Below are 57,671 nucleotides of genomic sequence, written 5' to 3' on the forward strand. Positions count from 1 at the left end.
AAAAGCTAAGTTTTTAGATTGTAAGTAAGAGTGCCATCCTAAAACACCTAAACCTAAAGCACGATTTTCTTTAGAGAATTTATAAGCTTTTTCCATAAAGTGGAAAATTAACTGATCGTCTTTGTTTTCAGAGTCTCTGTAATCTTCTAGTTTGGTAATAAACTCTTCTAACACAGCGTCTAGAAAGTAAGTCATGGTTTCTACAGCATCTGTATCTTTCCATTTATCATAGTGTAAAATGTTTACAGAAGATAGTACGCATACAAAAGACCAATCATCGTTGGTAGGTAGCATAATTTCAGAACAAAGATTACTACCATAAATAGTGTGTCCTTTGTCTTTATATACATCCACAGTGTTGTTGTTTGCATTGTCTTTAAAGAATACGTAAGGATACCCTATTTCACATCTTCTTTGTAAAACTTTAGCCCAAATCGTTCTTTTTTCTTCATCACCATCAATCATTTCTTGCATCCAATCATTACCAACACATACACCGTGTGTTAGTTCTTGAATAGGATTTCCTTCTGTACCAATTTCTAAAAACTCCATAATATCGGTATGCTCAATATCTAAGTAAGGAGCAAAACGTCCTCTTCTTACAGATCCTTGGCTTACTACGTCTACCATGGTTTCAAAAAGTTGCATCATGTGTACAGCTCCAGAAGATTTTCCGTTGTTGCTAATTTCTGCACCACGGGGTCTTAATTTACCAAAGTAACCAGAAGTTCCTCCTCCTAATTTAGACATCATTCCTGCTTCTGATTGTGCGTATAAAATATCACCTATGTCATCGGCTACATGAGAACCAAAACAACTAATTGGCAATCCTCTTTCTTTTCCAAAATTAGACCATACAGGAGATGCTAAGGAATAATAACCTTGAGACATGTAGTAATAAAACTTGTCTGCAAAGCCTTCTTTTTTTAATATTTTTTCTGCGTGATCTGCTATTTCTCTAATGCGTTCTTCTGGGCTAACACCTTCTAAAAGGTATCCTGCTCCTAAAAAATGTCTACTATGATCTGTTAACCAATCAAACTCGGTTTCTTTTTGTGTTGTATTTTCTGTGTTGATATCTATCATGGTGTGTGGGTTTGAAAAGGCTTAAAATAAATCGTCTTTGGTAATACTACGTGTTCTTTTGCTATAGTTAATAGAGCGTTTTACAAAGAAATCACCATGTTTGGTTCCAATAATTTCATCATCAAACCATTCTGTTTCTGCTAATAATTTTTCATCAATTTTAAATATTGAGCTAATTCCAATACTTTCTAAAGATTTGTTAAAACGGTTTTTGATGAATTCGTTAATTACATTTACGGGTAAAAAGTCTAATTCTCCGTTTTCAAAAATCCAATTTACGACACCTGTTTCTGCTTGGTAGGCTTCTGCACAAATTAATTGAATCATTTGTTCAAAATCTTTGGTAAACCAATCTGGGTTTTCTTCTTTGATAATCTTAAGTAAGTCAATTCCAAAATCTCCGTGAATTTGTTCTTCTTTAGAAGTTGCTTCTACGGCATTGGAAATTCCTTTTAACATGTTTTTATGCTTGTTAAAAGCCATGATAATTAAGAATTGAGAAAATAAAGAAACATGTTCTATAAATAAAGAGAATAATAAAATGGCCTCTGTGTATTCTTTGTTGTCGCTACTTTTAGTATTTGTTAAAGACTTTTCTAAATAGTGAACCCTTTTCATAATGCTAGGGTTCTTTTTAAGATTGTTAAACTCTTCATTCAACCCTAAAACCTCTAATAAGTGAGAATAGGCATCGTGATGTCTAACTTCACTTTCTGCAAATGTAGCTCCAACGGCACCAATTTCTGGTTTGGGCATTTTGTGATGTAAATCTCCCCAAAAGTTTTTTACCGCAACTTCTATTTGAGAAATGGCCAACATGGTGTTTTTTATCGCACTCTTTTCTGTTGGATTTAATCTAGATTTAAAATCTTGCACATCGCTTGTAAAGTTAAATTCTGTATGAATCCAATAGGAGTGTCTAATAGCATCCACATACTCATTCAGTTCTGGGTATTCGTAAGGTTTAAGGTTTAAGCGTTTTTCAAAAATATTTTTTTTACGTTTTCTTTTTTGCTCATTTCTATATAATATATATGCCTTTGCAACTTCTAAAAACTCACTGTGCATTAACTCTGCTTCTACCATGTCTTGAATGTCCTCAACAGTAGGTGTGTAGTATTTAGTTTCTTGAGAACGAATATTTAGTTTTTCTAAAACTCTAATAGCTATGGAGTTAGCTTCTGTAAAAGAACCTGTGTTAACAGATTTCATAGAGGCATATATAGCGCTACTAATTTTAGAAATTTTAAAATCAGTGGTGGTATGGTCTCTTTTTATGATTTTCGATATCATGGCAGTTGCTGGTTTTTGTGACTTACAAAATTATCGAATAAATAGAGATTTTTAACAACTTTGAGAATTTAGATATCCACAATTTAAACAAAGTTGCTAGGGGTTGATATTGTTGCTTTTGAAAGAAAAAACAATAATTTATCAACATTAAAAAGGCAAGAATGTTAAAAAACTGGAAATTTTTTTTTGGCGGATGAGCTAATGTTTTTAATCGTATTTTTATGTGAAAAATAAGATTAAAATAAAGAGAGCTAGATTTTAATATTTTGGTCAATTTGTTAAGAACTTTAACTTTTTGTGGAAAAGTATGTCTTTCTTTTACTACTATTTTTTACAATCTTTGTTAGGTACAATAAAATGCTAATCAATTCATAACAAGATAACAATGTCTCAAATAGAACCAATTTTACAGGATGATCCCAATAGATTTGTAATTTTTCCGATACAACACCAAGATATTTGGGAGTGGTATAAAAAACAAGAAGCAAGTATTTGGACTGCCGAAGAAATTGACCTACACCAAGACGTAGTAGATTGGGAAAATAAGTTAAGTGATGACGAGCGTTACTTTATAAAACACATATTAGCTTTTTTTGCTGCTTCTGATGGGATTGTAAATGAAAATTTAGCAGAAAACTTTGTAAGTGAAGTTCAATATGCCGAAGCTAAGTTTTTTTATGGTTTTCAAATCATGATGGAAAACATTCATTCAGAAGTGTACTCTTTATTAATTGATACCTATGTAAAGAACGATGAAGAAAAAAACAAATTGTTTAAAGCGATAGAATATTTTCCTGCCATTAAGTTAAAAGCAGATTGGGCTTTAAAATGGATAGAATCAGAATCTTTTGCAGAGCGTTTAATTGCGTTTGCAGCGGTAGAAGGTATTTTCTTTTCGGGTAGTTTTTGTGCTATTTTTTGGATGAAAAAACGTGGTCTTTTACCTGGGTTAACATTTTCTAACGAATTAATTTCTAGAGATGAAGGATTGCATTGTGATTTTGCAGTGCATTTACACAACAACCACATTGTAAATAAAGTACCAAAAGAACGTATCAAAGAAATTATAATTGATGCCTTAGATATTGAAAAAGTATTTATAACAGAATCTTTACCTGTAAGTTTAATAGGTATGAATTCTAAATTGATGAGTCAGTATTTAGAATTTGTAACCGATAGATTGTTGGTGGAGTTTGGATGTGAAAGAGTGTATAACTCTTCTAATCCTTTTGATTTTATGGATATGATTTCTTTAGAGGGAAAAACAAACTTCTTTGAGAAAAGAGTATCAGAATATCAAAAAGCAGGAGTAAAATCTGGTGGAACAGGAGAAATAAGCTTTGATGCCGATTTCTAAAATATAAACAACAAACTATTTTTAATGTTCTTACACTATCACCCTTAGTGGCAGTGTAGGAATGTTATTCTCTATAAATTAAAACTTTAAGACTATGTATGTAATCAAAAGAGATGGGCACAAAGAGTCTGTGATGTTTGACAAGATCACGGCCAGAATTAGAAAAATATGTTACGGGTTAAATCCATTAGTGGATCCTGTAAAAGTAGCCATGCGTGTGATTGAAGGTTTATATGATGGGGTAACAACATCGGAACTAGACAACTTAGCAGCAGAAATAGCAGCAACCTTAACAACCGCTCATCCAGATTATGCAAAGCTAGCAGCCAGAATATCAGTATCTAATTTACATAAGAGTACTGAGAAATCTTTTTCTGGAACTATGAAAAAATTATACGAGTATGTAAATCCTCGTACAGGTTTAGAGTCTCCATTGTTGTCTGATGAGGTTTATAATGTAATTCAAGAAAACTCAGCAGTTTTAGATTCTGCCATTGTATATGATAGAGATTTTAATTACGATTATTTTGGTTTTAAAACTTTAGAACGTTCTTATTTACTAAAAATTAATGGAGAAATAGTAGAACGTCCACAACACATGCTAATGCGTGTTTCTATAGGAATTCACTTAAATGATATTGAAGAGGCGATTGAGACGTATAATTTAATGAGTAAAAAGTTCTTTACCCATGCAACACCAACATTATTTAACTCCGGAACTCCAAAACCACAAATGTCTTCTTGTTTTTTATTACAAATGCAAGATGATAGTATTGATGGTATTTACGATACTTTAAAACAAACAGCAAAAATATCACAATCGGCAGGAGGTATTGGTTTGTCTATTCATAATATTAGAGCTACGGGTTCTTACATTCGTGGGACTAACGGAACTTCTAACGGAATCATTCCCATGTTAAAAGTTTATAATGATACGGCTCGTTATGTAGATCAGGGAGGAGGAAAGCGTAAAGGTTCTTTTGCTATTTATATTGAGCCTTGGCATGCTGATGTTTTTGAGTTTTTAGATTTAAGAAAAAATACAGGAGCAGAAGAAAAACGTGCAAGAGATTTGTTTTTAGCCTTGTGGATTTCTGATTTGTTTATGCAACGTGTAGAGCAAAATGCAGAATGGACATTAATGTGTCCAAATGAATGTCCTGGTCTATATGATACATATGGAGAGGATTTTGAGGCATTGTATACAAAATACGAAACGGAAGGAAAGGGAAGAAAAACCATTAAAGCTCGTGAATTATGGGAAAAAGTTTTAGAGGCTCAAATTGAGACAGGAAATCCATACATGTTGTATAAAGATGCAGCTAACCGTAAGTCGAATCAAAAGAATTTAGGAGTGATTCGTTCTTCTAATTTGTGTACAGAGATTATGGAATATACAGCAAAAGATGAAGTTGCTGTGTGTAATTTAGCATCTATTGCCATTCCAATGTTTGTAGAAACAAATGAGCAAGGAGAAAAATTCTTTAATCACGATAAATTATACAAAGTAGTTAAAAAAGTAACCAGAAATTTAGATACGGTAATTGATAGGAATTACTATCCGGTTAAAGAAGCAGAAAATTCTAATAAGAGACATCGTCCTGTAGGATTAGGAATTCAAGGACTGGCAGATGCGTTTATTATGTTGCGAATGCCATTTACATCTGACGAAGCAAAACAATTAAACAAAGATATTTTTGAAACTTTATACTTTGCAGCTGTAGAATCATCTATGGAAATAGCAACTAAAAAAGGTGCTTACTCTACATTTAAAGGATCTCCAATGTCACAAGGAGAGTTTCAATTTAATATGTGGGGAGTAAATGATGAAGATTTAAGTGGTCGTTGGAACTGGGGCAAGTTAAGAACAGAAGTGCAGAAAAACGGAGTGCGTAACTCTTTACTGGTAGCTCCAATGCCAACAGCATCTACCTCTCAGATTTTAGGGAATAACGAAGCTTTTGAACCTTATACATCTAACATATACACACGTAGAGTATTGTCAGGGGAGTTTATTGTAGTAAATAAACACCTGTTAGAAGATTTGGTTGAGTTAGGGTTGTGGGACAATGCATTAAAAGAAGAGTTGATGAGAGCTAATGGTTCTATTCAGCATATCGAAGAAATTCCACAAGAATTAAAAGATTTATACAAAACGGTTTGGGAGTTAAGCATGAAAGATATTATTGATATGTCTCGTCATAGAGGATATTTTATAGATCAATCTCAATCACTAAACTTATTTATGGAAGATGCTAACTATTCTAAATTAACATCTATGCATTTTTACGCTTGGAAATCAGGGTTAAAAACGGGAATGTATTATTTAAGAACAAAATCTGCTGTAAACGCAATTAAATTTACCTTAAATAATGATAAAAAAGAAGAAGACAAGCCTATGTCTCCAGAAGAATTTAAGGCAATGGTTTTACAATCTAAAGAAAACCCAGATGATTGTGAAATGTGTGGATCTTAAAAAAAATATTAAAATACACTATAAAAATGTTGCTCTGAAAAGAGCAACTTTTTTTATTTAAATTCACTTTGAATATCACTAGATACCTGCTATTCAGATTTTTCTAAGGTTAAGGATTTAAGTTTTTTAACATAAGTTAATTGTTTTAAGAGGAGATTTGAGTTAAATGTGGTACTTTTGTAAAAAAACCAAATTATGCCCCAATATCTAAAAATAATAATAACCTTATATTTATTACCCCTGTGTTTATTTGCACAAAAAGGACCGGGAGGTGTAGGTAGTACAAACGGATCAGATATGTATTTGTGGTTAAAGGCAGATGTAGGTGTGACTGTTGCAACTGGAGTAAGTGCATGGGCAGATCAGTCTGGTAGTGGAAATAACGTTACAGCTCCCTCAGCGAGCCAACAACCTGTTTACAATACAAGTTCACTTATATATAATAGTATGCCTGTTGTTGAGTTTGATGGTGAAGATACAGCCAATGGTGATGAGTTGTTTTCTAGTTCGTTTTCTGATATAACAGATACAAGTCATACAGCTTTTATAGTTTGGGATATAGATGAAAATATTCCTGAAAATGAATCAGCTTTATATGGAATGCAAGGAAGTTTTGGTACTGGTGGTTTTCAAATAGATGCATATGATGGAGATTTATGGTTATTCTCTAACAATTCAACAATTATAGAGCCTTTCCCTAACTATGATGCACCTATTATTACTAATTTTTTTAGAAAATCAAATAATAGATTTGATGTTTATAAAAATGAAGAAATAATTCTTTCAAACTACGCTTTAAATAATGGTTCCGTAGATATGGGGACTCGATTTGTTTTGGGAGTAGAAAGAAATTTAACAGATTCTAGACATTTAGAAGTTAATATATCGGAAATTATACATTATAAAAAAACATTAAATCTTGCGGAAAGAATTATTGTTAGCAATCACTTAAGTTCAAAATATAATATTCCATTAAGTTCAAATAATTTTTATAATGAAGATGATTCAGATAATGGGAATTTTGATTTTGATGTAATTGGAATTGGACGAGCAACAGATGGGACTAGCAGTTTAAGTGCACAAAGTAATGGTATTATAGGTGTAAATACGCCTTCTACTATTGCTAATGATCGATTTTTAATGATAGGTCATAACAACGTGTCTTTAGAGGTGGATGAAGAAATTAATGTTCCTTCAGGAATAAGAAATCGATTAACACGTTTGTGGAGAGCTAGTAAAAGAAATGATTTAGGAACTGTAACAGTAGCTATGGATATCAGTTTTTCTGTAAATAAAGCTAATTTTTCTACAGCCAATCTAAGATTATTAGTAGATACGGATGATAACTTTACGTCAGGAACAGTAACCTATACAGCAACTAGCTACAATTCAACAACAGGAATTGCTACTTTTAATAATGTAGCAATTGCAGATAATAATTATGTAACAATTGCTTCTACAGCTACCAACCCATATTATTTTGGGAGCTTGGGATCTGCAGGAGGAGCTAATGGAGAAGATATTGGTGTAGCAGGTATTGATGGACCAGGAGGAATAGGTTCTGTAAACGGATCTAGTATGTATATGTGGATGAGACCTGATGCTGGAGTAACAACTTCTTCAGGAGAAATTACAGCTTGGGCTGATCAATCAGGTTTTTTACACAATGGAACAAATGCTTATTCATTAACACCTAATACAACAAACCCAGAGTTTGGAACAAATGCCATGAACGGTTATGATGTTTTAACCTTAGATGGTACTGCCGATGCTATGGTTTTTGATGTAGACGATATTACAGATGACTCTTATGATATGTATTTTGTTTGGAAAAAACTAGAAGCACAAGAACAGAACGCTTCACTTTTTTCAAATGCTGATAATAGTGGAGATACCGGGTCTTTTCAAATAGCTCATAGTAGTGGTTCTGGTTTTTATTTGAATATAAGGAGTAATAGTAATGTAGATTTTGGTAACTATTCATTTACGGAATCAAACAACATTTTAGGGTTTAGTAGAAGAGGAGATAACACTTTAGATGCATACATAGATGGAAGTGTTCAGCAATCGAATTTTACTTTATCAAATTCTGATATAATGTCGGTTTTTAGTAAATTTAAGTTAGGAGTAAATAGAGGTTCAGGGAAGTTTTTAGGGTTAGATTTGGCAGAAGTGTTAATGTTTAATAGAAATGTTAATACTACACAAAGAATTATATTGCAAAACTACTTAAGTGCTAAATACAATATTACTTTAGGAGCAAATAATAAATATACTTATGATGATGGATCAGGATTGTTTGATCATCATTTGGCGGGTATTGGTAGAGAAACTTCTACAAATTTACACAAAGATGCTAAAGGGACTGGGCCTGTAAGAATTTACAACCCATCTGCTATGGGAAATGGGGAATATTTAATATGGGCTTGTGATGCTATTAATTCTACGTTTACATTTTCTAATTTACCTAGTGAAAATTATGTAGATAGATTAGAAACTAAATGGAGAGCAGGAGGTAGCGGTGATGTAGGGACAGTTGATGTAGAGTTTACTTTATCAGAATTAAATGTTGTGTCTTCAGTCTCTGAGTCTTGTAGAAATTATGTATTAATTATAGATAATAACTCAAACTTTAGTTCACCAGAACACAGAATTAAGATGTCTGTTGTGGGGGATGTTTTAAGAGCAACTGGAGTAGATTTAGACGGAGGTGACTATTTTACAGTACAAATAGATAATACTATTTCTTATACAGGAGGAACTTGGTCTCATCCATTATCTACAAGATCAGGATCTCCGGAACCTAATAGTGAAGATGATTGCTTTGATGTTATAGTATATGACGGAACAGTAACTTTAAGCAACTATGCTGAAGTTAACAGTGTAACTATTAATGATGCTAGTACATTAGCTATTGCAACAGGAGATGCTTTTTTGGTTTACAACAGCATTAACACCAATAGCACGGGTAAAATGAAAATGTTAGGAGATGCTCAGTTATTACAAGATCCTTTTGAGGTCTTAACTACAAATCCAAATTCAGGTCTAGGTTTTTATAGTCAATTTACAACTGTTGCCAAAAATATATATTCATATAGTTACATAAGTCCATCAGCAAGTAATGGAACAACGTATAATCTTCAATCTAATTTAAGAGATGGTAGAGGTTCTAATGCGTTAAGTACTACTGTAGATGGAGCAAATTTTGTATTTGACGAGTCTAATAGTGATGGTGTTCAAGGAGGCTCAAGCACTACATTAAGTACCGAATGGATGTATACTTATGCAAGCGATACAGACGGTTTTGTTTTAAAGAAGCATACGGGAAATATTAATGTTGGTTTAGGAGTTACAGTTAAAGAACCGGGAACAACAGCTCAAACATATATATCTAAAGGAATTCCAAATACAGGAGAGTATAGTTTTACATTAAATGAAGATTCTGTTGCTTTGTTAGCGAATCCATATCCAAGTGCAATAAATGCAACCTTATTTTTTATAGACAATCCAAAAGTAGATGTATTGTATTATTATGAAGATATGAGTTTAAGTCATGTGGAAGAAGAGTATGAAGGAGGATACGCATCATATACAAGTAATGGAGGTGGTGTTGCAGCTTCTACAACAGCATACGATGGAAGTTCTTTTTCAGGAACCATAACTCCACAACTTTATATTCCTGTAGGTCAGGCCTTTTTTGTATCTATACCTACTAATGGGGATGCAAGTACAACAGCAGATGTTGTCTTTAAAAATGGACAAAGAGTCAATAAGTTTTTAGGTAGTAATTCTGTTATTTTTAAACAGAAAGAATTAAATATTTTGAACTCTAAGCCGGATCCAGAATCTTTAAGATTAGGGTTTGAGTTTACATTAAATGATGGAGGAGTTTACCATAGACAGATAGGTGTTAACTTTAGTGAAGGTAACAGCTTGTCTACGTATGATATTGGCTTTGATGCTCCTCTTTTTGATGAAAAAAGCAAAGATGCATATATTGAAAATCAAAATCAAAAATTTGTGCTAGCAGGTGTTGGGGAATTGTCAGATGAGTTAGAGGTGCCTATTAAAGTCGTTTTAGATGAAGACAAAGAGGTTACTTTTATGTTAGATGACATTAAAGATATTGAAGAAGTATACTTAAAGGATAATGTAGAAGAAACAGAATTACCGTTGAAAGGAAAAATAGTTAAAAAAACATTAACGTCAGGGGTGTATGATAATCGATTCTCTTTAACATTTAAAAAACAAGAAACACTGTCTAATGATAATCTAGAACAGGATAAGTTAAAAATAGAAAATAAAGAAGGTGTTATAAAAGTTACCTCAAATGAATATAATATTTTATCTCTAAGTATTATAGATATAATGGGGAAAACAGTTCATAAAAGTAATACTAGTATAATAGACTGTTCAAAAATAAGATCAGGAATAGTAGTCTTAAAAGTTGAAACCAAACAAGGTGTTTTAGTTAAGAAGATAACGTTGTAAATTATTAAATTTTTCATATAACAAAAAAGCATCTATAATTTTATAGATGCTTTTTTGTTGATAAATGTTATTGTTTTTTGTAGGTTTGCGAAAAATAATAATAATGAAAATTTATAGATCTATTTATTTGTTTTTTATGGTCATTGCTACTGCTCAATCTCAAAGTTTGGGACCTGGTGGTGTGGGGTCGGTAGCTAATAATGGTTCTGATTATTTACTTTGGTTAAGAGCCGATAAAAATGTAGATATAAGCAAACCAAACAGTCTTGGCTTGCAGTGGTCAGATATTTCAGGAAAAGAAAACATCTATATTCCTCATGGACCAAGTAAAACACCAAGTTTAGATTATAATAAAACGAATGGAATGCCTGCTGTTGTTTTTGATAATAAATCAGAAAAGTTATACAGCGATCCTGTAAAAGGTCAATTAAGTCAAAGCTCGCATACAATTGTTTTGGTTTGGAAAGGTAATGAGAGTAATCCTGCTAAAGGGAGAAGGGTTTTTGCGACAAATCAAGGATATGAATTGTCTGTAACTAACAATAAGAAAAATTTACAATTTGTATTTCCGCAAGGTTCTCCTAGAGCCTATGCCTTTGGTAAAGTAAAAGATTATTTGGAGCCAACTATAACCCTTATAAGTAGAACCATTGACAATAAATTAAAAATTTATAAAAATGGAGTTTTGCAATCATCAACAAATGTTTCAGGTTTAAATGATTTTAAATGGTCTTCAAACATGAGTATTCTGTTTGGAGATCTTAATTATTACCGAACTTCAAATAACAAAGCATTAAAACAAAATGTTTATGAAGTAATACATTCTAGAGAAGATTTGGAGTCGGAAATTGTAGATAAAATTTTAATAGAGAATTACTTGTCTGCAAAATATAATATCCCTTTACAGCAGAACGATGTGTATAAGCAAGATGATAAAGGATATGACTATCAAGTCGCGGGTATTGGTAAGGATACAAATAGCAACTCTAATACATCGGCAAAAGGAACAGGAATTATTAGCGTAAGTAACCCCAGTGATTTAAACGATGATGAATATTTAATATGGGGACAAAATACAATAGATAATTATTCTTTTGTTAATAAGTCTGGAGTAAAAAGATTAAACACTATTTGGGGTGTTTCTTCAAGAAAATCAAATGGAAATAATAAGGTAGATGTAGGTACTGTAACCATAAATATTGCTTTAGCTGATTTAGATTTTGGTACAGACGAAGTAACAACAAACCTAAATATGATTGTTTCCTCAGATGAGAGCTTTGGGAACATAGATCATTCATATACAGGTGAAATTAACGATGGTATAGTAACCTACAAAGGAGTCGATTTAAATGATGCTGATTATTTTACATTTAAATATGTAAATACTATTGATGCTTATATCTATGATAGAGCTAATGGAGGATGGAGTCCTTCAGTGCCTACAGTATTGAGTGGAGACTCCAAAGTAATTATAAAAAATGGAGGGACTATAGTTTATAATGATTTTAATGCTAAGTCATTAGAAGTAAAAGAAGGGACCTATTTGTGGCTGCCGTATAACAATGTAACTGTAAAAGAAGAAATAATAACAAATGATAATTCGTATTTGATCATAAGAACGGGATCACAACTCTTACAAACACATACAGGAAAAAATAAAAATATAGGTACAGGTTTTTATATAGGTTTTACACCACCTGCTAAAAACAAATATTCATATAGTTACATAAGTTCACCTGTAGGTGTAAATAAACAAAGTTATTCATTTGCTAAGAATTTTAGAGACGGAAGGGGTAATAGCGTAATAGGGTCTAATTTTACTTATGATAATAAGGGCTCTGATGGAGTACAGGAAAATGGAAAGACTATTATGAGTACGGAATGGATGCTTACTTATTTTAATAATGGTGATTGGAATGTAGTAAGAAATACAGGGGAAATTCCTATTGGACAAGGAATGACTATTAAAGAACCTGGTACAGAAGCACAAACTTATATAGCAAAAGGAATTCTAAATAGTGGGGATTATGAGTTTTCTTTAAATAAATATACCACAAGCCTGTTAGGTAATCCTTACCCAAGTGCTTTAGATGCTAATAAATTTTTAGATGATAATCGTGATGTTGTAGATGCGCTATATTTTTATGAAGACAAGAGCTATAGTCATTATACTGTAGAGTATCAAGCAGGCTATGGAGTTTATACAAGATTTGGAGGAGGTGTTGCAGCTTCTGTAACAGTTAATGGAGAAAAATTTGAAGGAAAAGTACCAACAAGATATATTCCCGTAGGTCAGGGGTTTATGGTAAGTACTCCAAAGTCTATTAATGGAAAAGTTAAGTTTAACAACTCTCAAAGAGTTATTCAGAAATTAGGCAGCAATTCTAAATTTTTTAAAGTAGCGAAACCAAAAACCTTAAAAACTAAAGAATATAGTAATAATATAGAAGAGTTTTTAAAGGAATTGGAAAGTGAACCAATTGCAGAAAACACCTCTGTCTCAGACAACCAGCCAATAGAGCAAAACGAAACAACTTCTTTAAAGTTAGGGTTTGAATTTGATATAGATGCTACTACAAAATTTCATAGACAACTAGGAGTGAATTTTAAAGAGGGTAATCGTTTAGATACACCTAAATCAGGATATTATGCAGAGTTGTATGATGAAAAATCTACAGATTTGTATATTGAGAATTCAGGGAATAAATATGTTTTAGCCAGTGCAGGAAGTTTATCAGAAGAAACAGAAATACCACTAAATGTTGTTTTAGATGAAGAAAGAGAAGTTACTTTTATGATTGACAAGGTTAATAATATTAATAAAGAAATTTTTTTAAAAGATAACGAAACAGGAACTAATGAATCTTTAAAGGATAATAAAATAAAGAAAAAACTAGAGGCAGGAATATACAATGATAGATTTTCTTTAACTTTTAAAGAAAATAAAAATTTGTCTACCAATAGAGTCGATGTAGATAAAGTTAATGTGGAAATAAAGGGAGAATTAATAAAAGTAACTTCAGATATTTATAATATAACGTCTTTAACTATTATGGATATAACAGGGAAGATTATTAAAGAATCGACAGTAAATTCAATAGACTGTTCAAAAATAAGATCAGGAATAGTAGTTTTAAAAATTGAAACTAAGCAAGGTGTTTTAGTTAAAAAAGTAGGAATATAGTTTCTATAAGAATACAATAGAGGTTTAATTCAAATAGTTTAAAAAAACTGATTTTCATTTTGAAAATCAGTTTTTTTTATTTTAGGGTATAAATGTGCATATAGTTTACTATCTTAAGGTTTATAATTTTATATAAAAATTTATTTGACATTTGTTAAGTTGTGTTAACGTTAAATAATTTTTTTGTATAAAGAAATGAGAAAAAAATGTTAGGTAAAGTCAAACTAATAATAGTATGTTGTATGCTATCAGTTGGTCTTTTTGCACAAAAAGGACCTGGTGGAGTTGGAGAAATTAATGGATCTTCTATGTATTTGTGGTTAAAAGCAGATGCAGGTGTAACTCAATCTTCAGGAGTTAGTCAATGGGCAGATCAATCAGGAAATGGTAAAGATGTGTATGCCCCAAGCTCAAGACAAAGACCCGCTTATGTGACTAGTTCTAGTGCATATAACAATATGCCAATCATAGATTTTGATGGGTATAATAGCAATAGTTATTACAGTTATTACAATTATGGTGATGAGTTAAACTCTTCAACGTTTACAGATTTAGATGATACAACCCATACCTTATTTATTGTTTGGGATATTGAAACATCAAGTCCTAATAGTGAATCGGCTATTTACTCTATGTCGGGAGATTTAAACTCAGGAGGAGCTTTTAATTTTGATATGTATGGTGGTGACATTTGGTATTATGGACAAGGAAATACTTCCATAGAATCTCATTCTAATTACAATAACCCTACTATTTTTAATGTGATTAGAAATTCTAACCACACTATGGATGTTTACAGAAATGAGCAGTCAGTGATGTCTAATCATAGTCTAGACTCTAGTACAGCATATGATTTAGGAACTCAATTTAGAATTGGGGTTAATTATTCAGGAAGCACATCTAAACATCTAGCAGCAAATGTTGCTGAGGTAATCCATTTTAAATACACGTTAAACTTAGCAGAAAGAATTATTGTAAGTAATTATTTGAGTGCCAAGTACGGAATTTCTATTTCTAACGATTTTTATAATGAAGATGATTCGTCTAACGGAAATTTTGACTTTGATGTTATAGGAATTGGTCGTGCTTCAGATGGTAGTACACATGCAACTACAGAAGGTTTGAGTATTTTAGGATTAAATTCACCAACAGGTTTGGCAAATAACGAATTTTTAATAGTTGGACATAACAATACATCCACTAATGTAGATGAAGAAGCAAATATTCCTGCTGAGGTAAGGAATAGAATGAAAAGATTATGGCGAGTTAGCGAAAAAGGAGATATAATTACCAATACAGTAACTATGGACTTGAGTTTTTCACCAAACAAAGCAAATTTTACAAGTTCTAGCTTAAAATTATTGGTAAATTCTGATACAGATTTTACTACAGGAACAACCGTTTATTCGGCTGCTAGTTATAACTCTACTACGGGAATTGCTGTTTTTAACAATGTATCTCTGTCAGACAATGATTATATAACCATTGGAAATAATGACATGAGTCCTTATTATTTTGGAACTTCTGGAGGTGGAGGTTATGTTGAGGTTACTGGAGTAGAAGGGTATGAAGGACCAGGAGGGATTGGTTCTGTAGATGGAGAGGCTATGTATATGTGGATGAGACCAGATGCCGGAGTTACAACTTCTGGGAATGAAATCACGTCATGGACAGATCAGTCGGGGTATTTACATAATGGAGCTGCTACTTACTCATTAAATTCAGGTGTTACAAATCCAGATTTTGGAACCAATCAAATGAATAATTACGATGTGCTTACATTTGATGGTAATAATGATGAAATGACTTTTGATATTAATGATTTGACTGATACTTCTTATGATATGTATTTTGTATGGAAGAAGAATGAAGCACTACAAAACAATGCATCACTTTTTTCAAATGCATCAGGAAGTAATGCAGGTTCATTTCAAATTTCTCATATGAGCGATTCTAATTTTTATATAAGAACAGCAGAGGATGGAAACATAAGCTTGGGAAATTATTCTTTTACAGAGTCTAACAATATTCTAGGTTTTAGTAGAAAAGCAAGCAATACCTTAGATACGTACATAAACGGAGGAGCACAACAGACAGGTACAGCTTTGTCCAGTTCTGATGTAATGGCAACGTTTAGCAAATTAAAATTAGGAGTCAATAGAGGGGATGGTGTAAGATTAGGGCTAAATTTAGCGGAAGTTTTAATGTTTAATAATAATATAAATACCACACAAAGAACTATTTTAAGAAATTATTTAAGTGCAAAATATAACATTATATTAAGTGCTAATGATAAGTATAGTTACGATAATAACTCAGGAACTTTTGACCATCACTTGGCAGGAATAGGTCAAGAAACACTGACAAATTACCACAAAGATTCTAAAGGAACAGGACCTGTAAGAATAAACAATCCATCAAATTTAGACAATGGAGAATATATGTTATGGGCATGTGATCAAATCAATTCAAGTTTTGATTTTGAAGTTGTAGCTTCTGCAAACTATGCAGAAAGATTAACGACCAAATGGAGAGTAGATGAAACTGGAGGAAGTGTAGGTAAAGTAAATATAAGTTTTACGGCCGAAGAATTAAACATTACTAATGAAGTTCCTAATACCTGTGTGAACTATGTTTTAATTATAGATAATAATGCAGATTTTAGTTCACCTACTCAAGAAATTCCAATGGTTTTGTTAGATGGACAAATTAGTGCCATTGGAGTAGATTTTGCAGATGGAGATTATTTTACACTTCAATCAGCTAACACAATTGTGTATGATGGTGGTACATGGTATCATCCATTAATTTCTAGATCAGGAACTAGTGAGCCTAATACAAGTGATGATTGTTATGATTTAAGAGTACTTAATGGTAGTGTTGCTATAGATGCTAATGTTGAGGTTAACTCTATTAATGTAGCCAACAGTGCTGTTTTAGCAATTAACACAGCAAGAACATTAACTGTTGCAAAAGAAATAACATTAAATAGTAGTGGAAAGTTAAAAATGCTTGGTACGGCTCAATTGGTACAAGATCCAAACGGATTGATAACCACCAATCCTAACACAGGAAGCGGATTTTACAGTCAGTTTACTACGCCAGCAAAAGATGTATATTCATTCTCTTACATAAGTCCATCAACAAGTAATGGGACTACTTATAATTTTAAAACAAATGTAAAAGATGGTAGAGGAGACAATGCGTTAAGTTTAACGAATGATGGTAAAGATTTTGTTTTTGATGCTGTAAGTAGTGATGGTAGCCAAGGAGCTAGTTCAACGACCTTAAGTCAGGAATGGTTCAATACCTTTCCTAGTGATGATTTAGGTTTTGTGAATCAAACACCAACAAGTAATGTTGCAACCGGATTAGGATTTACAATTAAAGAACCAGGAACAACTGCTCAGACCTACATTTCTAAAGGAATACCAAATTCTGGAAAGTATACATTTACGGTGGCCGAAAATTCGGTAGCTTTATTAGGAAATCCATACCCTAGTGCTATTAATTCAGATATCTTTTTAAAGACAAATCAAAATGTAGATGCTTTGTATTTTTATGAAGATCAGACAACAAGTCCAAGTCATTTTACAGAAGATTATGATGGAGGTTATGCTGTGTATACGTTAAATGGAGGAGGAGTTGCGGCTTCTGTTCTAGGGCTTATTCAGAATATAGTTTCTGGAATACTAAAACCAGAAACAAATATACCTGTTGGTCAGGGTTTCTTTGTGTCTATAGAAGAAAATGTAAACTCTGGGTCGGCTACTGTTGAGTTTAATAATTCACAAAGAGTTTCTTCTCTTTTAGGAGATTCATCCGTATTTTTTAAACAATCCGAACTACAGACTTTAGAAAAAAATAGAGATATTTTACCGTCTGTCCGTTTAGGGGTAGAAATGGAAGTGAATGATCAATTTTATCATAGACAAGTAGGAGTTAGTTTTAAAGAAGGAAATAGCATAGAGACTTTTGATTTTGGCTACGATGCTGCATTGTTTGATGAAAAAGGAAAAGATGCTTATATAGAATCTGGAGGAAAAAAATACATTTTAGCAGGTGTAGGAGCGATTTCAGAAGAAACTGAAATTCCAATTAAGATTGTTTTAGATGAGGACAATGAAGTGTCATTTATGATAGATGATGTAGAGGGAATTGATGAAATCTATTTAAATGATAATATAGAAGAAACACAAGAATCTTTAACAGGTAACGTAATTAAAAAAACGTTGAATTCAGGTGTTTATGAAGATAGATTTTCTTTAACTTTTAAGGAGGATAAAGCTTTGTCTAATAAAGGACTAGATAAGAATAAACTTACCGTAGAGATAAATAACAAGTTAATTACTGTAACTTCAGATGAATATCAAATAACATCATTAAATATTATAGATTATTCAGGTAAAGTAGCTAAAACAGCAAATACAAACACAATTAATTGTGCCAATATAGGTTCTGATATTCTTATTTTAAAAATAAATACCAAAGAAGGAGTTTTAATAAAAAAAATCATGTTGTAATAAACATTTAAAAGCATTGTAAAAAGCATCTGTAGAACTTACAGATGCTTTTTTTGGATCTATAAATAGCTGTTTAATTATGTGTTAATTAGCACATAGTTTCTTTATATTTGTGGTTTCAAAAAATAAGCACCTGTATGGCACAGAAACCAAGTATTCCTAAAGGGACTAGAGATTTTTCACCAGTAGAAGTAGCAAAAAGAGATTATATTTTTGCAACCATTAAATCTGTATTTCAAACATTTGGATTTCAATCTATAGAAACCCCCTCTTTTGAGAACTTACAAACCTTAATGGGGAAGTATGGAGAAGAAGGAGATCGTTTGATATTTAAAATATTAAATTCAGGAGATTATTTAAGTAAGGCTGATGCAACTTTACTAACAAACAAAGAAAGTCAAAAGTTAACAACAGTTATATCTGAAAAAGCTTTGCGTTATGATTTAACAGTGCCTTTTGCACGTTATGTTGTACAGCATCAAAATGAAATAGAATTCCCTTTTAAAAGATATCAAATTCAACCCGTATGGAGAGCAGATCGTCCTCAAAAAGGTAGATTTAGAGAGTTTTATCAATGTGATGCTGATGTAGTAGGGAGTGACTCTTTATGGCAAGAAGTAGACTTTATTCAGTTATACGACACTGTTTTTTCTAAATTAGGGTTAAACGGAGTTGCTATTAAAATGAATAACCGTAAAATTTTATCTGGAATTGCAGAAATTATTGGAGCAAGTGATAAGTTGATAGACTTTACAGTGGCTTTAGATAAATTAGATAAAATAGGAAAAGACGGAGTTACTAAAGAAATGATTGCTAAAGGAATTTCTGAAGAAGCATTAGAAAAAGTAGCTCCTTTGTTTGATTTTACAGGAACCAATCAAGAAAAATTAAATCAACTACAAGAAATGTTAGTCGCTTCTGAGGAAGGAACTAAAGGAGTAGAAGAGTTAAGATTTATTATTGATAACATAGAATCGATAGGGTTACAAACAGCAAGTTTAACATTAGATGTAACTTTGGCTAGAGGATTGAACTACTACACAGGAGCAATTTTTGAAGTTGCTGCACCAGAAGGGGTAAAAATGGGCTCCATTGGTGGAGGTGGACGTTATGATGATTTAACGGGGATCTTTGGTTTAAAAGATATGAGTGGTGTAGGAATTTCTTTTGGATTGGATAGAATTTATTTGGTTTTAGAAGAGTTAGGATTGTTTGATGAGGTAGCACCACCAAGACCAGAAATTTTATTTATCAATTTTGGTAATGATGAGGCATTATATGCGACCAAAGCAATAGCTAAACTAAGACAGCAAGGAATTAAATCAGAATTGTATCCTAGTGCAGCAAAAATGAAAAAACAAATGATGTATGCAAACAGAAGAAGCATACCATATGTTGTTTTAGTTGGAGAAAAAGAAATGAAAGAAGGTACATATACCTTGAAAAATATGGAATCAGGAGAACAATTGATGTATAAATTGGATGAATTGCTACAGGTAATGAATTAATTCGTAAATTTGCATCTTATAATTTTATAAATATGTCCCAAGAAATTGACATAATGAACTACGAAGAAATAGATGATATTGGTGATAACCACATTGGAGATGTAACACGTACACCATTACGTGAGGATGCTTTTGTGTTGTCAGATGAAGAAAAGATTGAAAAAATTCAAGAAAATGTTCTTGAAATTATGCAAACTTTAGGATTAGATTTAACAGATGATAGTTTAAAAGGAACACCTAGGCGGGTTGCTAAAGCATATGTTAAAGAATTATTTGGTGGATTAAACCCACAAAACAAACCCAGGTTATCCACTTTTGAAAATAACTATAGGTATAATGAAATGTTGGTAGAAAAAAACATAGTTGTTTATTCTACTTGCGAACATCATTTATTACCTATTATAGGTAGAGCTCATGTAGCATACATTTCTAAAGGTAGAGTTGTAGGTTTGTCTAAAATGAACAGAATTGTAGATCATTTTGCCAAGAGACCACAGGTACAAGAACGTTTAACCAGACAGGTTGTAAAAGCTTTACAAGAAGCTTTAGGAACAGATGATGTTGCTTGTATTATTGATGCAAAACATTTATGTGTAAACTCTAGAGGTGTAAAAGATATTGAAAGCTCTACAGTAACTGCAGAATTTGGAGGTGCTTTTAAAAACATAGACAAACAAAAAGAGTTTAGAGACTACATTAAATTAGAAACTAAATTTTAAGAAATATCGTTTTATAGTAAAAAAAAAGCCTAGCATTAATGCTAGGCTTTTTTTAGTTTTCATCAGAATCGTCGTCCTCAGAAATAATATCCTCATCATCTACATCAATGTCTTTTTCTTCATCAGTAGTATCATCATCAGAGTTGTCTTCTTCTGCAAAATCATCAATAGCTTTGTCTAATTTTGTTCCCACTTTTACTAAATAAATATCATCCTTTAGTTTAATTTCTAAAGCTTCAATTTGTTCACCTTTATGGTTTTTAAATTTTAAAACATCTCTATCAGTATATCCATCAGGGTAATCTTCTAATATAATGTTTAAAATTTCATCCGTTACTTTTGTGTGATCTATAATAATTCTTTTCATAATTACTATGTTTATTTATAAGGGTATTATGTTATTCTTCTTCGTTATTAAATTTACCTACCTTATTTTCGTTTTTTGAAAAAGTATTTTCGCTAATTTCTAAATTGTCTTCTTTTTCTAATTCGTACTTGTAGCTTAACATTTTATAAAACAACTTGGCAGCTAGGGCTTCTGATGATTTATCGGTACTTAAAGGAGACAATCCTACTAAATTAATTCCGACTACATTTTTCTCCGTAAAAACACTTTTTAAAAACTCTAAAATTTCGTACCAAAATAAACCACCAGGTACGGGTTTGTCTACTCCAGGCATAATAGAAGGATCTAATCCGTCTAAACTTAAAGAAATAACCACATTTTCTGTCATCGCTTCTATGGCATTTTCCATCCAATAATCATCGGTAGCTAGTTCGTTAGCAAAGTATGTTTTATCAGTATCTACTACTGTTTTTTCTATACTAGCCATACTTCTAACTCCAACCTGAATTAAGTTAGTTGCTTGACTAGCATGGTACATGGCACATTGGTTGTTAACTTTGTTTCCATTTACTTCTTTGTGCAAACGTGCATGTGCATCTATTTGTAAAACGGTTAGGTTTTCATAATGCTCATTAAAAGCTTTAATAGCTCCAATTACTACGGCATGATCTCCTCCAATTAGAGATACAAATTTGTTGGTTTTTAAATAGCTTTTTACATTTTCATATACTGCTAAAGACATCGCTTCTGCACTATTATTTTCTGCTACTTCATCGGCTAAAAATATACCTTGCTTATAGGCTTCAGAGTCAGTTTCTATATCATATAATTCTATATAATTAGAAGCTTCTAAAAAGGCTTGAGGCCCTTTATGACTATTTTGTTGCCAAGTGTTTGTTCCTTTATAAGGAACGGGAATTACCACTACTTTAGATGTCTCTTTTTTTGCATATTCATTAGAAATGCTAGCGTAGTTAGTTTTCATAACCTAATATTTTTAAAAATTCTTGATGTGTTTGTTTTTCTCTAAAAACGGTAGTTGTTAATTTTCCGTCTTTGTCTCTATTTAAAATTAATTGTTTGGGTTGTGGAATTAAACAGTGTTGTAAACCTCCAAAACCTCCGATAGATTCTTGATATGCACCGGTGTTAAAAAATCCTAAATACAAAGGCTTTTCTGGGTGGTAGGTAGGTAAATAGATTGCGTTACTGTGTTGTTCACTGTTGTAATAATCATCACTATCACAAGTAAGTCCACCTAAAAGGACTCTTTCGTAACCTTCATTCCATCTGTTTATAGGCAACATAATAAAACGTTTATTGATAGCCCAAGAATCAGGAAGTGTGGTAATAAACGAAGAATCTATCATGTTCCAAAGCTCTCTATCGTTTTGTTGTTTTTGATATAAAACTTTGTAAAAGTTAGCTCCACTTTCTCCTACAGTAAAGCTTCCAAACTCTGTAAAAATATTAGGAACTTCTACGTCAGCTTCTGAGCATACTGTATTTATTTGGTTTACAATTTCGTCAATCATATATTCGTAATCATACTCAAAACCTAAAGAAGATTTTATAGGAAAACCACCTCCAATGTTTAAAGAATCTAACGTAGGGCAAATCTTTTTTAACGATACATAAACTTTTAAACATTTGTGTAATTCGTTCCAATAATATGCATTGTCTTTAATACCTGTATTGATAAAAAAGTGCAACATTTTTAAGTTAACATTAGGGTTGTCTTCTATTTGTCTTTTATAAAAAGGAACAATGTTTTTATAACCTATTCCTAGTCTTGAAGTATAAAATTCAAACTTAGGTTCTTCCTCAGATGCAATTCTAATTCCAACGTTTAAACACTCCTCAACTTGTTCTTCTAATAAAGATAATTCTTCATAATTATCTATAATAGGAATACAGTTTTTGTGTTTTTTATTGATTAATTCTGCAATGTTGTTAATATATTGTTCTCTTTTAAATCCGTTACAAATTACAAAAGTGTCTTTGTTAATTTTGCCAGAGTCTAATAAAGAGTTTACAATATTTATGTCAAAAGCAGATGAGGTTTCTATGTGTATATTATTAGACAAAGCTTCGTCTAAAACATGTTTAAAGTGAGAGCTTTTTGTACAATAAGAATAAAAATATTTTCCTTTATAGTTGTATTTTTCAAAAGCATTGGCAAACCATTTTTTAGATTTTTGAATGTTCTTAGAAATTTTAGGCAAGTAAGTTACCTTTAATGGGGTTCCATGCTCTTCTATTAATGCAGCTATATCAATATCATGAAACGTTAGTTCGTTATTGTCTGTTAGTTTGAATTCCTCTTGTGGAAAGTAAAAAGTTTGGTTGATTAAATCTATGTATTTATTACGCATTATTTTATTTTTTAATTGATTAATGAAAGATATGCCTCCCTAGGAGAGTATCTACTAAAATGAAAAATAAGTAATGGTATTACACCCTAATAACTAGGTACACGTATCTTAACCTTAAAACTTTAAAAGGATTATTTACAAAAAGGAAAAATTTTGAAGAAAACTTTTTTATTTCGTTATAACTAACCGTCATATTATGTAGGCTTAATATCTTCGTGCTTACATAACCGAAAAATAAAAACTGATACATTTTTACAATTCTATATAGGGCAAAAGTAATTTTTTTTTTGAACTGAAAAAGTTTTTTTTAAAAAAAGTGAAAAAAAAACAATGATCCTGTTTTGTTGTTTTAAGTTGTTGTTATGTAGTGTTTTATGTTTTTGTTTATTGCATTTTTTTTTGTATTCTGTGTCGGTTTTTTTATAAGGTATTTTAAACTGATTTTTTAAAGTCCAAAAGGCATTCCTTTTTTTGCTGCTATGGCCATTTCTTGTTCATTAATTTTTTCTGCTTTTTTTAATGCATCGTTTAAAGCTAAAATTAAGTAATCTTCTACAGCCTCTTTATCTTCTAATACATTTTCATTAATATCAATTTTTTTAATTTCTCGGTTAGCAGTTACGGTTACATTTACCAATCCTCCACCAGAGGTTCCATCAATTAAAACAGTATTTAAACGCATTTTAGCTTCTTCTACGTGTTTTTGAGCCTCTTGTAATTGTCCCATCATTTTAGACATGTCTCCAAACATAATTAGTGTTTTTAAAATTTATAGCAAGGTAAAAAGATTATCAATATCTTCACAAAAATAGATTTAATATCATGTTAAACATTCTAAAAAGAAATGTACCAATCCTAGTAGGATTTATTACTTTTACGGTCTTAATTAAATGTCAAAAAATGAAGGTGATAGAGGCTCCAATTGCAGATAAAATTCCTACAGAATTAGAAAAACATAACGATGTTAGAGTTGATAATTATTATTGGTTACGATTGTCTGATGAAGAGAAGAATGCAGAAATTCCATCAGAAAAAACGCAAAAAGTATTGACGTATTTAAGTGAAGAAAATACTTTTTATGAAGAAGAAACCAAACATACTTTAGAATTTCAAGAAGATTTATTTCAAGAAATGAAAGGTAGAATAAAAGAAGACGATAGTTCTGTACCTTACTATAAAAATGGTTATTACTACATTACGCGTTACGAAATTGGAAACCAATACCCTATTTATACACGTAAAAAAGGATCTTTAGAAGCTGATGAAGAAGTTTTATTAGATGTTAACGTATTGGCAGAAGGGTATGAGTATTTTGATGTAGGTGGTTTGTCTATTAGTAATAACAATCAGTTGTTAATTTATAGTACAGATGATACAGGAAGAAGACAATACACGTTACGTTTTAAAAATTTAGAAACAGGAGAGCTGTTAAAAGACACTATTGAGTTTACCACTGGTTCTGCAACTTGGGCAAACGATAATAAAACGTTGTTTTACAATAAAAAAGATCAAGTTACTTTAAGAAGTGATAAAGTGTACAGACATATTTTAGGAAGTGCAACTGTAGATGATGTTTTGGTGTATCATGAAAAGGATGAAACTTACAATGTATATGTTGGTAGAACTAAATCTAAAAAATACATTGTAATTGGTTCTTATAGTACTTTACAAACAGAATATCAATTTATAGAAGCAGACAAGCCCAATAGTGAATTTCAAATATTTCAAACAAGAGAAAACGATTTGGAATACAGTGTAATGCATTATGGTGAGTATTTCTATATTTTAACAAATAAAGACGGTGCTACTAATTTTAAATTGATGAAAACTCCGGTAGCGGCAACATCAAAAGAAAATTGGGTAGATGTAATTCCTCATAGAGCAGATGTTTTGTTAGAAGATGCTACTATTTTTAAAGACTTTTTAGTTTTAGAAGAAAGAGCAGAAGGATTAGGAAAAATAAGAATTATACGTTGGGATGGATCACAGGATTATTATTTGCCTTTTTCAGAAGAAACGTATTCTTGTTACGTGTATAGCAATCCAGAATTTGATACAGATTGGGTACGTTACGGGTATAATTCTATGACTACACCAAGTTCTGTTATCGACTTTAATATGGTGTCTCAAAAAGAAATTCTTTTAAAAGAACAAGAAGTGCTAGGAGGTAAGTTTGATAAAAAGAACTATACAAGTCAGCGTATTTGGGTACAAGCAAGAGATGGTAAAAAAGTTGCCTTGTCTATTGTACACAGAAAAGACACAAAGGTTGATGAAAACACACCCGTATTAATGTACGCTTACGGATCTTATGGGCATACAGTAGAGGATAGCTTTAGCACTACAAGGTTAAGTTTGTTAGATAGAGGGTTTGTTTTTGCATTGGCACATATTAGGGGATCAGAATATTTAGGAAGACCTTGGTATGAAGATGGAAAGCTCTTAACAAAAAACAATACGTTTAACGATTTTGTAGATTGTGCACAACATTTAATAGATAGTAAAATGACTTCTTCAGATCATTTATATGCAATGGGAGGTTCGGCAGGAGGATTGTTAATGGGAGCCGTAGCCAATATGAATCCTGAATTGTTTAACGGAATTATATCTGCAGTTCCTTTTGTAGATGTTGTTACAACTATGTTAGATGAGAGTATTCCTTTAACCACAGGGGAATATGATGAATGGGGAAATCCAAACGAAAAAGAATACTACGATTATATTAAATCTTACTCACCTTACGATAATATAGAAGCTAAAGAATATCCAAATATGTTAGTAACTACGGGACTGCACGATTCTCAGGTACAATATTGGGAGCCTGCAAAATATGTAGCAAAATTAAGAGAGTTAAAAACAGATACAAACAAATTATATTTAGATACAAACATGGAAGCAGGGCATGGTGGAGCATCTGGTAGGTTTGATGCTTTAAAAGAAGTAGCAAAAGAATATAGCTTTTTGTTTGATTTAGAAGGGATGATAAAATAATCCACAAATAGAATAAAATTTAAACATAAAAAAACCGAGCTTATTAGCTCGGTTTTTTTGTTTTATATAAGAATGATTTTAGTCATTATCATTTAAGTTAATTCCTTCATAAGCATTCATACCATGTTCATGAATATCTAATCCTTCAACTTCTTCTTTTTCACTAACACGTAAACCTATGGTCTTTTTAATAGTAAAAAGAATAATAAAAGAAGTGATTAAACATGTAATACCAATTACCATTACTCCATAAGCTTGTATACCTAATTGACTAAAAGAACCTGTGTTAAATACTCCTTTATCTCCCCAGATACCTACAGCTAACGTACCAAATATTCCACAAATTAAATGTACACCAATAGCTCCCACAGGATCATCTAATTTTAATCTATCAATAATTCCTACAGCAAATACAATAATTACACCCGCTATAAATCCTATAATAATAGCATCTAAAGGAGACATTAAGTCTGCACCTGCAGTAATTCCTACCAATCCGGCTAAAGAACCGTTAAAGGCCATGGTAATATCATAAGTTTTAAATTTAATATAAGAGGTTATAAAAGCAGCAATAATACCAGAAGCGGCAGCTAAAGATGTAGTTACCAATACAAGCGATACAATTCCAGGATCTGCAGATAATACAGAACCACCATTAAAACCAAACCATCCAAACCATAATAAGAAAACTCCTAAAGCAGCTAACGGCATATTGTGTCCTTCAATAGGCTTAATAGTTCCGTCAGATAAATATTTACCAATACGTGGTCCTAGTAAAATAACAGCTACTACAGCAGCCCATCCACCTACAGAGTGTACTAAGCTAGATCCTGCAAAATCATAAAATCCCATTTGGTCTAAAAATCCACCTCCCCATTTCCAAGAACCTACAATCGGGTAAACAACACCTACATAGATTAAAGAAAATATTAAAAATGAATTTAATTTAATTCTTTCAGCTACAGCTCCCGAAACAATAGTTGCAGCAGTTGCAGCAAACATTCCTTGAAATAAGAAATCTGTCCAGTATGTATATCCATCTGCATACGCAGCAGTTAATCCACCTTCAGGTAAAGAAAGTCCCCATCCTGCAAAACCAAAAATTCCAGATGAAGTTTCTTCAAAACCAGGATACATTAAGTTAAAACCACAAATAGTGTAGGTAATTAACCCAATAGCCACTATCATAAAGTTTTTAAATAAAATATTAATTGCATTTTTAGATCTAGCCAATCCTACTTCTAAAGCAGAAAAACCTAAGTGCATAATAAATACCAATGCAATTGATATCATCATCCACACGTTGTTAATTGTAAAGTTTAATGTAGTTTCCATAGTTTTATCTTAAAGTTTCTCCTCCTTTTTCCCCAGTTCTAATACGGTATGTTTCTTTAACGTCGTACACAAAAATTTTACCATCACCTACTTCTCCTGTAGATCCTGATTTTAAAATAGCATCAATGGCTACTTGTTCGTAATCATCGTTTACAATAATAGATAAGAAACGTCTTTGTATGTCTGCAGTGCTAAAGGAAATACCTCTATATACTTTACCAACTCTTTCATTACCTAAGGCTGTAACATCCCAGTAAGAGAAAAAGTTGACTCCTACATCATGTAAAGCTTTTTTTACTTCAGAAAATTTAGATTTTCTGATGATTGCTTCGATTTTTTTCATTGTGTTTGTTTTATAATCAATGGCAAATATAAGAGATATGAATTGAATAGCCTTTTTAGTAACAAAAAAAATACGTAGTGAGTTTTAATTCACTACGTATTTTTAAGAAATCTATTTTAAGTATATACTTATCTTAAGGTTTCTCCACCTTTTTCTCCTGTTCTAATACGGTAGGTTTCGTTAACATCGTACACAAAAATTTTACCATCACCTACTTCTCCTGTAGCTCCTGATTTTAAAATAGCGCTTATGGCAGCCTCTTCAAAATCATCATTAACAATAATGGATAAAAATCTTCTTTGTATATCTGCAGTACTAAATGAAATACCTCTATATACTTTACCAACTCTTTCGTTACCTAAGGCGGTAACATCCCAATAAGAGAAAAAGTTTACCCCTATAAGGTGTAATGCTTCTTTAACTTCAGAAAATTTAGATTTTCTTATAATTGCTTCTATTTTTTTCATTTTGATACTATTTTATAATTTAAAGATACAACTTTTATGGAAAAAAAAACAGCCTAATTCTACTATAGAGTTAGGCTGTTTTTATATAAACTTATAACAAATAACTATTCGTTAAAAACTCCAATTCCGTGTTCAGCTTTGTCTAATCCTTCAATTTCTTCTTTTTCAGAAACTCTAACACCAATTGTTAATTTTAAGATTGTGAAAACAATAAAAGATAATACAACAGCCCATAAACCATAAGCCAATACTCCAATTGCTTGAACTCCTAAAAGATCAAATCCACCACCGTTAATTAAACCACCATCAGTAGCAAATACACCTACTAATAAAGTACCTAATGCACCACAAACTCCGTGTACAGATACAGCACCTACTGGATCATCAATTTTTAATTTTTCATCAATAAATGTAATAGACATTACAACAATTACACCAGCAATTAATCCCATAATTACAGCAGCACCAGGTGTTACAGCAGCACAACCAGCAGTAATACATACCAATCCAGCTAAAGCACCGTTTAAAGTCATAGAAATATCAGGTTGTCCGTAACGTAACCAAGTATAGAACAATGCAGCAGCAGCACCAGAGGCAGCAGCTAAGTTTGTTGTAATTAAAATAGAACCTACAGCAATTACATCTTCTTCAGAACCAAAAGCTAACTGAGAACCTCCGTTAAATCCGAACCATCCTAACCATAAAATCATAACCCCTAAAGCACCTAATAAAATATTGTGTCCTGGTATTGCTTGAGAAACACCATCTTTGTATTTTCCAATTCTAGGTCCAACAACAATAGCACCAACTAAAGCAGCCCATCCACCAACAGAGTGTACTACACTAGAACCTGCAAAATCAACAAATCCTAAAGTATTTAACCAAGCATCATCATCAAATGGCCAGTACCAGCTTCCTGAAATAGGGTAGATGATAGTTGTCATAATTAAAGAGAAAATAATGTATGTAGAAAATTTAGTTCTACCTGCTACAGCTCCAGAAACAATTGTTGCAGCGGTTGCAGCAAATACTGTTTGAAAAAATAAATTGTAATAATCATCTGCACTAAAAAAGAAATAACCTTGATCAGAAGGACTCATTCTTCCTAAGTATCCACCAGCGATTAAGTCGCTTCCGTACATAATTCCGTATCCAACAGCCCAAAAACCAATAGAACCTACTATTAAGTCCATAAGGTTTTTCATAATAATATTTCCTGCGTTTTTAGAGCGTGTAAATCCAGTTTCCACTAAGGTGAACCCTGCTTGCATAAAGAATACTAATATTCCTGCTATAATGATCCACAAAGCTCCCATAATTGCACTTGTATCCATAATTTTTAATTTTAAAAGTTTTTAGTTTTAGTTTATTTTAATGTGTCACTACCTTTTTCTCCTGTACGGATACGGTAAGTTTCTGATACGTCTGATACAAATACTTTTCCATCACCAACTTCTCCTGTTGAAGCTGTTTTTAATAACGTTTCTACAGTAATTTTTTCGAAATCATCGTTTACGATAATTGCTAATTGACGTCTTTGGATATCGTTAGTACTAAAAGATACACCACGGTATACTTTCCCTACTTTTTCGTTACCTAATCCAGTAACATCCCAGTAAGAGAAGAAGTTAACACCTACGTCGTGTAAAGCTTCTTTCACCTCAGAAAATTTTGATTTTCTGATGATTGCTTCGATTTTTTTCATAATTGAAAGTTTAAATTTAGGTTGAATAATTTTTTGTTATCTGGCAAAGTTCACACCTTGCCAGATGATTTATGTTTTAAACTTTTCTAGAATTAGAAAGAGTATACAGCAGCAACTGTGAAAGCAGTTACACTATCTTCTCCTGGGAATAAACCACTAGCAGTAGAATATTCAATAATATTATCATCAGAAGAGTCATATCTTAATTCAGCAACGATATTTAAATTATCCGTTAATTTTTTATTAGCAGCTAAAGTAATTGCAGTAACAGTTTCATCGTTGTTAGCATCTCCATTGAATTGGAAGAATTCAGGACGTAACCCTAAAGAGAAAGTATCTGTGAAAGAATTTTCTAAGTATAATGCAGCTCCTTGATATCCAGATTTTGCATCAGATGAACTAGAATAAGCAGCATTAATACCTAAGTATAATGTTTCGCTTAAATCAAATCCTCCTGTATAATCTAAGTATAGCTGATCAGTAGCTCCAAATCCATCAGCACCATAAGCTAAGTTGAAATATTGACCTTTATAACCAACTTGAGCACCTAATTGTGCAAATTCATCACCATATCCTGTTCCAAAATTTCCGTGAGGGTTAGTTACGGCTAACATTAAAGATAAATCTTCAGAAACAGCGTAATCTAATTTAGCACCAATGTGTGTAAATGGTCCTGCATTAAATAAGTAAGATACAGAATAGTTAAAGTTAGCTGCAGGAGAAATTACTTCATATCCTAAGAAAGTGTTAAACTGTCCAGCAGTAATAGTTAACTTATCATTTACACTATAATATGCATATAATTGATTAATACCATTTAAACCAGCTGCATCAGCGGCTCTAGGACCATAAGCTAAATCAACAACAGCTCCTGCTTTACCAGTTTCGTATGTGAATATTGTATTAGCCATACCTAATCCAAACATAGTAGCATTTTGTGGAGAATCAACCAACAATCCTGGAGCACCAGGTCCATCTACAGTGTTTACTGTTCCATAAACATCTACTGTTCCAGATACAGTTAATTTTCCTTCTTGTGCAAAAGTTAACATTCCCGTTAACATCAATGCTGATAAAATAATTTTTTTCATGATAAAGTTTTTTATGTTTTTTAAGTTTTATCTGAGACAAAGCTACGTATTAATACGTATCGTACAAGAAAAAACTACCTGCTTTTTCGCAGGTTTATACGTAGTCCTAGTGTTTCTCAACTAAGTAGGGTTAAAAAAAAGTGATTTTTTTCTTGTTTTTTAGTATAGTTGTATATACATTTGTTGTAGTAACAAATATTAAAACTGTCAAATTAGTGGAAAATCTAAATAATAGAGCTGTTATAAAATTGATGATTTCTGGAAACTATGTGGTAGAACAGTTAAATAGTTTTATGAAAACCTATGATTTAACGGTGCAGCAATATAATATATTACGTATACTGAGAGGACAGGATGGTTTGCCTATGAACTTGTACGTATTGCAAGAACGCATGATTCATAAAATGAGTAATACAACTAGGTTGGTAGAAAAACTTAGAATAAAAGAATTAGTAGAACGTAAGCCATGTGAAGAAAACCGACGAAAGATTGAAATATCTATTACAGATAAAGGGTTAGGGTTGTTGGCAGGTATAGATCAAAGATTGGTGGATTATGAAAAGCAATTAACTTCAGATTTAACAAAAGAAGAATTAATTCAATTAATAGACTTATTAAATAAAGTAAAACAATAAATTAACAACAATAATCAAAAAAGTAAAAAATGAAAACAACAAGAATCAAATCAGGAATTTTAGCAGTTTTAGCTGTATTTACAATTGCTTTATCTGCGCATGCTGGTAAAAAACCAATTGATGTAAAAAAGAGTACAATTAAATGGGTTGGTAAAAAAGTTACAGGTGAACACAACGGAACTATTAATTTTAAAGAAGGTGACGTAGAATTAAAACAAGGAAAATTAGTAGGAGGTAGCTTTACCGTAAACATGAATACTATTAATGTTCAAGATTTAGAAGGTGAGTACAAAGGGAAATTAGAAGGTCATTTAAAGTCTGATGACTTTTTTGGAGTTGCAACACACCCAACAGCAACTTTTGTAATTACTAGTGTAGAAGGAAATACAGTAAAAGGAGACTTAAGTATTAAAGGACACACAGAAAAGAAAGCATTTACTTTAACAAAAAAAGGAAACACAATTTCTGGAGATGTAAAAATAGACAGAACTAAGTTTGATATCCGTTACGGGTCAGCTTCTTTCTTTGATAACTTAAAAGACAAAGCAATTAACGACGAGTTTGAATTGTCTGTAAACATTGTATTTTAAATATAATAGAATTTAGTTTAAAACTAAAAGCCTGATAGTTAACCACTATCAGGTTTTTTGCTTATATAATTTTTTACTATATATATAAAGACAGCTATATTTAGTAAATTCGCAAAAGAAATAAACAAGCACAAATGTCTAAATTTGAATTAAAGTTGCCTAAAATGGGAGAAAGTGTAGCTGAGGCTACAATTACTTCTTGGTTAAAAGAAATAGGAGATACTATAGAGTTAGATGAATCTGTTGTAGAGATAGCAACAGACAAAGTAGATTCAGATGTCCCGTGTGATGTGTCTGGAGTTTTGTTAGAAAAAAAATACCAAGAAGGAGATGTTGTTAAAGTAGGCCAGGTTTTGGCTGTTATTGAAACAAATGAAAATTTGGCAAGTAGTACTTTACAGGTAGAGTCAACAGCTAAAGATGTGTATACTGAGGTTGAAGAAGTTGTAAAATCTGTTGAAGCCGAGGTAAATCAGGCAATAGAAAATACAACGCACACAAAAAAACAAATAATAACTAATACTGATGGTAAATTTTATTCTCCGTTGGTAAAAAACATAGCGGCTAAAGAAGGAGTTTCTCAACAAGAATTAGATGCTATAAACGGATCTGGTTTAGAGGGTAGGGTGACTAAAGAAGATATTTTAGCCTATGTAAGTAGCAAATCAAAAGATGCCAAAAGTGTAGAGTTGTCTAAAGAAATAACAACTAAGGAGTCTGAAAATAAGACAATTGCTATTTCTCAAAAAACAAAAACACCTAATTTAGAAGTAAATACAGGAGATGAATTAATTACGCTGTCTAGAATGGGGAAATTAATATCAGATCATATGTTGCATTCTAAACATAAAGCAGCACACGTACAATCTTTTATAGAGGTTGATGTTACTAATGTGGTAAAATGGAGAGCAAAAGCTAAAGATACATTCTTAAAAAGAGAAGGAGAAAAATTATCATACACACCTATTTTTATGATGGTGGTTGCTCAAGCATTAAAAAAATATCCTTTGGTAAATATTACTTTTGATGGAGAAGATAAAGTAGTGGTGAAAAAAGCAATTAATTTAGGGATGGCTTCTGCATTACCAGACGGAAATTTGATTGTGCCTGTAATTAAAAATGCAGAGCATTTAAACTTGGTTGGTATGACTAAGTGTGTGAATGATTTGGCTATTCGTTCTAAATCTAATAACTTAAAACCTGATGAAATAAAAGGAGGTACATATACTGTAACAAATATTGGTGGTTTTGATTCTGTTTTTGGTACTCCTATAATCAATCAACCAGAATGTGCTATTTTAGCTTTGGGTGCTATTAGAAAAGTACCTGCGGTTATAGAAACTCCTGAAGGAGATTTTATTGGAATTCGTCAAAAAATGTACATTTCTCATTCTTACGATCACCGTGTGATAAATGGAGCTTTAGGAGGAATGTTTATTAAAGAAATTAAAGATTTGTTAGAGGCTTGGGATGTAAATAAAGCTATTTAAAAATAAGACAATTATAAAATCATAAAAAAACCTTTTAGCAATTAGCTAAAAGGTTTTTTTATGAGAAAAGTAAAAAATTACTCTTTGTCTTTTTCAAACACTTCTATTAAAATATCTAAAGAACTCATATTAGGTTCTTGAATTTTAAGAATATTGCTAATTGTTGGTGCAATTTGCGTAATGCTAACTGGTTTTTTTATAGCTTTTCCTTTAGCAATATTTCCTCCATAAAAAATAATAGGAACATGTGTGTCATAATTGTATCCCGTTCCGTGTGTAGTTCCCCCCTTAACGTAGCCATTACTAATAATAGTGGGTTCTAAGGTGAAAATAATATCACCAGATAATTTTTGGTTGTATCCTTCTTGTACCAGGCTTAAAGGTGCTCTGGTAAATTCTGTTCTTTGTAAAGTATGGGCAGATACAGCTTTATGGATATCTTTATAATTGATTAATACTTCAATAAGTTCATTTTCTAAAGTTTCTATGTTTAGGGTTAATAAACCTATTTCTTTACGATTTAAAAATATTTGATTGTTAGAAATGTTTTCTATCAACTTGGTAGATTTGTATTTTTTAAAAGTAAAATCAATTAACTTTTTTTGCAATTCACGATTGGAAAAATAACCTCCAGGTGCTTTGTGATCTATTAGGTAATGAGGAACTTGAACTACAGCGTGGTCTGCTGTTAAAAACAATACATAATTCTCATTTCCTACTTTACTGTTTAGATAACTAATAAAATCATCTAAATCTTTGTTTAAACGAATGTAAGTGTCTTCAATTTCTACAGAAGCGGGTCCGTATTTATGACCAATATAGTCAGTACTAGACAAACTAACCGCTAAAAAATCTGAATTGGTTTTGTCTTTTCCTAACTCTTCATTTTTAATAATCTGTTTGGCAAAATCTAAAGTCATTGTGTTTCCAAAAGGAGTACTTTTTAACAAACTATAGTTTCCGTTTTTTTCCTTAAGACTCGGTAAGTTATGTGGAAATATAGGTTTATCTTCATTGTGAAACGTTCCTTCAAAATAATTATGATCTGTAGTACATTCAGTATAATCCTCTATTTTTTTAGAAGTAACCCAAGGACTAGCTAGATATTCATCTAATTTAAGTTTATTTTCGGTATTATATAAATTCACCCAGTTAGGTAATTTATCAGTGTAGTAAGAACTAGTAATCCATTTTCCGTTGTTAGCACCATCAAACCAATAAGCAACATCGGCAGTATGTCCTACGGGTAGAATAGCAGATCTATCTTTAATAGCAATACCAATAGATTTTCCTTTAAAATCTTGAGCTACTTTTAATTGATCAGCAATGGTAGAGGCAATTAATCTATATGGAGATTTTTGACCTTCTTTAGATTCAGAACCTACGGTTTTATAATTGGCATCGTCTACAACGTAAATAGATTTTTGTTCAAATTTATCGTACCAGTTATTTCCAACAATTCCATGATTTTTTGGTGTGGTACCTGTATATACTGATGTATGACCAACAGCGGTATAAGTAGGTATATAGTTGTAATGACCATTTTCGTACGTGGTTCCGTTTTCTATAAGTTTATTAAAACCTTTAGAACCAAACTTGTCGTTAAAACGTAATAAATAATCGTACCTCATTTGGTCTACAACAATTCCTACAACTAATTTTGGCTTTTTTTGAGCATTTAGGATACAAATATTGCATACTAAAAGAAGGCTCAGTAATTTTTTCATGAGAATATTTAATTTGAATTTTATGAGACTAAAAGTAATTAGAATACACTACTTAATTGTTAAGGATTTGATATTTTAGCTAAAAATCTATAGAATGACTTATATAAAAAGTGTTGGAGCTTATGTGATTATGCTAAAAAGCGTTTTTAGACGACCACAAAAGGCAAAAATTTTTAAAGATGCTGTGTTTAGAGAGATAGATGATTTGGGAGTAAAATCAGTAGGTATTGTAGCTTTTATCTCTTTTTTTATTGGTGGAGTAGTCGCTATTCAAACAGCTTTAAATTTAGAAGATCCTATAATTCCTAAAGATTTAATTGGTTTTGCGACCAAAAGATCTATGATATTAGAATTTTCATCAACCTTTATTATGGTTATTTTGGCAGGTAAAGTGGGGTCTTACATAACATCAAGTATAGGAACCATGCGTGTTACCGAGCAAATAGATGCCTTAGAGGTAATGGGAATTAATTCTTTAAATTATTTGGTGCTACCTAAAATAATAGCAACTGTATTTTTTTATCCTTTTTTAGTTTTATTAGCCATGACTTTAGGAATTTTAGGAGGGTGGATTGCAGGAGTAGTTACAGGTTTGTTTGAACAATACGACTATATAGCAGGTATTAGAATGGATTTTAAGCCCTCTTTAATTAGCTATAGTTTGATAAAATCTACCGTGTTTGCTTTTTTAATAGCAACTATTCCTTCTTATTTTGGTTACTATCTAAAAGGGGGTTCTTTAGAAGTAGGTAGAGCAAGTACTAAAGCAGTAGTGTGGACAATTGTAATGATTATTATTACAAATTATTTTTTAACCCAAATGTTATTAAGCTAAATTGTTATGATAGAAGTTAAAGGTGTAGAAAAAGGATTTGGTGAAACTCCAGTTTTAAAAGGAATTAATGCGGTTTTTGAACCTAGTAAAACAAGTTTAATAATTGGTCAAAGTGGGTCAGGTAAAACCGTATTTTTAAAAACCATGCTAGGATTGCATTTGCCAGATAAAGGAACTATTTCTTTTAATGGAACTACAACAGAATCTATGTCTTCTGATGAAAAGAGACAATTAAAGCAAGATATTGGAATGGTTTTTCAGGGCTCTGCTTTGTTTGATTCTATGACAGTTGAAGAAAACGTTATGTTTCCGTTAAAAATGTTCACAAAGCAATCTAAAGAAGTAATGTTAGAACGCGTAAACTTTGTATTAAATAGAGTGAATTTGGTAAATAGTAATCAAAAGTTTCCTGCAGAATTATCTGGAGGAATGCAAAAGCGTGTGGCTATTGCAAGAGCTATTGTAACCAAACCTAAATATTTATTTTGTGATGAACCTAATTCTGGTTTAGATCCCAAAACAGCCATTGTAATAGATAAATTGATTCAGGAAATTACCGATGAATATGAAATTACAACGGTAATAAATACTCATGATATGAATTCTGTGATGGAAATTGGAGAAAAAATTATTTTTTTAAAAGATGGTCTAAAAGAATGGGAGGGGTCAAGTGATGATATATTTAAAACTGATAATGAAGCAGTTGTGGATTTTGTTTACAGCTCTAATTTATTTAAAAATGTGAGGAAGGTTTATTTAGAAAAATAAATTCTAAAATAGTTTTGTGTAACTGTATAAAAGTCCTATATTTGCACCCGCAATAACGAGTGGTATTAATGACCTGGTAGCTCAGTTGGTAGAGCATCTCCCTTTTAAGGAGAGGGTCCTGGGTTCGAGCCCCAGCCCGGTCACAAATTTAAAACATAACACACGTTATTTGCATGGTGAGATACTCAAGTGGCCAACGAGGGCGGACTGTAAATCCGCTGACTACGTCTTCGAAGGTTCGAATCCTTCTCTCACCACGGACGACCTGGTAGCTCAGTTGGTAGAGCATCTCCCTTTTAAGGAGAGGGTCCTGGGTTCGAGCCCCAGCCCGGTCACAAAGCCCCCTTTTTAAGGGGGCTTTTTTTGTTTTATAAATAAGTATTTATATTGACTAAGGCAGTTACAAAAACTTCTTTACAGAAATATTCCAATATAATACGGTATACTAAAAAAGGCTAACTATATTAATATAGCTAGCCTTTTTATGATGAATAAGTGCAAATTTCAGAACCTCTATTTTAGCTCAATAGTAGTGTTGTTTAATCTGGTTTGTAGCCAATTTTTAAACTTAGAGTTTAGTTGTTTGGTGTTTTTAATAGAGTCGTTCCATTTTACTTCAAAAACAGCAATGGTGTCTATAGAGCTAAAGTTGGTTTCTAATTTACTTGCATAGTTTAACTTATCTATACCTGTATAAATAATTCTAGCCTCCTGACTTAATTGTAAAAACGGAATTTGTTTTTTGTATAACTGTTGTAGTTCATGGTCCTTTTCTATAATTAAAGCTTCTTTTTGTAGAATAATCTCATCTTTGCTAGCAATTAAGTTTTGATTTTTTACATAAGAGTTTTTAATTGTGTTGATTTCATCTTGTAGTAAAGAGGTTTTGTCATCTTGCTGAATGATTAAAGAGGTTTTAGGAATGTTAAACTCGTCCATTTTATTAGACCATATTTTTTTTTGAGTTTCATCTATGTTGGTTCCTAATACAACAATTTTAATAGATTTTTTATCATAGTCAACAGTTGTGTTTATAATACCTGCTCCCGTTTTTTCTTGCAATTCGGATATAAAATGTTCTGCATTTAATTTGTATTGGTTTTGTTGAAATAATAAGTAAAATTGAAAAATACTAAACCCTATAATTATAGTTGCAACAAAAGCGACTAGTTGAGCAATTCTTTTACGTTTGGCTTGATTGATATATTTAACCACGGGGAAACGTAAAAATTTAACCACAGCAAAAGTTGCTAAAGCAATAAATATTGCGTTGATTAAAAATAAAAACATGGCTCCACCAAAGTATTTAAAATTCCAGGTAGCCAAACCGTAACCTGCAGTACACAAAGGAGGCATTAAAGCGGTTGCAATAGCAATACCAGCAATGGTATTTGTCATTTCCGTACGTCTACTTAGGGCAATAATTAAAGCCAATCCACCAGCAAGGGCAATTAACACATCTCTAACGTCTGGTGCTGTTCTAGCAATAATTTCTGGAGTTGCATCTTGAAACAGAGGAATGCTAAAGAACAAAAAGGAAGTAGTGATACTTAGGCCTACCATAACCCCTAAGTTAATTAAAGATCTTCTTAGCGTATCAATATCGTTAATACCAATAGAAAGCCCTAAACCTAAAATAGGTCCCATTAAAGGAGATACAAGCATGGCACCAATAACTACAGCTGTAGAACTTACATTTAACCCGATAGAAGCTATAAAAATGGAAAAAATTAAAACCCAAGCATTGTGACTTTTTACAGCAATACCTGCTTTAATTTTGGTAATAGTTAGCTCTTTATCTGTTTCTTCTCTAATGTTTAAAAGATCGCTTAAAAATGTTTTAATAGCTGTAAAAAAGCCTTTAAATTCTTCTTGTACTTCTTTTTTTTTATTTTCTAAATCTTGATCGTTGTCGTTTTTAGTTGTCATGGGTTTAAATAATTGCGGTTAAACAATATCTACAGGTGCATTGCCTTTAATTAAATACCTTTTTTTTGTTTCAATTTCTAAACATTCATATCTAGTTCTACGTTTGTTTAAAACTTTAAAAGTTCGGTTGTTTAAGCTAAATAAAGTGCCTGGTTTTAAGTCAAATATATAATAATTATGATGACGATTGGTATTCTTTTTTTCTTGTAATACAACCGATAGTTTTATGTCTGAATCTGTAGTGGCTTTGGGGTTGATTAAATGTTTAGCCAAATGTTTTAAAAGAGGTTCATCAAAAACGGTAGGGGTTAAAAAAGGAAGCATTAATTGTTTAAAACATTGTTTCCATTCCATTCCGTGAGGTTTTACTCTTGGATAATGGATATGTGTGTGCAAATGAGCAATTTCGTGCACCAAAGTAATTAGAAATTGCTCTTTTGTTAAATTGTTGTTAATGGTAATGGTTGCTAAAGGTTGTGTGGCTCTAAAATCTCCTCTTTTTGTTTTTCTACCTTTTACAATCTTTAAACAAAAATCGTGTTTGTTTATAAGGTATTCTAAATTTTCTTTAGCGTTAGTGGGAATGTATTGTTGTAATTGCTCAATCATAAAAATAATTAAGGAGTTGTGCTTGATACTTCTAAAACTTTTCCGTTGTAAAATTTATTTCCAGTTGTAGTAAAATCAAAAATATATTTGGCCATTTCTGATGGTTTTATAGGAGCTTCGTATCCAGGGAAAGCTTCTTCTAACATTTCTGTTTGTACTGCACCCAATGCCAATACATTAAAAGCAATTTTTTGTTCTTTATATTCTTCTGCTAATAATTCTGATAAAGTGATTACAGCTCCTTTAGAAGAACTGTAAGCTGCCAATCCAGGGAATTTTAAACTTCCTTGCACTCCTCCCATGCTACTAATTGTTACTACGTGGCTATTTTGTGGCATAAACGGAATTATTTTCTGAGTAAGCAGAGCCACGGAAAATACGTTTACTTGATATACTTCTTTAAAATCGTTTTTAGAAAGTTGTTCAAAAGGTTTGTTGATTAGTTTTCCTGCATTGTGAATTAATCCGCTAATTTGAATATTGTTTTTAGTAATGTAATCTACAACAGAGTCAATTTCATTTTCGTTACTTACATCTACACCAAAAGTTGTAATATTTGGGTGTTGAATTTCTTGTAATGTATTTGTGTTTCTAGAAAGTGCTAATACAGAATAATTATTGTTGGCAAATAGTTGAGCCAATTCAAATCCAATTCCTCGGCTTGTTCCTGTAATCAATACGGTTTTATTCATCTTCTTCTTTAGGTTCTAAAGTTTTAAAATCTATATGTTGGTAGGCACCTATATCTGGATTAACAGTTCTATCTGTTCCTGTAATATCTAGATCAACGGTACTTGCAGCTGTAATGTCAGCTTTGTTAATTCCTTCGTTATCCAAACCTATTCTTAAATCATTAAGACTAGTGTCCTTAAAATCTGTTTTTTTATTTAGATATACATTTTGGTAATAAGTTGTATTGTCGGTATCATAAAACTCAACCTCTTTTTCTAAATGGATTAATGAATTTTTAAAATAAAAATTAAACACGGGTTCGTCTTCACTCTTGTCTAACGTAATTTCATTAGTTCGGGTTCCTGCTATAATACAATTGATAAAATCAGCATTCTGTAAAGGAGCATTTGCTGTTACATCATTATTTACATAATAATTGCTAATGACAACATTGTCTTTATAACGCAATCCTTTGTTCCAATAATTAGCAAAAGTACAATGTGTAAAATTATAAGTACCACCTTGTAAATACAAAGCAGACTTTCCTGTTTGACCAATCACTATATTACTTGCGTTTAGATTGGTGTTTTGAGTATAAATACCATAATCAGCAGCATTGTAAATTTTGGTGTTTTGAATCGTTAAAGTGTTCGTGTTTTCTATAATTTCTATTCCTGTTGATGGATTTAGAATTTTTAAATAATTGATAGTAACGTTTGTATTTTCTCCTATTTTAATTCCTTGCCATTGTCCAGGTACTTGATCAAACTGATAACTTAGTTTATCGCCTTTAAAAACAATAGAGTCTGTTAAAGTTCCGTTAATATTTAAGGTGGCTCCAGCAGAAATGGTAAGCGATGCATTTTCGTTAAAATGAACCGTGGTACCTGCCTCTATAGTTAAGCTACCATTTTCTGGAACGATAGCATTTCCGTATATAACATAGGGTTTTGTGTTGGTAAAATTAGTTTCGGTTATTTCAAAATCTGTTCCAGTTGTAGGAAATAGGAATTCAGCATCTTGTACCAAAGTAACCAAATCTACATCTTGTTGGTTTCCGTTAGGATCAAATAAAATTTGATCTATATACAGCATTTCTGTGTCTGTGTCTTGGGCAGAAGCGGTTGCTTCTACAAAAACAAATAAGCTATCTTTTTTTAATAATAAAACATCATCAATTTCAGTTCCTGAAACACCGTCTACATTAATTCTATACTTAGAATTGCTTTTAGCTAGTTTAATTTTAGGAATGGTAATATCGTTATTGCTTTTGTTGTAAACTGTAAGTAGGTGAGTGGTGGTGCTTAGGTTGTTAAAAACAGTATCTAGAAATAAGGTGTCTACAGAAAAACTTAAGTTTCCGTTACTAACAATACTATCAAAGTCTTTTCTGCAAGAAAGTTGACTTAGTAGTAGTAAAATACATCCTATTTTAAAAAAGGTTTTTAACAATTTCATATCCTTATTTTAGAATTTCTATTTCAAAAATTTTGTCCCAATTCTTACCTGTAACATATAACTTATTCGTGTTTGGGTTGTAGGCAATTCCGTTTAAAACTTTATCTCCTGAGCCTGCAATGGTTTTGTTGTCTAGTTGATTTATCAAACCTTTCATATTTACAATTCCTTCTACAGCTCCGTTTTTTGGATTGATAATAGCAATGGCATTTTTAGTCCAAACATTGGCATAAACTTTTCCATTAATATACTCTAATTCGTTTAAGTTTTCAATCCTACGGTCATTTGTGTAAACTTCTATATAAGATTCTTCGGCTCCTGTATCGGGATTTAAAAACCAAATTTTTTCAGTTCCGTCAGATTTTATTAAGTGAGTATTGTTGTGAGTTAATCCCCAACCCTCTGCACTTTGTTGATATTTAAAAGTATTAATAGTTTTAAAAGTCTCTGCATCATATATAAAACCAAGTTTACTTTCCCAGGTAAGTTGATATATTTTGTGATTAAAAATAGTAATTCCCTCACCAAAGTATTTACTGGCCAATGCTTGTTCTTGTATTACTTCTCCTGTTTTTAATGCTAGTTTTCTTAATACAGATTTTCCTCTTTGCCCTGTACCTTCGTATAAAAAGTTATTGTAAAACTCTAAACCTTGTGTAAAAGATTCTCTATCGTGTGGATAACTGTTTATGACTTTGTATTTGTATACTTTAGGTTTTTGGGAGTTAAAAAAAGTAATAGTTGTTTCTTTACTTCTTACATCATCATGTTCACCAACATTAACTTTTAAAATGTGCTTACCTAATTTAGCCTTTTTAATGTCTAAAGAAATGTTTTTTGTAGTTCCTATTTCTTTGTCGTCTAAAAAATAAGTAACCTTTAAATTTTCATTCTTACTAGCGATACTTATGTTTAATTTTTTGTTGATTTGAATTTTTTCAGGAGCTTTTAATTCAAATTCTGGAGTATTGTTACAAGAGTTAAGACCGATAAGGAGGTTTAAAGCGACTAAAATTCTATTAATTTGCATGTGTTTTGAAAAAAAATGGTTATTTAGATAAATTATTTCTTTTGAATGTTTTGATTATTCAAAAATATACTTAAATTTGCAGTCTCAAAAATAAACACAGTTAAAACATACATATAATTATGAAAAAAGGAATACATCCAGAAAATTATAGAATGGTAGCTTTTAAAGATATGTCTAATGGTGATGTATTTTTAACTCGTTCAACAGCTAACACAAAAGAAACATTAGAAGTAGATGGTGTAGAGTATCCAGTTGTAAAAATGGAAATCTCTAGAACTTCTCACCCGTTTTACACAGGTAAATCTAAATTGGTTGATACTGCAGGACGTATTGATAAATTTAAGACTAAATACGCTAAATTTAAGAAGTAATCTTAAATTGTTAGTATAACATAAAAAGCTGTTGAGATTTTTCTCAACAGCTTTTCTTTGTACTGTGTTTTTATAGTAAATCGTTGGCTAGGTTGGCCAACTCAGAACGTTCTCCTTTCTCTAGTTTAATATGAGCAAACAAACGATGGCCTTTTAATTTGTCTATTAAGTAAGTAAGTCCGTTACTGTGCTCGTCCATATAAGGAGTATCTATTTGATTGATGTCTCCTGTAAATATAATTTTGGTTCCTTCACCAGCTCGGGTAATAATTGTTTTTACTTCGTGTGGTGTTAAGTTTTGAGATTCATCAATAATCATAATTACATTGGCCAAACTTCTACCTCTAATAAAGGCTAGAGCTGTTAAAACCAAATCTTCATTTTCTTCCATTTCATCTAAAGCTTTTCTTTTTCTAGAATCTGCCTTGTATTGAGATTTGATAAATTTTAAATTATCAAACAAAGGTTGCATATAAGGAGAAATTTTTTCTTCTGCACCTCCTGGTAAAAAACCAATATCTCTATTGCTTAGTGGAATAATAGGTCTTGCTAAAATAATTTGATTGTACAAAGCTTTTTGTTCCAACGCTGTTGCTAAAGCTAATAATGTTTTACCTGTTCCTGCCACACCTTGCAGTGCTACAAGTTTAATGCTTTCGTTTAATAAGGCATCAATAGCAAAGGTTTGTTCTGCATTTTTAGGCTTAATACCATAAGCATAGCTTTTTTCTACCCTTTCTATTTGATCATTTTCTGGATTAAAACGAGCTAACACAGAGTCTTGGTTATTGTTGATAATGTAATAACCATTGGCTATTTTTTGATCCCCTAAAATTCCGTTTTCAGGAATAGTATTGTTCTGATATAATTCTCTAATAACATCAGATTCTAAATCATCTAAATTAATAGAACCTTTAGATACTTTTTTAATATCATCAACTTTACCTGTTAAATAATCTTCGGCTTTTAGTTCTAAAGCTTTGGCTTTAATTCTAAGGTTAATGTCTTTGGTTACTAGCGTAACTTTAGAATTTGGATAAGATTCTTTAATTAATAACGCGGTATCAATAATAAGATGATCATTTTTTTTAGTACCATAGGCATCTTTAGCATTGGTTCCAGAAGCGTTGTTGTGCATAGAAATAAACAAATCTCCTTTTCCCTTTCCTAGGCTAATCCATTCGTTTAGATTTTTGTTTTCAGAAATTTTATCTAAAAAACGAATCACGGACCTGGCTTCAAAGTTTTTGGTATCGTTACCTATTTTAAAATTATCAAGTTCTTCTAAAACAGTGATAGGAATTACCACATTATTGTCTACAAAATTCTTGATGGAGTTGTGATCAAAAAGTAATACTGAAGTATCAAGTACAAAAATTTTTTTTGGTTGATTTTGGGCCATATTGAAGCAATTAAGTTTACTTAAATGTAGCAATCTTTTTGCTGTAAAGCAATGTGATATTATGAGTTGGTTTGGGCTTTAGTGGTTGATATGTTAGTAGGGTTTAATATTTGTTTTGTTTAAGTTGTTGGTAATGAGAATTAAAGAGTGGTTTCTGTTCTTTTTAGTATTGTGAATAACTAAAAACATTTAACTTTTTATTGTTAATTGAGTATAAAAAAAGTTGCTAATAAAAATGAATTTATTAGCAACTTTACTGTTGTTTATAGGGTTAAACTTATGGAGTTACTTTTGTATTCCATTCTGTCAACTCAAAAGCATTGATCCAAATACCTTTGTCTTTTTCTCCTTTGTAATTTATAATTATAGGATTGGTTCCGTCTGACTTAATTATAATTTCTGAAGTCCCAGCAGGTTGGTATTGCATATTTTTTCCTTCGGTAACCTTTGCTATTATTTCTTTTGAATTGATCGCATTGTTAGAACTAACAAGTATCGTTTTTTCGTAGGGTAGCTTATGAATTGTTTTAGATTTTAATTTGTTTTTGTTAGGATCCATTAAATCTGAATTGGTTCTTGGTGCATGGTGCCAAACTTTTAATTTATAAGTTCCTTTCGTTAAATTTTTTAGCACCAAATTTACTCCGTTGTTATCTATAGCAATAATACCATCTGCATAGGCAAAACCATATTTACCAACTACGTTCATTTCTCCTAGCCAACGTATCACTCCATTATTTGATGTTTTTTGAAGTTGAGCTGTAGCTCCTTTAAATTGTTTAAAAACATAACTACTATTATTACTGTTGTCTTCTCCATTCCAAAAATTCCATCCAAATTGTGTCAATTGATCGGGAGCTCCCAAATCTACTCGTTCTTTGGTAAAATCGTAAATAGGTTTTGCATTTTTAAGAATTTCATTATTATTTTTAGCAATTAGTGTTGTGGTAGTTTTGGCAGATTTTAATCCTTTAGAACTTGCCTTTAATGTAATGGTTCCTGTGGTTTTTCCCGCCTTTATCAAGATTGGAGCAACACCATATTCTGTAAACATAGGATTGGCATTAATAGCGATATCATCTCCTATAATGGTTGCATCTTTATTTACGGTAAATTTAATTTTGTCTTTAAAATCAGTAATTACTGTTCCGTTTTTATCTACTACAGTTGCATAAGCTACAATAATATCATTATTATCTGCAGTAAACGTTCTTCCTTTATCATCTATAGATAATAAAATCCTATGTGGTTTTTCTGGAGTTAGTTTGCTAGTTTCCTTAGTTGTATTGTTATCAAAATAAGCTTTGGCAACCAATTTTCCTTTTTTGTACTGAATGTTTTTAAAGTGGAAAGGAGCATGGTCTAATCCGTTGTAAATAGTGTCCTTACTAGGTTGCTGCTTTGCAATACTTTTGTTGTTTAAAAATAATTCAACTTTTTTAGCATTGCTATATACAGTAACTTCTTTTGTGTTGGGTTTCCAGTCTTCTAGAATTTTTACAAAAGGTTCGGTTTTTAATTCAGTTTTGTACCAATCTAATTCTGGTCTAGGTTGTCTAAAAATGGTCATCATTCCACTTCTAGTTCTATCAATTTTGTCTTTAGCCTTAGCATGGGTTGGGTGAAAAGTATAATATGCGTGAGCCGTCCAAGAGATTAATCCTAACATTAAAGGATCTCTTTTGTAGGCACCAATTGCTTTGGCACCATGTCTACCTTCCATGGCAAAAATAGGTTCTGATCTGTCCCAAATAAAAGGACCGTATAACATATTTGCATTTATATCTGTAAGACCAGAAGATTGCCAACCTGTCCATCTTGCTCCTTGTGATGCCGTTAATCTGTTGGGGTCTTCTTGTTTTATGGTATTGTGTACTCTAGGTACATAACCTCTGTGGTTTACACCTGCTCCCCACATTACGATAGAAGCATGGTTTCTGTGATTTCTTACCATGGTTCTGGCGGTTTTTTCTAAGTTATCCCACCAAGCATCATTTTGAGAAATTGAAACCCAAGTTGGAGCTTCTTCGTATACTAAAATACCCAATTCATCACAAGCATTAATTAAAGCATTGTCTTGTGGATAGTGAGCTGTACGTAAAATATTAAATCCATATTCTTTAAACTGAAGAACATCTTTGTAGTGTAGTTGGTTAGGAACAGCATCTCCAAGGTAAGGGAATTGTTGATGTCTGTTGGCTCCAATTAGTTTGATGGGTTTGTTATTTAGTATAAAACCTCTAACAGGATCTAATTCAAATTTTCTTAAACCAATTTTATTTTCTACAAAATCTACTTCTTTTCCATCAATGGTAATTACACTATTTACCCTGTATAAATAAGGGTTTTCAGTATCCCAAAAATGAACATTGTCTTCAAGACTTCCTATTTGGTTAAATTGATATTCTTGGTTTTTAAGAATTTTTTTGGTGTTTTCTAATCTAAGAACAACTAAGCCTTCTTTGTTGATTAACCTTGTTTTAATGGTACAATCAACCTCATTGTTACTTTCGTTTTTAACAGCTGTCTTAATATCAATAACAGCATTTTTGTTCACTACATCTATGGTTGGAGTGGTGATATTTACTCCAGAATGTAGTGTTTCCCAATTAAAAGTTACGTGTACGTTGTTAGTTTCTACCAAATATACATCACGGTACAAACCACTAAATTTTACATAATCAAAAGGGCCTGGATCTGGAGGAATTACTTCATTTCTTCGGTTGTCTACCAACAATGTAATTTGATTGTTTGTTCCTTTGGTAATATAGTTCGTAATATCAAAATGAAAAGGAGTATAACCACCTACAGCATGCTGTCCTACATGTTTTCCGTTTACCCATAAATCGGTAACTTGATGAGCTCCTTCAAATTCTAAAAACACTTTTTTGTTAGAGTTTTGAATGTTTAAGTTTTTACGATACCATCCTACATTTCTATGAAATACCAACTGTACTTTATCGTCATCTAAATCATCTAAGGTTAACGATGTTAATTTAAGAGTATGGGGAATACTTACGGTTTCCCATTTAGCATCATTTAATTCTGCTATATAGTTTTTAGCTTCTGGGTTTCCTAATTGGAACTTCCATTCGTTTTTTAAATTAATTTTGGTTCTGTCCGTTTTAGGAAAACCATCAGGTAAATTTTGAGCCTGTAGTTGAATTCCGGTTACTAGCAGAATAAAACTAAAAATTAGGTGTTTCATGCTTTTAAGTGTATAATGTTTTACAACTAAATTATAGTTAAAAAACAAGACTAAAAGCAACATATGTTTTATATAGTAACGTGTTTGGGTTTTAAGAATTAATGGTTGTTTTTAACATCCCATTTGTCTCTTAGTAAGTTTCCAATAATCATAAAAGAAAGAACTAGTAATACAATTAATGCCCCGGGGATTATAGCCAGATATGCTTTACCAGTAACAATATAATTGTAGTGATTTTTAATGATAATTCCCCAAGATGGAGTAGGAGGTTGTGCTCCTAAACCTAAAAAGCTTAAGCCACTTTCTACCAATATAGAGGCTGCAAAATTGGAAGCAGAAATTACAATAACAGGTCCTATAATATTAGGAATAATATGTTTGATAATGATGTGTAAATCTGAAAGGCCTAATACTTTTGCTGCCTCTATGTATTGCAAATTTTTAACACTTTTAGTTTGTCCTCTAACCACTCTGGCAACCTCTACCCACATGGTTAAACCTACAGCAACGTATATTTGCCATAATCCTTTTCCTAAACTAACGGTAATTGCAATTACCAATAGTATAGTAGGGATAGACCAGGTAACATTAATTAACCACATAATTACACTGTCTATAAAACCACCAAAATAACCAGCAATAGCTCCTAATAACAATCCAATAACTAAAGAAATAGTTACGGCAACAATACCTATTGAAAATGAGATTCTAGCTCCAACAATTAACCTGCTTAATAAATCTCTTCCGTACTTATCTGTTCCTAGCCAAAATGTTTTTTTGATGATTTTTATATGTTCGGCTTTATCTATGGTAATAAAATCGTTTTGTAATTGTGGCTTGTAACTAATACTTGTTTTGTTGATTTTATAATCTTCACTAACAGGGGTTTCTTTTATATATGAATTATCTCCGTTTATTAATTGATTCCAAAGACTTTGCTTTTCTGTAATAGATGTTTCTTGAAGCATGTATGTAGAAAAACCAGGTGGTTTTGCCTGAATGGTAACATGCATTGTATTGGCATTTGTAGTATTGTCTGGAGCAATAAAATAAGCAAATAAGGCTACAAAACTACCAAAACATATAAAGCCAACACAAAGGTTGGCCAGTATATGTTTAGAATTAAAAAGAGATTTTAGAAACTTCATTTAATCGTTATTGAACAATTTTTAATTTGCTTAATGTTTCTAACGCTTCGTTTACATAAATATCTTCGTGTAAATTTTTATGCCAAGCAGTTCTTTTGTCTTTTAAAATAGTATCTGTTTGTACTAACTTGTTCTCGTAACTAGGAAATGTAAATTTATATGGAGAGTTGTATTTTAAAATATCTTTGTATTTATCTGCCTCAATATTTAATATTTCTTGATCTGATTGAAATGTTTTTAAATTTAAAGAATACGTTAAATGGTCTTGATTCTTTTTTAACCATTTGGCATATTCATCAATTTTATTAAACTGTTTGTTGGTACTAATGCTGTTTTGCATTTGAGAAACAACCTGAGGTAAGTTAGCGTAATAATTGTTATTACTATAGTTTGCTTTTGCAATTTGATCCCAGTTTAAAGGAGCATCTAATTTACTTTCTGCAATGTCTAAATAACTGTATCTATCAGGCATAACAATATCAGAACTTACTCCTTTTAATTGTGTAGAACCTCCGTTAATTCTGTAGAATTTTTGAATAGTTAATTTTAAAGCACCTAAATCATCACCATAATTTAAATACTGATTAATTGGAATTACATTTTGTACAGTTCCTTTTCCATAAGTTTGCTTACTACCAATAATAATAGCTCTTTTGTAATCTTGCATAGCAGCGGCTAAAATTTCTGATGCCGATGCGGATAATTCGTTAACCATAATTACCAAAGGACCATTCCAAACAATTTTACTATCCTCATCATTTCTAATGTCTGGTTTATTGTTTTTGTATTTTACTTGTACTACAGGTCCTTTTTCTATAAACAACCCAGCAATATCTATGGCAGTACTTAAAGAACCACCTCCATTATTTCTTAAATCAATAGCCAAACCTTCAATACCATCTTTTTTAAGCTCTTCAATTTCTACACGCATATCAATAGCAGAATTGCGTTGTTCTTGTTTGCTAAAATCTATATAGAATTTTGGTAAATGAATGATTCCATATTTTTTACCATCTTTTATGGCAATAGAAGATTTTACAAACGTGTCTTCAAACTCAACAATGTCTCTAACAATGGCAATTTTTTTGTAAGTATTGTCTACCTTTTTTACGGTTAAAACTACCGTAGTTCCTTTTTTACCTTTAATTAATTCAATAGCATCAGACAAACGCATCCCAACAATATCTGTAGGTTCTCCTTTTTGTCCTTGAGCAACTTTAACAATATAGTCACCCACTTCTAAGTCTCCTTGTTTGTATGCGGGACCTCCAGGAATTAATTCTACTATTTTGGTATATCCTCTTTCGTCAGATAATCTTGCTCCAATACCTTCTATAGAACCTGACATGCTAGAGTCAAATCTCTTTTTCATATCTGGTGCAAAATAACTTGTATGTGGATCAAACTGTGCAGTAATGCAATTTAAGAAAACAGCAAAACGATCACTATCTGGAGTTTGATGTTCATAGTAAAATAAATCTTTAATATTATCCAATGTTTTTTCTCTTGCTTTTTTTTCTAAAGCATCAAAACTCTGTGGTTTGTAATTTTTATCTTCTTTTACTTTTTCCTCTTCTTCTTTTAAGTAGTCATTTAGCTTACTAACGGTAGAAAATTTTAAATGTTTTCTCCAAACATTTTTTTGGTCGGCTGTGTTAATAGGATATTCAGCTGTTTCGGCATCTAAATTAATAGCCTCTTTAACATTGTAATCAAATTTATTTTTTAAAATTTCTTGATACAAGTTTTCAGATTCTTGTAACCTTACATTAAAAGTTCCAATTACGTCATTGTAAAAATCAAATTTTCTTCGGATGATTTGATTATCAATATCATGATAATATTTTTTAAACTGAGCTACATCGCTTGCTAAAAAATAACGTTTGTAGGGGTCTAAATTTTCAATAAAATTTTTAAAAATTCCTTCAGAAAATTCATCATCAATTAGTTTGGGCTCGTAATGACCTTTTTCTAATATAAAACGTAAAGCCTCCATTAAAACTTGATCCTTTTCAGGATTTTTTTCAGATTGGTGGTTTTTAAAACTATAAAATACTGATATTCCAACTATTAAAGTAAGAATATAAAAATGCTTAAGATATTTTTTCATTTAAATATTGTGTATTCTGTAATAAGAGCTACTAATTTAGTTTTTTTTGGCAGGATTATAAACAAATACTAGGATTCATTTAAATAATCGTTAAACAGACTAAAACCTTACCATAGCTAAATATAATATGCTAAATTTGTTTATCAACATTTAAGAGATGACAAAAAGTAAGCCAAAAATTTTAGTAACCAATGACGATGGTATTACCGCCAGAGGTATCAGAACTTTAATTAAAGAAATGTGTAAACTTGGAGACGTATATGTTGTAGCTCCAGATAAACCGCAAAGTGGTAAAGGTCATGCAATTACCATTGATGCTATTTTAGAATTAAAACCTCAGAAAGTAGATGGAGATGCTATTAAAGAAATTTCTTGTACAGGAACTCCAGCAGATTGTGTAAAATTGGCAATTAACGAAGTTTTAGATACAAAACCTGATTTGTGTGTTTCTGGAATTAACCACGGAAGCAATTCTTCTATAAGTGTAATATACTCGGGAACTATGAGTGCTGCTATTGAAGCAGGAATAGAAGGAATTCCGTCTATAGGTTTTTCTTTATGTGATTATTCTAAAGATGCCGATTTTAGTGCCGCTAAATTTTATGTGCGTAAAATTGCCAAAGAAGTTTTGCAGAACGGTTTGCCTGATGGAGTGGTGTTAAATGTAAATTTTCCTAAAATTTCTAAAAGTCCTTATAAAGGAATTAAGGTTTGTAGACAGGCTAGAGCAAATTGGCGAGAAAAGTTTGACAAAAGAGTAAACCCATTAGGAAAAGAATATTTTTGGTTAACGGGTGAGTTTGAAAATTTAGATTCAGGAGAAGATACAGATGAATATTGGTTGGCTCAAAATTACATTTCATTAGTTCCTATTCAATTTGATTTAACGGCTCATCATATGATTCAAAAATTAAATAATTGGAGTTTAAATGAATAACATTCAGAAAGATGTTCTGTTAGGAACTTTATTAGGTTTTTTTGTATGTTTTATAGGAACAATATTTTATGTGGTAATTGCATTGCCCGTTTCTTCTGTTTTAGATTTGTTCTCGGTTTTAGTAAAAGAGCATTTACTATTTAAAGTAATAACCTTGGGAGCATTGCCAAATATATTTGTGTTTCAATATTTTATTAAGAAAAATAAATTATATGAAGCCAGAGGAGTTTTGATGTCCGTAATTTTAATAGCCATCTTTTTTATAATTTATAATACAATTTAAATGAAATATTATCTAATAGCTGGAGAAGCTTCTGGAGATTTACATGGAGCCAATCTAATGAAAGCATTGTTAGAAAAAGATCCAAAGGCAGAGTTCCGTTTTTTTGGAGGTGATTTAATGCAAGAAATAGGAGGTACTTTGGTAAAGCATTACAAAGAACTTGCTTTTATGGGACTTTTAGAGGTGTTAAAAAACATTAGAAGTATTTTTAAAAACATAGATGTTTGTAAAAAAGATCTTATGGAATTTAAGCCTGATGTATTAATTTTAATTGATTATCCTGGTTTTAATTTAAGAATTGCTGAGTTTGCAAAAAAAAATGGAATTAAAGTACACTACTATATCTCTCCAAAAATTTGGGCTTGGAAAGAAAATAGAATTCATAAAATAAAAAAGAACATAGATCATTTACATGTCATTTTTCCTTTTGAAGTGGATTACTTTAAAAACAAACACAATTACGAGGTAAATTATGTAGGGAATCCTTTGTTTGATGAAATAGCAAAAAGAGAATCAATAAACGAAAGCAAATTTAGAGAAGAACATCATTTAGGAGACAAACCTATTATAGCGTTATTACCAGGGAGTAGAACGCAAGAAATTACTAAAATTTTAAGCGTAATGCTTACTGTAGTTGATGTTTTTAAAGAATATCAATTTGTTATAGCAGGAGCCCCAAGTAAAGAAGAAGCTTTTTATATTCCTTTTATAGGAACTTCTGATGTGAAATTTATTGCTAATAAGACGTATGATTTACTATCTATTTCTACAGCGGCTTTAGTAACATCGGGTACGGCAACTTTAGAAACAGCTTTGTTTAAAGTGCCTCAGGTTGTGTGTTATAAAACTAGTGGATTGACTTATTTTATAGGGAACTTATTGGTTAAAATAGAGTTCTTTTCCCTAGTTAATTTGGTCATGCAAAGAGAAGTTGTGACTGAATTGTTACAACATACTTTTACCAAAGAAACACTAATTATTGAGTTAAAGAATATCCTTTCTGGAGAAGGAAGAGAGATTATGTTATCTGACTATGATGAGCTAGAACAAAAATTAGGGGGTGTTGGAGCTTCTAAAAAACTGGCAGATAGTATTTTAAGTGCGTAAAATTTAGTAGCTTTAAAAAGCTATGAAATTATTATTATCCTATGTGCCTTTTCAGGTACTAATAGGTGTGCTGTTTGGAATCTTATTTCAACACAGTAATAACACTCTATTTATAATTTTTGTTTTTATTTTAATCTTATCAATGGTATTGATGAGGTCTACAACTTTGTTTAAAAGATACATTACTTTATTTACATTAATTATTTTTGGAATTTTATCTAGTTGGTTTTCTATCCTTATTAATAAAGAACAGAATAACAAACATCATTACACGTATTTTAGGCCTTCTGTTTCTACATTGCAACTTACGGTAATCAAAACATTAAAGTCATCAAAAAAGCTAAATAGATATTATGCAAAGGTAACCTCTATAGGTTCTAAAAAAGCATGTGGTAATGTATTGGTAGAAACGTTAAAAGATTCCACATCAGTTTTAATTGCAGGAGATAATTTTGTTTGCAAACAAATTATACAACCAATAAATACAGCAAGTTCTCCATATGATTTTGATTATAAAAAATATCTGTCATTAAAAAAAGTATACGGAAAAATTAGAATTTATAATTATATAAAAATAGGTAAAAGTGATTTTGGACTATTTAAAATACAGAATTATAGAACTAAAATAGTTGCCAAATTACAAACATCCACTTTGTCTGTAGAAACCAAAGGATTACTAATGGCTATGTTGTTGGGAGATAGAGAACAATTGTCTAAAGAAATGCAAGTTGCTTTTACCAATGCTGGAGTGGTACATTTAATTGCAATTTCTGGAATGCATGTTGGGGTGTTGTATTTTTTATTATGTTACACTTTTGGCTTTGTAAAGCGGTTTAATTATGGAAACTATATTCATGTTTTTATTGTTGTAGTTTGCTTGTGGTGTTTTGCTGTTTTTTCTGGATTATCTACTTCTGTCGTAAGATCTGTAACAATGTTTAGTTTTATAATACTTTCTAAATTAAAGCGAAAAAGAGGCTTGTTGTTAGAGCCTATTATTAGCTCTATGCTGTTATTGCTTTTGTTACAACCCAATTATTTGTTTGATGTAGGTTTTCAATTAAGTTATACAGCGGTAATCAGTATTGTAGTTTTCTATCCTTTGTTAATGAGGAAATATCACTTAAAAAACAAAATCATAAAATATTTTGTAGATGTTGTTGTCGTTTCTGTAGTGGCTCAGTTAGGAGTTTTACCTATAACCTTATATTATTTTCATCAACTACCTTTACAATTTTTAATGGCTAATTTTATAGCGGTTTCATTGTTGCCTTTGGTTTTGTATGGAGGTTTTTTGGTCTTGATAAAAGTTTTAATTACAAATAAATGGATCTTTATAGAAAGGTGGTTTGATGAGTTTATAAGAGGATATATTAATATGATTAATTATTTTTCATCTTTAGAGTCTTTTCTTTTAAAGGATATTTCTATTCGTCAAGTTCACGTTTTAGGTTATTATATAGTGCTTATTTTAATATGGAAATTGTTGTATAAATATTCTTATAAAAGTTTAGTTATGTTGTTTAGTAGTTTGATAATATTTCAGTTTTGTCATATTTACAATCAGTATAAAATTCATCAAAAAGAACAATTAATTATATATAATGATTATAAAAATAGCATAGTTTCAATTAAAAAAGACAAAAATATATTTGTGTTTACAGATTCTGGATATCAAAAAATAATTCATCAGAATAAGATAAAAAATAACATTGAGAAAGTAACACCTATAAAATCAAAAGTTATAGGTTTTAAAGAAAATACGTATGTACTTGTAGATGATAAATTAGCTTATGATCAATTAAATATGAAAGGTTTGGTTTTAATAATCTTTAAAAATCCAAAAATAAATATAGAGAGAGTGCTTAAAAAGATAGAACCCAAATTGGTAATTATTGGAGCTTCTAATTTTTATAATAATAGAATAAAATGGAAAAGCACTTGTGAAACACTACAAGTGCCTTGTTATGATGTTAACTCACAAGGAGCTTATGTGGTAAATTAAAGTTTACTTTTAAAACCTTGTTCAAAAGTATCCCAGTCTTTTGTTAAGTAAACTTCTTGATGCATAAAGTTGATTAATTTTTCCATAACAGGTTTTTTTAAATATCCTGGAGCAACGTATACAACTTTTTCTTCTTTATTAAAAAATACTGTAGAAGGGTAACTAAGTTGACCTTTTAAAATAACTTCGGCAAATTCATGGTGACCTCTTCTTCCGCTGGTAATGTATTTAAAAGTTTGTCCATTAAAAGTAATAGGTTCTTTTTGTTCAGCATCAAACTTAACAGCGTAATAGTTTTGATTGATATAATCGGTAATTGTAGTGTTTGTGTAGGTTTCTTTATCCATTACTTTACACCAATGACACCAATCGGTATATACATCTACAATAATAGGTTTTGGGTTTGTTTTGTTTAAAGCAATAGCTTGTTCAAAAGTAATCCAATTAATTTCTTTAGGTTCTGGATTAGCAGCAAATAAGAATGCCGGAATTATAAAAAGGTAAAAAAATATATGTTTCATTTTTATGTATTTAAGTTTTGTGTATAAGTCTTTTAAATTGGTTGAGTCTTACAAAGTATTATGTAATTCCGTGCATTTTTCGTACCAAAGTTTTGTTTAGTAGTGTTATTATAATTCCTGCTACAATAGGTACTAATGTAAAAATCAAGAAAAAAGTAGATAAGTCGTAAGCTTTTGTAATAGCATCAATTTGTCCTCCTAAAGAACCAGCCAGTTTATTACCTATAGCAATGGCTAAATACCACATTCCGTACATAAAACCAATCATTTTTGCAGGGACTAGTTTACTTACTTGAGACAGGCCTAATGGAGACAAGCATAACTCTCCTAAAGTATGGAATAAATAAGCCATAATTAACCAAATCATACCTACTTTAACAGAACCAGGTGTTGCATCTGACGGAATGGCATTTGCTCCATAAGATAAAAAAGCAAATCCGACTCCTAATAAAATTAAACCTAATCCGTATTTTTGAGCTGATGTAGGGTTGTATTTACTTTCCCACCATTTAGAAAAAAAAGAGGCAAAAGCAATAATAAAAAAGGAATTTAAAGTGCTAAACCAAGCTACGGTAACGGTAGTAACATCTGCAGAAAATTCTTTATATAACATTCCTCCAACAACTGCCCAAATAGCTAAAAAACTAACGATTAAAATCCAGTTTGATATTTTAATTATTTTATGAGTTTGTTTGTATAATAACCACAATACCCAAGAAATAATTAGCAAAGGAATTACGGTTAGTAAAGTGTTTATAATGTTAAATATAACAGCGTAATTCCCTGTTAATTCTCTTTGTGTATAGTCTCTAGCAAATATAATTAGCGATGTAGCTCCTTGCTCAAAAGACATCCAAAAGAATACGGTAAACAAAGCAAAAATAATCAAAGCAATCATTCTGTCTCTAACTACTTTTTCGTATCTAACAATTCTACTGATGACCAAAAATAAAAAAATAAACAATCCAATTAAAACAAGTTCTGTAGCTCCAGAAATATGTTCGGATATGCCTAAAAAGACTTGAGGCAATAAATTAATATTTGCAATTTTAGAACTAGGGTCGTTTAATAAATATAATAAACCAATAACCGAACTGATGGCTATTAGTATTTTATCAATAGTAGTAAAATAGTTAGTTTTATTTGTAGTGTTAGAAACCGTAGTTTCTTTTTTAGGTACTTCGCCTATGATACCAAATAGAGGAGAAGCTAGCCAAAATTGTAAGGTTCCAAACAACATAAAAATTCCGGCCAAACCAAAACCATAAGCCCATCCTTGTGTTTCTGCCAAATAACCGCATAGCATCATTCCAAAAAAAGCACCAGCGTTTACTCCCATATAATAAATGGTAAAAGCTCCATCTTTTTTTTCAGGAACACGAGTATACATTTCAGAAATAATGGAAGTCATGTTGGGTTTAAAAAAACCAGTTCCTAGAACTAACAATGTCAAACCAATATATAAGGTAGCTTCTGTTTCTAAAGCCATGGCAGCATGACCTAAAGTCATAATACCAGCTCCAATAACAACAGCCCATTTGTATCC

The 57,671-nt window shown here is 31.3% G+C and carries 42 protein-coding genes and 3 tRNA genes (2 of these 45 cut by a window edge); 21 read left to right on the forward strand and 24 right to left on the reverse strand.

All coding sequences use genetic code 11. The features are described 5' to 3' along the window. Both FHR24_RS12690 and FHR24_RS12695 read right to left on the reverse strand, forming a co-directional pair. Positions 1-1,086, reverse strand: the 5' portion of a protein-coding gene (locus FHR24_RS12690) for a ribonucleoside-diphosphate reductase subunit alpha (RefSeq protein WP_167189432.1). The gene continues 630 nt to the left of window position 1, outside the view; the window shows 1,086 of its 1,716 coding nt (coding positions 1-1,086); its start codon is at positions 1,084-1,086; the stop codon falls past the left edge of the window. A gap of 21 nt (positions 1,087-1,107) precedes the next feature. Beyond that, complete coding sequence (locus FHR24_RS12695; protein ID WP_167189435.1) at positions 1,108-2,379, reverse strand: ribonucleotide-diphosphate reductase subunit beta; 1,272 nt, start codon at positions 2,377-2,379, stop codon at positions 1,108-1,110. A gap of 385 nt (positions 2,380-2,764) precedes the next feature. Between FHR24_RS12695 and FHR24_RS12700 the strand changes: the two genes are divergently transcribed. From FHR24_RS12700 to folE, 7 genes are all read left to right on the forward strand, one after another. Next, positions 2,765-3,736 carry a ribonucleotide-diphosphate reductase subunit beta gene (locus tag FHR24_RS12700; protein ID WP_167189438.1) on the forward strand — a complete coding sequence of 324 codons (972 nt, stop codon included), beginning with the start codon at positions 2,765-2,767 and terminating at the stop codon, positions 3,734-3,736. A 94-nt stretch (positions 3,737-3,830) separates the two neighbouring features. After that, positions 3,831-6,212 (forward strand): ribonucleoside-diphosphate reductase subunit alpha, encoded by a 2,382-nt coding sequence (locus FHR24_RS12705; RefSeq protein ID WP_167189441.1) that lies wholly within the window; start codon positions 3,831-3,833, stop codon positions 6,210-6,212. A 195-nt stretch (positions 6,213-6,407) separates the two neighbouring features. Further along, on the forward strand, positions 6,408-10,703 hold the full coding sequence (locus tag FHR24_RS12710) for a T9SS type A sorting domain-containing protein (RefSeq protein WP_167189444.1): 4,296 nt from the start codon (positions 6,408-6,410) through the stop codon (positions 10,701-10,703). 103 nt (positions 10,704-10,806) lie between these two features. Beyond that, complete coding sequence (locus FHR24_RS12715; protein WP_167189447.1) at positions 10,807-13,887, forward strand: T9SS type A sorting domain-containing protein; 3,081 nt, start codon at positions 10,807-10,809, stop codon at positions 13,885-13,887. A 242-nt stretch (positions 13,888-14,129) separates the two neighbouring features. Next, positions 14,130-18,410 (forward strand): hypothetical protein, encoded by a 4,281-nt coding sequence (locus FHR24_RS12720; protein ID WP_167189450.1) that lies wholly within the window; start codon positions 14,130-14,132, stop codon positions 18,408-18,410. A 137-nt stretch (positions 18,411-18,547) separates the two neighbouring features. Further along, complete coding sequence (gene hisS / locus FHR24_RS12725) at positions 18,548-19,918, forward strand: histidine--tRNA ligase (protein WP_167189453.1); 1,371 nt, start codon at positions 18,548-18,550, stop codon at positions 19,916-19,918. A gap of 53 nt (positions 19,919-19,971) precedes the next feature. After that, positions 19,972-20,637, forward strand: a complete 666-nt coding sequence (gene folE, locus FHR24_RS12730) for a GTP cyclohydrolase I FolE (RefSeq protein ID WP_208412353.1) — start codon at positions 19,972-19,974, stop codon at positions 20,635-20,637. 52 nt (positions 20,638-20,689) lie between these two features. On the opposite strand, the gene FHR24_RS12735 is transcribed toward folE, so the two are convergent. The 4 genes from FHR24_RS12735 to FHR24_RS12750 form a co-directional block, all read right to left on the reverse strand. Beyond that, positions 20,690-21,004, reverse strand: coding sequence for a hypothetical protein (locus tag FHR24_RS12735; RefSeq protein WP_167189456.1), 315 nt, complete (start codon positions 21,002-21,004; stop codon positions 20,690-20,692). 31 nt (positions 21,005-21,035) lie between these two features. Next, on the reverse strand, positions 21,036-21,968 hold the full coding sequence (locus FHR24_RS12740) for an arginase family protein (RefSeq protein WP_167189459.1): 933 nt from the start codon (positions 21,966-21,968) through the stop codon (positions 21,036-21,038). Next, entirely contained in the window at positions 21,958-23,358 is a 1,401-nt protein-coding gene (locus FHR24_RS12745) for a type III PLP-dependent enzyme domain-containing protein (protein WP_167189462.1), read from the reverse strand. Before FHR24_RS12745 ends, FHR24_RS12740 begins: the two co-directional genes overlap by 11 nt. A gap of 445 nt (positions 23,359-23,803) precedes the next feature. Next, positions 23,804-24,109, reverse strand: coding sequence for a YbaB/EbfC family nucleoid-associated protein (locus FHR24_RS12750; RefSeq protein ID WP_167189465.1), 306 nt, complete (start codon positions 24,107-24,109; stop codon positions 23,804-23,806). Between the two features lie 149 nt (positions 24,110-24,258). Between FHR24_RS12750 and FHR24_RS12755 the strand changes: the two genes are divergently transcribed. Then, positions 24,259-26,349 (forward strand): S9 family peptidase, encoded by a 2,091-nt coding sequence (locus tag FHR24_RS12755; protein WP_167189789.1) that lies wholly within the window; start codon positions 24,259-24,261, stop codon positions 26,347-26,349. Positions 26,350-26,427: 78 nt separating this feature from the next. Here the strand turns inward: FHR24_RS12755 and FHR24_RS12760 are convergent, their stop codons facing one another. The 6 genes from FHR24_RS12760 to FHR24_RS12785 form a co-directional block, all read right to left on the reverse strand. Further along, a complete protein-coding gene (locus FHR24_RS12760) occupies positions 26,428-27,684 on the reverse strand; it encodes an ammonium transporter (RefSeq protein ID WP_167189468.1) in 1,257 nt (418 codons plus the stop codon). A gap of 4 nt (positions 27,685-27,688) precedes the next feature. Further along, positions 27,689-28,027 carry a P-II family nitrogen regulator gene (locus FHR24_RS12765; RefSeq protein WP_167189471.1) on the reverse strand — a complete coding sequence of 113 codons (339 nt, stop codon included), beginning with the start codon at positions 28,025-28,027 and terminating at the stop codon, positions 27,689-27,691. Between the two features lie 128 nt (positions 28,028-28,155). Further along, on the reverse strand, positions 28,156-28,494 hold the full coding sequence (locus FHR24_RS12770) for a P-II family nitrogen regulator (protein WP_167189474.1): 339 nt from the start codon (positions 28,492-28,494) through the stop codon (positions 28,156-28,158). Between the two features lie 104 nt (positions 28,495-28,598). Beyond that, a complete protein-coding gene (locus FHR24_RS12775) occupies positions 28,599-29,828 on the reverse strand; it encodes an ammonium transporter (protein WP_167189477.1) in 1,230 nt (409 codons plus the stop codon). A gap of 32 nt (positions 29,829-29,860) precedes the next feature. Beyond that, a complete protein-coding gene (locus tag FHR24_RS12780) occupies positions 29,861-30,199 on the reverse strand; it encodes a P-II family nitrogen regulator (RefSeq protein WP_167189480.1) in 339 nt (112 codons plus the stop codon). A gap of 92 nt (positions 30,200-30,291) precedes the next feature. Continuing rightward, positions 30,292-31,290: an outer membrane beta-barrel protein gene (locus tag FHR24_RS12785; protein ID WP_167189483.1), complete on the reverse strand. Its 999-nt coding sequence runs from the start codon at positions 31,288-31,290 to the stop codon at positions 30,292-30,294. Positions 31,291-31,505: 215 nt separating this feature from the next. On the opposite strand from FHR24_RS12785, the gene FHR24_RS12790 reads away from it, so the two are divergent. The 3 genes from FHR24_RS12790 to FHR24_RS12800 all read left to right on the forward strand — a co-directional run bounded on the left by FHR24_RS12790 (position 31,506) and on the right by FHR24_RS12800 (position 34,005). Continuing rightward, positions 31,506-31,925 carry a MarR family winged helix-turn-helix transcriptional regulator gene (locus tag FHR24_RS12790; protein WP_167189486.1) on the forward strand — a complete coding sequence of 140 codons (420 nt, stop codon included), beginning with the start codon at positions 31,506-31,508 and terminating at the stop codon, positions 31,923-31,925. Positions 31,926-31,954: 29 nt separating this feature from the next. Then, a complete protein-coding gene (locus FHR24_RS12795) occupies positions 31,955-32,515 on the forward strand; it encodes a YceI family protein (RefSeq protein ID WP_167189490.1) in 561 nt (186 codons plus the stop codon). Positions 32,516-32,649: 134 nt separating this feature from the next. Further along, positions 32,650-34,005 (forward strand): dihydrolipoamide acetyltransferase family protein, encoded by a 1,356-nt coding sequence (locus tag FHR24_RS12800; RefSeq protein ID WP_167189493.1) that lies wholly within the window; start codon positions 32,650-32,652, stop codon positions 34,003-34,005. A gap of 77 nt (positions 34,006-34,082) precedes the next feature. On the opposite strand, the gene pafA is transcribed toward FHR24_RS12800, so the two are convergent. Further along, positions 34,083-35,732, reverse strand: a complete 1,650-nt coding sequence (gene pafA, locus FHR24_RS12805; RefSeq protein ID WP_167189496.1) for an alkaline phosphatase PafA — start codon at positions 35,730-35,732, stop codon at positions 34,083-34,085. 94 nt (positions 35,733-35,826) lie between these two features. Between pafA and FHR24_RS12810 the strand changes: the two genes are divergently transcribed. The 5 genes from FHR24_RS12810 to FHR24_RS12830 all read left to right on the forward strand — a co-directional run bounded on the left by FHR24_RS12810 (position 35,827) and on the right by FHR24_RS12830 (position 37,670). Further along, positions 35,827-36,567, forward strand: a complete 741-nt coding sequence (locus FHR24_RS12810) for an MlaE family ABC transporter permease (RefSeq protein ID WP_167189499.1) — start codon at positions 35,827-35,829, stop codon at positions 36,565-36,567. Between the two features lie 6 nt (positions 36,568-36,573). Next, positions 36,574-37,335, forward strand: coding sequence for an ABC transporter ATP-binding protein (locus FHR24_RS12815; protein WP_167189502.1), 762 nt, complete (start codon positions 36,574-36,576; stop codon positions 37,333-37,335). Positions 37,336-37,405: 70 nt separating this feature from the next. Further along, a tRNA-Lys gene (locus FHR24_RS12820) sits at positions 37,406-37,478 on the forward strand. 32 nt (positions 37,479-37,510) lie between these two features. Beyond that, positions 37,511-37,592: transfer RNA gene (locus FHR24_RS12825), tRNA-Tyr, on the forward strand. Between the two features lie 5 nt (positions 37,593-37,597). Beyond that, a tRNA-Lys gene (locus FHR24_RS12830) sits at positions 37,598-37,670 on the forward strand. A gap of 178 nt (positions 37,671-37,848) precedes the next feature. Here FHR24_RS12830 and FHR24_RS12835 read toward each other — a convergent pair. Genes FHR24_RS12835 through FHR24_RS12855 form a run of 5 tightly spaced genes read right to left on the reverse strand, consistent with a single transcriptional unit; the run spans position 37,849 to position 43,033 of the window. Continuing rightward, the gene (locus tag FHR24_RS12835) at positions 37,849-39,264 is read right to left on the reverse strand and encodes a DUF389 domain-containing protein (protein ID WP_167189505.1); all 1,416 of its coding nucleotides are present in this window, start codon (positions 39,262-39,264) and stop codon (positions 37,849-37,851) included. Positions 39,265-39,282: 18 nt separating this feature from the next. Next, positions 39,283-39,873, reverse strand: a complete 591-nt coding sequence (locus FHR24_RS12840; protein WP_167189508.1) for a SprT-like domain-containing protein — start codon at positions 39,871-39,873, stop codon at positions 39,283-39,285. 8 nt (positions 39,874-39,881) lie between these two features. Then, the gene (locus FHR24_RS12845) at positions 39,882-40,565 is read right to left on the reverse strand and encodes an SDR family NAD(P)-dependent oxidoreductase (RefSeq protein WP_167189511.1); all 684 of its coding nucleotides are present in this window, start codon (positions 40,563-40,565) and stop codon (positions 39,882-39,884) included. Beyond that, a complete protein-coding gene (locus FHR24_RS12850) occupies positions 40,558-42,003 on the reverse strand; it encodes a right-handed parallel beta-helix repeat-containing protein (RefSeq protein WP_167189514.1) in 1,446 nt (481 codons plus the stop codon). The genes FHR24_RS12845 and FHR24_RS12850 overlap by 8 nt, the downstream gene beginning before the upstream one ends. A 4-nt stretch (positions 42,004-42,007) precedes the next feature. Next, positions 42,008-43,033: a glutaminyl-peptide cyclotransferase gene (locus tag FHR24_RS12855; RefSeq protein ID WP_167189517.1), complete on the reverse strand. Its 1,026-nt coding sequence runs from the start codon at positions 43,031-43,033 to the stop codon at positions 42,008-42,010. A 119-nt stretch (positions 43,034-43,152) separates the two neighbouring features. On the opposite strand from FHR24_RS12855, the gene FHR24_RS12860 reads away from it, so the two are divergent. After that, the gene (locus FHR24_RS12860; protein ID WP_167189520.1) at positions 43,153-43,404 is read left to right on the forward strand and encodes a type B 50S ribosomal protein L31; all 252 of its coding nucleotides are present in this window, start codon (positions 43,153-43,155) and stop codon (positions 43,402-43,404) included. A 70-nt stretch (positions 43,405-43,474) separates the two neighbouring features. Here the strand turns inward: FHR24_RS12860 and FHR24_RS12865 are convergent, their stop codons facing one another. The 4 genes from FHR24_RS12865 to FHR24_RS12880 all read right to left on the reverse strand — a co-directional run bounded on the left by FHR24_RS12865 (position 43,475) and on the right by FHR24_RS12880 (position 51,272). Continuing rightward, a complete protein-coding gene (locus FHR24_RS12865; protein ID WP_167189523.1) occupies positions 43,475-44,806 on the reverse strand; it encodes a PhoH family protein in 1,332 nt (443 codons plus the stop codon). Positions 44,807-45,083: 277 nt separating this feature from the next. Further along, positions 45,084-48,014 (reverse strand): glycoside hydrolase family 2 protein, encoded by a 2,931-nt coding sequence (locus tag FHR24_RS12870; protein ID WP_167189526.1) that lies wholly within the window; start codon positions 48,012-48,014, stop codon positions 45,084-45,086. A 98-nt stretch (positions 48,015-48,112) separates the two neighbouring features. Beyond that, positions 48,113-49,162, reverse strand: coding sequence for an ABC transporter permease (locus FHR24_RS12875; RefSeq protein WP_167189529.1), 1,050 nt, complete (start codon positions 49,160-49,162; stop codon positions 48,113-48,115). Between the two features lie 7 nt (positions 49,163-49,169). Further along, positions 49,170-51,272 carry a carboxy terminal-processing peptidase gene (locus FHR24_RS12880; protein ID WP_167189532.1) on the reverse strand — a complete coding sequence of 701 codons (2,103 nt, stop codon included), beginning with the start codon at positions 51,270-51,272 and terminating at the stop codon, positions 49,170-49,172. A gap of 157 nt (positions 51,273-51,429) precedes the next feature. Here FHR24_RS12880 and surE point away from each other — a divergent pair, with 157 nt between their 5' ends. Genes surE through FHR24_RS12900 form a run of 4 tightly spaced genes read left to right on the forward strand, consistent with a single transcriptional unit; the run spans position 51,430 to position 55,604 of the window. Further along, positions 51,430-52,209 carry a 5'/3'-nucleotidase SurE gene (gene surE / locus FHR24_RS12885; RefSeq protein WP_167189535.1) on the forward strand — a complete coding sequence of 260 codons (780 nt, stop codon included), beginning with the start codon at positions 51,430-51,432 and terminating at the stop codon, positions 52,207-52,209. After that, positions 52,202-52,492, forward strand: a complete 291-nt coding sequence (locus FHR24_RS12890; protein WP_167189538.1) for a hypothetical protein — start codon at positions 52,202-52,204, stop codon at positions 52,490-52,492. Before surE ends, FHR24_RS12890 begins: the two co-directional genes overlap by 8 nt. Beyond that, positions 52,493-53,599 (forward strand): lipid-A-disaccharide synthase, encoded by a 1,107-nt coding sequence (gene lpxB / locus FHR24_RS12895; RefSeq protein ID WP_167189541.1) that lies wholly within the window; start codon positions 52,493-52,495, stop codon positions 53,597-53,599. A 22-nt stretch (positions 53,600-53,621) separates the two neighbouring features. Next, a complete protein-coding gene (locus FHR24_RS12900) occupies positions 53,622-55,604 on the forward strand; it encodes a ComEC/Rec2 family competence protein (protein ID WP_167189544.1) in 1,983 nt (660 codons plus the stop codon). Here the strand turns inward: FHR24_RS12900 and FHR24_RS12905 are convergent. Further along, the gene (locus FHR24_RS12905; RefSeq protein ID WP_167189547.1) at positions 55,601-56,125 is read right to left on the reverse strand and encodes a thioredoxin family protein; all 525 of its coding nucleotides are present in this window, start codon (positions 56,123-56,125) and stop codon (positions 55,601-55,603) included. The genes FHR24_RS12900 and FHR24_RS12905 overlap by 4 nt on opposite strands. Before the next feature lie 58 nt (positions 56,126-56,183). Next, positions 56,184-57,671 carry the 3' portion of a peptide MFS transporter gene (locus tag FHR24_RS12910; RefSeq protein ID WP_167189550.1) on the reverse strand. 276 nt of this gene lie beyond the right edge of the window, so only the last 1,488 of its 1,764 coding nucleotides appear in the window; the start codon falls outside the window, past its right edge — the gene reads right to left on this strand; it ends in the stop codon at positions 56,184-56,186.

The sequence above is a fragment of the Wenyingzhuangia heitensis genome, from assembly GCF_011762155.1.
Taxonomy (GTDB): Bacteria; Bacteroidota; Bacteroidia; order Flavobacteriales; family Flavobacteriaceae; genus Wenyingzhuangia; species Wenyingzhuangia heitensis.

What these genes read in the sequence shown, in the direction of transcription:
- FHR24_RS12695 (WP_167189435.1), bottom strand. Translation starts at nt 2,379, where the DNA reads ATGATATCGAAAATCATAAAAAGAGACCATACCACCACTGATTTTAAA.
- FHR24_RS12700 (WP_167189438.1), top strand. Translation starts at nt 2,765, where the DNA reads ATGTCTCAAATAGAACCAATTTTACAGGATGATCCCAATAGATTTGTA.
- FHR24_RS12705 (WP_167189441.1), top strand. Translation starts at nt 3,831, where the DNA reads ATGTATGTAATCAAAAGAGATGGGCACAAAGAGTCTGTGATGTTTGAC.
- FHR24_RS12710 (WP_167189444.1), top strand. Translation starts at nt 6,408, where the DNA reads ATGCCCCAATATCTAAAAATAATAATAACCTTATATTTATTACCCCTG.
- FHR24_RS12715 (WP_167189447.1), top strand. Translation starts at nt 10,807, where the DNA reads ATGAAAATTTATAGATCTATTTATTTGTTTTTTATGGTCATTGCTACT.
- FHR24_RS12720 (WP_167189450.1), top strand. Translation starts at nt 14,130, where the DNA reads ATGCTATCAGTTGGTCTTTTTGCACAAAAAGGACCTGGTGGAGTTGGA.
- hisS (WP_167189453.1), top strand. Translation starts at nt 18,548, where the DNA reads ATGGCACAGAAACCAAGTATTCCTAAAGGGACTAGAGATTTTTCACCA.
- folE (WP_208412353.1), top strand. Translation starts at nt 19,972, where the DNA reads ATGAACTACGAAGAAATAGATGATATTGGTGATAACCACATTGGAGAT.
- FHR24_RS12735 (WP_167189456.1), bottom strand. Translation starts at nt 21,004, where the DNA reads ATGAAAAGAATTATTATAGATCACACAAAAGTAACGGATGAAATTTTA.
- FHR24_RS12740 (WP_167189459.1), bottom strand. Translation starts at nt 21,968, where the DNA reads ATGAAAACTAACTACGCTAGCATTTCTAATGAATATGCAAAAAAAGAG.
- FHR24_RS12745 (WP_167189462.1), bottom strand. Translation starts at nt 23,358, where the DNA reads ATGCGTAATAAATACATAGATTTAATCAACCAAACTTTTTACTTTCCA.
- FHR24_RS12750 (WP_167189465.1), bottom strand. Translation starts at nt 24,109, where the DNA reads ATGTTTGGAGACATGTCTAAAATGATGGGACAATTACAAGAGGCTCAA.
- FHR24_RS12755 (WP_167189789.1), top strand. Translation starts at nt 24,259, where the DNA reads ATGAAGGTGATAGAGGCTCCAATTGCAGATAAAATTCCTACAGAATTA.
- FHR24_RS12760 (WP_167189468.1), bottom strand. Translation starts at nt 27,684, where the DNA reads ATGGAAACTACATTAAACTTTACAATTAACAACGTGTGGATGATGATA.
- FHR24_RS12765 (WP_167189471.1), bottom strand. Translation starts at nt 28,027, where the DNA reads ATGAAAAAAATCGAAGCAATCATCAGAAAATCTAAATTTTCTGAAGTA.
- FHR24_RS12770 (WP_167189474.1), bottom strand. Translation starts at nt 28,494, where the DNA reads ATGAAAAAAATAGAAGCAATTATAAGAAAATCTAAATTTTCTGAAGTT.
- FHR24_RS12775 (WP_167189477.1), bottom strand. Translation starts at nt 29,828, where the DNA reads ATGGATACAAGTGCAATTATGGGAGCTTTGTGGATCATTATAGCAGGA.
- FHR24_RS12780 (WP_167189480.1), bottom strand. Translation starts at nt 30,199, where the DNA reads ATGAAAAAAATCGAAGCAATCATCAGAAAATCAAAATTTTCTGAGGTG.
- FHR24_RS12785 (WP_167189483.1), bottom strand. Translation starts at nt 31,290, where the DNA reads ATGAAAAAAATTATTTTATCAGCATTGATGTTAACGGGAATGTTAACT.
- FHR24_RS12795 (WP_167189490.1), top strand. Translation starts at nt 31,955, where the DNA reads ATGAAAACAACAAGAATCAAATCAGGAATTTTAGCAGTTTTAGCTGTA.
- FHR24_RS12800 (WP_167189493.1), top strand. Translation starts at nt 32,650, where the DNA reads ATGTCTAAATTTGAATTAAAGTTGCCTAAAATGGGAGAAAGTGTAGCT.
- pafA (WP_167189496.1), bottom strand. Translation starts at nt 35,732, where the DNA reads ATGAAAAAATTACTGAGCCTTCTTTTAGTATGCAATATTTGTATCCTA.
- FHR24_RS12810 (WP_167189499.1), top strand. Translation starts at nt 35,827, where the DNA reads ATGACTTATATAAAAAGTGTTGGAGCTTATGTGATTATGCTAAAAAGC.
- FHR24_RS12815 (WP_167189502.1), top strand. Translation starts at nt 36,574, where the DNA reads ATGATAGAAGTTAAAGGTGTAGAAAAAGGATTTGGTGAAACTCCAGTT.
- FHR24_RS12835 (WP_167189505.1), bottom strand. Translation starts at nt 39,264, where the DNA reads ATGACAACTAAAAACGACAACGATCAAGATTTAGAAAATAAAAAAAAA.
- FHR24_RS12840 (WP_167189508.1), bottom strand. Translation starts at nt 39,873, where the DNA reads ATGATTGAGCAATTACAACAATACATTCCCACTAACGCTAAAGAAAAT.
- FHR24_RS12845 (WP_167189511.1), bottom strand. Translation starts at nt 40,565, where the DNA reads ATGAATAAAACCGTATTGATTACAGGAACAAGCCGAGGAATTGGATTT.
- FHR24_RS12850 (WP_167189514.1), bottom strand. Translation starts at nt 42,003, where the DNA reads ATGAAATTGTTAAAAACCTTTTTTAAAATAGGATGTATTTTACTACTA.
- FHR24_RS12855 (WP_167189517.1), bottom strand. Translation starts at nt 43,033, where the DNA reads ATGCAAATTAATAGAATTTTAGTCGCTTTAAACCTCCTTATCGGTCTT.
- FHR24_RS12860 (WP_167189520.1), top strand. Translation starts at nt 43,153, where the DNA reads ATGAAAAAAGGAATACATCCAGAAAATTATAGAATGGTAGCTTTTAAA.
- FHR24_RS12865 (WP_167189523.1), bottom strand. Translation starts at nt 44,806, where the DNA reads ATGGCCCAAAATCAACCAAAAAAAATTTTTGTACTTGATACTTCAGTA.
- FHR24_RS12870 (WP_167189526.1), bottom strand. Translation starts at nt 48,014, where the DNA reads ATGAAACACCTAATTTTTAGTTTTATTCTGCTAGTAACCGGAATTCAA.
- FHR24_RS12875 (WP_167189529.1), bottom strand. Translation starts at nt 49,162, where the DNA reads ATGAAGTTTCTAAAATCTCTTTTTAATTCTAAACATATACTGGCCAAC.
- FHR24_RS12880 (WP_167189532.1), bottom strand. Translation starts at nt 51,272, where the DNA reads ATGAAAAAATATCTTAAGCATTTTTATATTCTTACTTTAATAGTTGGA.
- surE (WP_167189535.1), top strand. Translation starts at nt 51,430, where the DNA reads ATGACAAAAAGTAAGCCAAAAATTTTAGTAACCAATGACGATGGTATT.
- FHR24_RS12890 (WP_167189538.1), top strand. Translation starts at nt 52,202, where the DNA reads ATGAATAACATTCAGAAAGATGTTCTGTTAGGAACTTTATTAGGTTTT.
- lpxB (WP_167189541.1), top strand. Translation starts at nt 52,493, where the DNA reads ATGAAATATTATCTAATAGCTGGAGAAGCTTCTGGAGATTTACATGGA.
- FHR24_RS12900 (WP_167189544.1), top strand. Translation starts at nt 53,622, where the DNA reads ATGAAATTATTATTATCCTATGTGCCTTTTCAGGTACTAATAGGTGTG.
- FHR24_RS12905 (WP_167189547.1), bottom strand. Translation starts at nt 56,125, where the DNA reads ATGAAACATATATTTTTTTACCTTTTTATAATTCCGGCATTCTTATTT.